Source organism: Ferrovibrio sp. (assembly GCF_019636075.1).
Taxonomy (GTDB): domain Bacteria; phylum Pseudomonadota; class Alphaproteobacteria; order Ferrovibrionales; family Ferrovibrionaceae; genus Ferrovibrio.
Genome location: NZ_JAHBYG010000030.1, coordinates 1 through 54,050, shown reverse-complemented (window position 1 = coordinate 54,050; position 54,050 = coordinate 1). Strand labels below are relative to the sequence as shown.

The window sequence follows — 54,050 nt, the reverse complement described above, 5'->3', positions numbered from 1 at the left end:
GATCGCGGGCTGATCATAATTGCGGAACTCCCGGTACTTTCTCTCGGCTGACCATGTAGGAGAGCGGCGGCCGGAAGCAAGCGCCGAATTGCAGGGATGCAATCCGGCGCAACCGGGGCGGTTAATCGCGCCGCAGCGGCTCGATGATCACGGCTTCCGCCGCCATGCCCCCGCCCATGCCCCCGCCGGGCGGCTGCAAACGCGGATCGGTGGCGCGCATGATCAGGCCGGCCACCATGCCGATGGCCAGGCCGAGCCAGCCGCCATAAGCGCCGAAGCCCAACCCCAGCAGTACACCGCCGATGCCTTGCGCGCCGCTCCAATCCGCCAGCGCCAGACCGGTGATCATGCCGGACAGGCCGCCCAGCAGGGCATAGGGACGCGGATCGGCCATTGTGACCGGGCCGCCGCGTCCGGCGCGCCAATCCAGCAGCAGCAGCATCCCCAGACCCACTGTCGCCATCACCGGATACATCGCAATCGCCGCCCCCAGCGCCAGGGCAAATCCGGCGGCGATCAAGCCGATGCCCAGCGGGCCCAGCACGATCAGCAACAGCATGGGAGCATGCGCCACCAGCAGCCCCAAAGGCGGCGCGATGACGATAGCCAGCAGATAGCGCAGGGCGGCGCGCTCGATCGGACGGCGTGGGCCGCCGCCAACCACCCGCCAGCGCCGGCCGGTGTAATCGCCGTCCGGGCCTGGTCCGGTTGCTGGCCCGGTTGCGGGCCCGGTCTCAGAAGGCCCCGGCGGCAGAACCTCGCCCATGGATGCGCCTTACTGGCCCAGCTTGGCCTGTTCGATCTGCTTGGCCGTGCTGTACTGGCTGAGCGCATACACGGCCCACAGCGCCGCCGGAATCCAGCCGATCAGCGTGAGCTGCAGGATCAGGCAGATAATGCCCGCCACCGGACGCCCGATGGTGAAAAACAACAGCCAGGGCAGGAAAATGGCGATCAGCAGGCGCATTCAGTTTCTCCTCGAACCAGGGTCCGGCCGCTAGGAAGGCTTTGAAATATTCCACTGCAGCCAGCGCCAAGTTATCGCCCAGCGCGCAACCAGCCCCATCAAACAGCCCAAAATCCAATCGAACCACAACGGAATAAGATACTCTCCGGGAAGTCTTATACCAAAAGCTAAAAATATCAAAACAAGCAGCGGGCGATATGCGAGAGAGCAGAATAAGCCGCCCAATCCATAGGCAAGATACGAATCCCAGCCGCGATAGGACAAGAACCGCAACATCGGGTATCCTAATAAAACACTGCCCGGCAATGCCAGGGCCCAAAAACCCAACGTCACCCATGCCATGGCAAAAACATTGTCTTCGGGATACCAGAGGCCTGCCTGCTCTCGCGGCGTTGCAGGCTCAGGCAAAAGGCTTTGCCCCACCGCCCATACGGCATATATGCTGAATAGAACAATGGCAGGCGTGATAATGCACACCGCCGACAAAAACGGCTTCTGCTCCCCCGCCCTGCCGCGCATATGCCCTCCCATCCGAAACTTCGGCAATTATCTGTGAAATCATGCAAAACGGCGCTGGCTGCAAGGTCGCTATTTTGGGGGTTTACCGCTCATCTCAACAGGGCGATAGTTTTCCAGCCGTAATTTCAGCCTGCCGCTGGCGGCAGGAATCATCGTTGCCGAACTTTCCCGGGCTCCACCGGGAAGCATCCATGTCATCATCATGCCGCCGCCGACCGGCACCATGACCATGGTTTGCTGCACAGCAATGCTGTGCAACGCCCGCGCGTTATCCGCGTGCCTACGCTGCGAAACGATCACCATATAGGCTTCTTCGCTGTTCGATTTATTGACAAACAGCGTACCGTTCAGCACTGCGTTGCCGCTAAAGCTATCGCGCCGAAGCGTGAAAGCGGATGGATCGGATCGTCGCACCTCCCGGAAGCCCGCATCAAGGAACAGCACAGTGGGATAGAAAACAGCGGGGTCGTGCATTGCCCCCACGACATGGCTGTCTATCTTCACCATGTAAGGTTCATTCCATTGCGGCAGGGCAAATGCCTTGGCATAAGTCGCCTCGTGCTGGTCCAGCAATATCACCGAATCCGCCTCTCCCACCTCCTGGTCGATCAGTTCGCCAATGGTCAATGTCCGATAGGTCAGTCTATCCAAAGGGAGGTAGTCGGTGCGTTTGGCCAATGTCTCGGCGGATTTTTGCGCATATTGCCCGCCAGCAGTGACACAGGCAGAAAGCGCCGTCAGTAGCAACAATGCCAGGCAACCAACTAAACTTTCACGCCGCACCATCATCTTCCAATTTTTCGGAAGCCGCTTAGCGATACGCATTTCTGTACGCGTGATTATCCATTCCGAGAGCACTGATTTTCATATCATCTGGCCTGGCATCTTTGGGCCCAGAATCCTTAGGCGCGAAATCGCTGGGCCTGAGATCGTTGGAAATCCTGGCGCCAATCAATGGCGCAGCGGCTTTCAAAGCCTCCGCCGCCTGTTCCGCGCCATCGATCAATGATCCATAAGTCGGGAAGCGGTGCTGGGGTTCGGCTTGCAATTGCACCGGTTCGCCGGCGCCATATTGAAATCCATAACCAATCAGTTCGGAATAGAGTACAGCCTTGCTCTTTGCATCAACCAAGCGCACGTAAATGCGGGTGGAAGGCATGTAATCGGTATGGATAGTCGCGGCAAGGAAGCCATGCCAATTGATTGCCCAATCGAGATAAGCGTCCGCCTCCACCGGTATATTCGCATAATCGTTCAGCACGCGGTTCTCGGGCCGGTTCGGCGCGAAGCGCACAACCTCGTAATTTGCCGCCACCAATGCCTGTTCCACGGATTCCGTGAGATAAGCCGCGAAATCGAGCTGAAGCTCCCGCATCTTGGTGGTGAAGCCGTTGCTTTTGGATTGAATTTCGGCTGCCGCAATCAATCCGCCGATCAGGCCGAAGCTGTTGCCAGGATGATGCACCACCGCCACCGCATAGCTGTCTGGCTTGACCGGTTCGAACAGCGCAATCCGCTTGAGGCCGGCATGAGCCTCCTTGTTGAAGGCCTGTTTGGGCACCTGCGCACAGGCTGCAGCAAGAAACAAAACACAGAGAACGGCTAAACTCCGCAGCCATGGCATGACATGGCCCAGTCGCGCCGCGGCCCCAGTAACTGCAGCCATGTCCAATCGAACCGACGACATTCATATCCCCCGGAAAAAATCCATCAATAGGGGCGTATAATAAATAAACAACACCAATAAGAATATTATAATTTTCAGAGTTTAGCCATTACAGGCTTTGTGCGATGCCTCGCGACACTTGAAACGCAAACGGCGCCCCGGTTGCCCGGAGCGCCGTGTAATTTGCGTGAGGCCGAGGCCTTACTTCGCCAGCGAGGGATCGATGCCCTTGCAGGCTTCCACCAGGCCCTTCACGGCATTGGCGGAATGTTCGAACATCTTCTTTTCTTCCGGATTCAGTTCGATCTCGACGATCTTCTCCACGCCCTTGGCGCCGATCACCACCGGCACGCCGACATAGAGGCCGCTCTGGCCATACTTGCCGCCATCCAGCCAGGCGGCGCAGGGCAACACGCGGCGCTTGTCCTTCAGATAGCTCTCGGCCATTTCAATGGCGGACGAGGCCGGGGCGTAGAAGGCCGAGCCGGTCTTGAGCAGGGCCACGATCTCGGCGCCGCCATCGCGGGTGCGCTGGATGATCTTGTCGATCTTCTCCTGGGTGGACCAGCCCATCTTGATCAGATCCGGCACCGGAATGCCGGCCACGGTGGAATAGCGGATCAGCGGCACCATGGTGTCGCCATGGCCGCCCAGCACGAAGGCATTCACGTCGTTGACCGAGACGTTGAATTCTTCGGCCAGGAAATGACGGAAGCGGGCGCTATCCAGCACGCCGGCCATGCCGATCACCTTGTTATGCGGCAGGCCGCAGACTTCGCGCAGCACCCACACCATGGCATCCAGCGGGTTGGTGATGCAGATCACGAAGGCATTGGGCGCATGCGCCTTGATGCCGGCGCCCACCGCCTGCATCACCTTGATGTTGATGCCGAGCAGGTCGTCGCGGCTCATGCCCGGCTTGCGGGCCACGCCGGCGGTGACGATGATGACATCGGAACCGGCGATATCGGCGTAATCCTGGGTACCCTTCAGCTTGGCATCGAAGCCTTCCACGGCGCCGGCCTGGGCCAGATCGAGCGCCTTGCCCTGAGGCAGGCCTTCCACCACGTCGAAGATGGTGATGTCGCCGAGTTCCTTCAGGCCGGCCAGCAGGGCCAGCGTGCCGCCGATATTGCCGCCGCCGATCAAGGCGATTTTATTGCGCGCCATGGGATATCCTCCGGAAATCTCTGTCTGTGAGGGGAGTGGAAATAAGCGGCCCAAGGGGTAGCGGGAATCGCCCGTGCAGGCAAGGTTTAGTCGGGCCGATCCGCCAAAGAATGACGGCCGCCGCAATGTTTCGGCGGCCGTTGCGGTTTGGTAACCCTGCGATAGCGCCCTTAGCGGGGCGCCATACGCCCGGTACTCTTTTCGCGATGGCGCCCTTAACGGGGCGCCATACGCAGCGCACCATCCAGGCGGATGGTTTCGCCGTTCAGCATCTGGTTTTCGCAGATATGGCGGGCCAGCGCGGCATATTCCTCAGGCTTGCCCAGGCGCGACGGATACGGCACCGACTTGCCCAAGGATTCCTGCGCCTCGGGCGGCAGGGCGAACATCATCGGGGTGCCGAACAAGCCCGGCGCGATGGTGCAGACGCGGATGCCGAACTGGGAGAATTCCCGGGCGAGAGGCAGCGTCATGCCATGCACGCCGGCCTTGGAGGCGCCATAGGCGGGCTGGCCGATCTGGCCATCGAACGCCGCCACCGACGCGGTGTTGATGATGCAGCCGCGCTCCTTGCCATCCATCTCGGCCTGCTGCTGCATGTGATACGCCACCAGGCGGATCATGTTGAACGTGCCGACCAGATTGATCTGCACCACCTTGACGAATTTCTCCAACGCCACCGGGCCATCCTTGCCCACCGCCTTCATCGGCGTGCCGACGCCGGCGCAATTCACCAGCACGCGCACCGGGCCGACCTTGGCAATGGCATCCTGCACGGCAGCCTCGCCGCCGGGACCATCAGCCACGTCGCATTTGATCGCCACGCCACCGATTTCGCCGGCGGTCTGGGTGGCCAGTTCGAGATTCATGTCGAAGATCGCAACCTTGGCGCCGGCCTTGGCCAGTTCGCGCGCGGTGGCCGCGCCCAGACCCGAGGCACCGCCGGTGACGATAGCGCCAACACCTTTGAGATTCATGCCGAGTTCCTCCGCTTTTCTTGCTCAATTGTTGCTGTGCATTACAAAATCTGCCCGGTTTATAGCCGATGCCTGCGCCCCTTGGCGAGGGCTGCGCGCCTCACCATATCCAGAGCATGACCGCAGCAAACCGCGAAAACCTGCCAGAGGAAAGTGCGGGCGCCCTGGAGCCCGACAAGCTTGCCGCAGAGGAAGCCAGGCTGAAGCCGCAATTCCGCGCCAAATTACAGGCCGTGCTGGGTCGCCTGCCCTGGCTGCGCGACCGCCTGGCGGACCTGCTGACAGCGTATTACTGCGCCATCGACCCGGCCACTCCGGCCCGCGCCAAAGCCACGCTGCTGGGCGCGCTGGGCTATTTCGTGCTGCCGCTGGATGCCGTGCCCGACATGTTTCTCGCGCTTGGCTATACGGACGACCTGGCCGTGCTGCTGCTGGCCATGCGCACCGTGCAGGCGCATATCACGCAACAGCACCGGGACCGGGCCAAGGCCGCCCTTGAAGCCGCCAAGAACGGCGATTTCGCAGTATGAAAATCGGCGATCAACCGCCGAAAAGACCCGTATTTAAAACAGTATGGCCATTGCCATTTTCAAGAATGGTTCCAATATAGAATGCAGCAAAGGAGAAGCCCCCATGGATATCGATATCGGGATTAACGAGAAGGATCGGAAGAAGATTGCCGATGGCTTGTCGCACCTGCTGGCCGACACCTACACGCTGTATCTGAAGACGCATAATTACCATTGGAATGTCACCGGCCCGATGTTCCAGACGCTGCATCTGATGTTCGAGCAGCATTACACCGAACTGGCGCTTGCGGTGGATGCCATCGCCGAGCGTATCCGCGCCCTGGGCTTTGCCGCGCCGGGCACCTATGCGCAATTCGTGAAGTTGAGCTCGATCCCGGAAGAAACCAAGATTCCGGCAGCCACCGACATGATCAAGAATCTGGTGAAGGGCCACGAAGCTGTGGCGCGCACCGCGCGTGCGATCTTCCCGCAGGCCGACAAGGCGAGCGACGAGCCCACCGCCGACCTGCTGACCCAGCGCCTGCAGGTGCATGAAAAAACCGCCTGGATGCTGCGCAGCCTCCTGGAAAAGTGAGCATCCCCTACCTACAAGTGTGATTGGCGAATGGCGGCGATGGGAGTAGCCTCTCCCCGTCGCCATTTGTTTTTTTAGGGGTTTAGCATGCTGATCAAGCGGCTGCGTGGCTGGGAAATCAAGGAAAGCCAGGTAACGCCCGAGGCGGTGTTCCTGAACAGGCGTCAGGCGCTGCTAGGCGCGGCCGGTATCGGCCTTGCCGGCATGATGCCGCATACCGGCCAGGCTCAGGTTGCCGGCATGGCGGGCGAACTTTATCCCGCCAAACGCAATGCCGCCTTCGAAGCCGGCCGGCCGCTGACCGAGGAAAAAGTGGCGACCACCTACAACAACTTCTACGAATTCGGCACCACCAAGCGGATTTCAGACACAGCGCAAAGCCTGAACCTGAAACCCTGGGATGTGCAGATCGACGGCCTGGTGGAAAAACCGATCACGCTGGATGCCGAAGAGCTGATCCGCAAGATGCCGCTGGAAGAGCGCATCTACCGCTTCCGCTGCGTGGAAGCCTGGGCGATGACGGTGCCGTGGAGCGGCTTTCCGGTGAAGGCGCTGGTGGATTTCGCGAAGCCGAAAAACGATGCGAAATACCTGCGCATGGAAACCTTCATGCGGCCCAAGGAAGCACGCGGCCAGCGCCAGGATTGGTATCCCTGGCCCTATGTGGAAGGCCTGAGCATGGCCGAGGCCACCAACGATCTGGCCTTTATTTCCACCGGGGTTTACGGCAAACCGATTCCCAAGCAGATGGGCGCGCCGCTGCGGCTGGCGACGCCTTGGAAATACGGTTTCAAATCGGTGAAGTCGATCGTGCGCTTCACCTTCACCGACAAGCAACCGAAAAGCTTCTGGGAAGATCTCGGCCCCGATGAATACGGCTTCTGGGCCAATGTGAACCCGGCTGTGCCGCATCCGCGCTGGAGCCAGGCCACCGAGGAAATCATCGGCACCGGCAACCGCATTCCCACCGTGATCTATAACGGCTATGGCGAGCATGTGGCCGGCCTCTACAAGGACATGGAAGGCCTGGGCCGCAAGCTGTTCATGTGAGCCTGCCGTGTTTAATGTGGCGGCATGAGCCACGACCTGATCGTTTTCGACCTGGATGGCACGCTGGTGGATTCCGAGCCGCTGGCCAATCGGGTGTTCCATGAAAAGCTGGCGGCTTTGGGCCTCGACCCGGCCATTGACGAGGCCCGCCTGGCGCATGACTTTACCGGCCTGAGCCTGGAAAGCTGTTTCCGCCTGGCGCACGAGCGATATGGCCTCGCCCTGCCGCCGGGCTTCCGCGACGATCTGCAGGCCGAAACCTTCCGGCGCCTGGAGCGCGACCTGCAACCGATTCCCGGCGCCGAGGCATTGCTCAGCCGCCTGCGGGGGCCACGCTGCGTGGCCTCCTCCTCCGAATCGGACAAGATCGCTTTCAGCCTGCGACGCACCAACCTTGCCCGTTTTTTCAGCCCCGGCAGCCTGTTCAGCGCCCAGCAGGTGCAGCATGGCAAACCGGCGCCGGACCTATTCCTGTTCGCAGCGCAAACCATGGGTGCAGCGCCCGAAAAATGCGTGGTAGTTGAGGACAGCCTGCCCGGAGCTACCGCCGGAATACGGGCCGGCATGCAAGTTTTTGCCTTCCGGCCACAGCCCGATACCGCCCTGGATGCGCCTTTCAAAGCCATGGGCTGCCGCCTCATCCGCCATCTGGATGAGCTGCAAACCTTTGTTTAGGCAGGGAAAAGACAAAAAAAGGCCGGCCTGACTGGTGTCAGGCCGGCAAAGTCTTAACAGGGAGGCTCCGCGCGAGACGCGCGGAAGGCCGGGATGGCGGGGGAGCCACCACGGCCTAGTTTCTGGCCGGAGCCGGAAACTGAAAAGATGCTGCGACGCAACATCTGACAGGGGTAGATGTAATGCGCCGCAGCGGTTTTGACCATCCTCTCATTTAGCAGGACAGCCATGCATTTGCTGCATATCTAGGCAGATCACCCGCCTATTGGGCAACTGGCGGAAAATATAGGCGGACAATGGTGCCGCGCCCCGGCTCGCTCTCGATCTCCAGACGGCCGTTATGCAATTCGATCAAACTCTTCACCAGGGGCAGCCCCAGGCCGGTACCTCGCAACTGCGAAACCATAGCGTTGTCGGCCTGGCCGAAAGGCAGCAAAGCCTTGTCGATATCCGCGACGCTCATGCCGATACCGGTATCGGAAACGCTCAACAGCGTGCCGCCGCCATCGGGCAGAGCCTCGGCCTGCAGGCTGACCAGACCGCCCGGCGCGGTGAACTTCACCGCATTGGACAAAAGGTTGACCAGCATCTGTTTGGCCATGCGGCTATCGGCAATGAAGCTCAGTTCGTCTGGACCATCCACCTGCATACGCACCTGACGGTCGGCGGCCAGCGGGCGCACCAGCAGCAGGCAATCCCCGCGCAGATTGCCCCACACCACCGGCCCGGGCTGCAGCTCCATCCGCCCGGCCTCGATCTTGGATAGATCGAGGATATCATCGATCACCGACAGCAGATGCCGGCCCGCGTTGTGGATATCGCGGGCATAGCGATCGTATTGCTGCACGCCGGAAGCGCCCAGCATCTGCAACGCCATGATCTCGGAAAAGCCGATGATGGCATTCAGCGGCGTGCGCAACTCATGGCTCATATGGGCCAGGAATTGCGATTTCGCACGGTTTGCATATTCGGCGGCACGATGCGCTTCGATGGCGGCGCGGCGCGCAGCCTCAAGGGTTTCGGATCGAGCGGCCAGCATTTCGGCTTGATGCGCCAAGGTTTCATTGGCCTCGCGCAGCCGCTGTTCGGATTGCCGCCGCGCGGTGACATCATGCACCACCGCCAAGGCCGCCGGCGCACCGCCATATTGCATCGCCACCGCTGCCATGCTGGCCCAGATAACACCGCCATGAGCGGTGGCAAGCTGGAATTCCCGTTCGGCGCCATCTTCGGGCTGATCGGCCGGAGCGGCGAAAATGCGATGGTGATGCGCTGGATCCAGCCGATAGCGCACCATGGCTGCGGGATCATCGGGCAGCGCGATACCGAAAAGCTGCGCCGCCGGCCGGTTGCTGTAAAGAAAGCCGCCATCGGATTGCCGCACGACAACGATGGGAAACGGCGCCGTATCCAGGATCGAACGCAGCCGCGCCTCGGCCGCGCGCGCGGTTGCGCTGATCTGGCTGCGTTCGCGCAAGCTTTCGCGCAGCCGCTCCACCAGCGCGCTGCCGCGCCGGTAATAGACTTGGAACCGCAGCACAAAAGCCGCCACCAGCAGACCCAGCATGCCGCCGGTCGCCGCAAGCGACAGATCGCCCGGCGCGGCACGCGCCACCAGCAGCAGGAAAGGCGGCAGATAGGTGAGGGTTACCAGCAGCAGCGACAGCGAGGCCATCGCCGCCGTGGTCAGCGCCACCGAGATACCCATCCCGACCAGCCCGCAGATGGCCAGCAGCACGCCCTCTCCGCGCGGCAGCAACGCCAGCACGGACAGTCCGATGCCAAACAGCAGGCCATTGGCGGCATAAACAAGATGGAACAGCAGCGACCAGCGCGTTCGATTTGTCTTGCTGCGTTCGGAATCCCCACGATAGCTGCGATGCAACAGGAATTGCGCCCCAACGACCAGAGCGGTGAGGATCGGATAGAGCAGGCGCTGCCAGAGCGGCAGCGCATCGCCCACCGTGAACGGCACCAGGCAGGCCACGATGAACTGCGCCGCCATATCGATCGGCCGGCGAATCTTCACCAGCAAATCGTTCATGCGCCCATCACCGACGATTTGCAGCAACTGATTTTCCTAATAACGCCAATCGGCCACTTTGCGCAGCAGGAAGTCGCGGAACACCGCGAGACGCTTGGTGTTGCGCAGTTCTTCGGGATAGGCCAGATACGTATCGAAATTCGGCCCATCCACATTGGGCAACACGCGCACCACGCGGGGATTGCCCTGCACCATGTAATCCGGTAGCGCCGCAACGCCCAGGCCGCTGACCATCGCCTGCATCACGCCATACACATTGTTGACGGTGAAGATCGGCTCGCGCGGACGGCTGGGTTCGCCCACGGTGAGCAGCCAGTTGATATTGTCGAAATGCGCCGGCGCGGTTTCGCCATAAACCACCAGGCGATGGCGATCGAGATCCTCCACCGCCTGCGGCGCACCATGGCGGGTGACGTAATCCACCGAAGCATAGAGATGATTGTGAACGGTGAGCAACTTGCGCTGAATCAGATCGGATTGCGTGGGCTTCCACATGCGGATCGCCACATCCGCCTCGCGCATCGACAGATCGAGTTCACGATCATCCACCACCAGCGAGATGCGGATATCGGGATAGAGATCCATGAATTCCTTGATGCGCGGTGCCAGCCAGATGGTGCCGAAAGCCACCGTCGAAGTAACGCGCAGGTCGCCGCTGGGCTTGTCCTTGCTGTCGGCAATCATGGCTTCCGCCACTGCCAGGCGAGAGAAAATTTCCCGTGCCGTGCGCAACAGCAATTCGCCCTGTTCGGTGAGGATCAAACCGCGCGCATGGCGATGGAACAGCGAGGTGTTGAGCTGAGTTTCCAGCGCGCCGATCTGGCGGCTGACAGCGGATTGGCTGAGGCCAAGCTGTTCGCCGGCATGGGTGAGGCTGCCCGCCTCGGCAACCGCATGGAAGATGCGCAGCTTGTCCCAATCCAGCGCCGACATGGCGGTTTTATTCCCCCCTCACCCGTTCAGCGGCTCAATCGGCCGCTTCGGCTTCCGCAGACCCATGACCCGCGACGAATTTCTCGGCTTCCAGCGCCGCCATGCAGCCGCTGCCAGCCGCCGTTACAGCCTGACGATAGATCTTATCCTGCACATCGCCGGCAGCGAACACGCCGGCAATGGCGGTCTGCGTGGTGCCGGGCTTGGTGGTCAGGTAACCATCCTTGTCCAGCGGCAATTGATCCTTGAACAAGGCCGTATTGGGCGTATGGCCGATAGCGACGAATACGCCGTCGGTGGCGATCTGCTGGATCGCGCCGGTGCGGGTATTCTTCAGGCGCACGCCTTCCACACCTTTCGGCTCGCTGCCGCCGACGATCTCCTCCACCTGATGATCCCAGATCACCTTGATCTTGGGATTGGCAAACAGGCGATCTTGCAAAATCTTTTCGGCGCGGAAGCTGTCGCGCCGATGCACGATGGTCACTTCCTCGGCATGGTTGGTGAGATAAAGCGCCTCTTCAACGGCGGTATTGCCGCCGCCCACCACCACCACCTTCTTGCCACGGAAGAAGAAGCCGTCGCAGGTGGCGCAGGCCGAAACGCCGAAGCCCTGGAAATGCTGTTCGCTGGGCAGACCCAGCCAGCGCGCCTGGGCGCCGGTGGCGATGATCAGGGTTTCGCCGATATAGGTATCGCCGGAATCGCCCTTGGCCACGAAGGGCCGGCGCGAGAGATCGACCGACACGATGATGTCGTGGATGATCTCGGCGCCGACATGGCGGGCCTGCTCTTCCATCTCCTGCATCAGCCAGGGGCCCTGGATCACCTTGGCGAAGCCGGGATAATTCTCCACATCGGTGGTGATGGTGAGCTGGCCGCCGGGCTGCAGGCCATGCACCATGATCGGCTTCAGCGAAGCGCGGGCGGCATAGATCGCCGCCGTGCAGCCGGCCGGGCCGGAACCGATGATGAGGGCTTTGGTGTGAAAGGTCTTAGCCATGATCGGGACTCGGGAAAGAGGGGTCTGTTCCCTGAATAATAGGGCGGTACCCCGCCCTATTAAATGCCCGCGACGTTACGGATCGGCGGTAAATCCGATTAAAACCCGAACATGTGATCCAGGCAGAAGCTGGTCTGGCCGTTTTCCAGGCCATGGAAGCCGAACAACCGGCAGGTGGTGTCGCGGATCTGCACCCAGGCGCCGCTACCGGCCTGCTGCCGCAAGGCGGTGCCGAACACCTCGGAAACCCGAAAAAACACCGAACCGCCATAGGGTATCGGCAGGTCGCGTTCGGCCAAAGCTTCGGCACGGCCGTTGAACAACGTCAGCTTGGTGGCCGACGGCTCGCCGCTGCCATAGGTGCCGGCCGGCAGCGAGGCCGGATAGACCAGATGGCAGATCGAATCGAACGGCGCATCGCCCAGCCGCAGGAACAGCCGCGTGGTCAGGCCCGGCGGACGATGGGTATAGCTTTGCGGCTCGTCACGATAGGTGATCGGCATATTGTAGATATGCGCGCCGAAGATGGTCTCCGCCGCATGGCCCGACGCCCGCTGTTCATAGAGCCCCAGCGCATGCAGCCAGCCATCTGCCTCGCCGCCATCGCGGAAATCATAGAGATATTCCACATGGCCATAGCCGCTGGGCAGGCTGGCGCCGGCTTCCGCCATCCAGGCATCGATATCGGCAGGCACCGAGTCGCGCCGCGCCAAACGGCCGAGATACTTTTCCGCCACGGTTTCGCCTGAGCCATCGATCAGCAACAGCTTCAGCGGCAATTCCTGCTGCGCCGTACTCATCGGCGTGGGTAGCGTGACCGAGCGCCAGCGATCCAGCGGCAGGATCGGCAGCGGCATCACATAGCCCTTGCCCAGCAGGCCGCCCAGTTGCGGCAGCTTGGGATCTGGCTTGAGATCGATACGCTCCACATTGGCATGCGCAATGCGGCGGCGCGGCGGTTTGCCATCGCGGGCACGCAGAATCTCGTAGCGCGGACGCACGAAATAGCGGCCGGCCTGGATTTCGATCTGATCGGGGAATTTCAGGCCCGGCAGCAAAGCGCCCAGATCGACGGCGCGGGTGCCGAATGGCGGCACTTCGGTATCCACCCAGGCGGTATCCTGGCTGCCCATGGCATTGGCGCCGATGGCCCCGGCCGGAATGGTGAGCGGATGGCTGTTCTGCACCCAGAGCAGCAGCTTTTCGCCCGCCTTGGGCGCCGGCACACCGGCATAGAGATCGGCCGGCCAGGCATTGGCATCATGGGTGCACGAAAGCTGGTCGCCATCCTCGGAGAAACAATCCAGCGCGTATTTCACCACATCGTGGCCCTTGGCGCGCAGGGCATGCATGAACAGCGACCCGGCGAAATCGCTCAGGCCGAAACGGCGGCGCACTTCGCGGCTATCGATGATCAGCGAATGATTGGTGCCGCCAAGCTGCTCTTCCCACTCGGCCAGCACGCCGCCATCGGGATCGAACAGACAGCACCACAATGCAGCCCGTTCGGCGCCATAGCCACGCCAGTAATTCGCCGTCACCAGCTTGGTATGCAGCCCCTCGGCATCGCGCAGGAAGGCGAAGTTGGTGGCGAAGTTGATCGGATCGAGATACTTGCCCGGATTGCCCAGCCATTCGGCGGGCAGACGCATGTCGTCCAGACTGAGCACCTGGCAACCCGGCGGCAGCAGGCGCTCGATCTGGCTTTTCAGCGCGCCGGAATCGAAGGCGGCGATGAACACCGCATCGGGGGCAATCGCGGGCAGATCCAGCACTGGGCGCGCCGTGAAGCCCAGGCGCTCGGCGCCGATATCCTCCACCCGCTGCACCAGCAGGGCAGCGATATTGCCGCGCGGGATCGGGAAGAAGGCGTCGAACGGCTCCAGGATCGGCTGCGGCTCGGGATCGTACAGCGCCAGGCGGGCGAAGCCGCCGAGTTTTTCCGCAAGCGCCCGGCCTTGCGCCATGACCTTGGGGTGGCCCAAAGCCTTGAACAGGCTATGGCCGCCGAAATTGTTGCCCGGGCGCCAACCATTGCGGGCATCGGGATTGGAGAAAGTATCGATTTTGAGTGCCATGCGCCTAGGGACCGGTGCTGAGTGGGCCACACCCCTGCTGCCTTAGTAACATTGCCGCCTGCCGCGGAAAACGCTGCCGCGCGGAAAATCACCCGGTCAGACCGCCCCGGGCTTGCGCCCAAACGCCGCAGCCGGCCTGGATTGCCATATTCGCCTAACAATCTTTCGCAATCGCGATATTTTCTTTCCGCAGCCCTTGGCTATACCGCGCAATGCATAATATTATTGCGCGCATTGGGGGCTGGAAGGAAATTTCATGCAAAAGGTTAAACTCGACCATATCGACCGCAGAATCCTCTCCGATCTGCAGGCCGATGGCCGGATGACCAATGTTGAGTTGGCTGGACGGGTAGGAATATCCGCCCCGCCCTGCCTGCGCCGGGTAAGGGCGCTGGAGGAGGCTGGCTATATTCGCGGCTATCATGCCGAACTCAACCCCCAGGCGCTGGGCTATGGGGTGACGGTGTTTGCCATGGTGGGGCTGAGCAGCCAGGCCGAGCAGGATCTGGTGGCCTTCGAGCATACCGTGAGCAATTGGCCGCAGGTGCGCGAATGCCACATGCTGGCCGGCGAAAACGACTTCATCCTGAAAATCGTGGCGCGCGACTGGGATGCCTATCAAACCTTCCTGACCCGCGAACTCACCGCGCTGGCCAATGTGGCCCATGTGAAAACCGCATTGACCATCCGTTGCTCGAAAAACGAGCCCGGCGTGCCGGTGGACCTGGCGGCCGAAGAAGCCTGACGGCAAAAAAACACCGCTGACGGCAAAAAAACACCGGCCAGAATATCTGGCCGGCGCCGCAGACTCAGCGGTTCAGTTGGGCATGCTCGACGCGCACTCAACCTGCGCACCCGATACTCTGGATGCGCAGGCATTCCGGGATTTGGTATGCCGGGATCAGGTGTGCCGGGATCAGGTATGGATGTCGCGGTCGCGGGTGTCCTTCAGGAACAGGGCGCCTACCAGCAGGGTCATCACCGCCACCACGATGGGATACCACAGGCCGTTATAGATATTGCCGGTGGCAGCCACCATTGCCGTGGCCAGCAGCGGCAGCATGCCGCCGAACCAGCCATTGCCGATGTGATAGGGCAACGACATCGAGGTGTAACGGATATTCACCGGGAACATCTCGACCAGGAAGGCCGCGATCGGGCCATACACCATGGTGACATAGATCAGCATGATGAACAGGATCAGCAGGGTCATGCCCCAGTTGATCTTGGCCGGATCGGCGGATTTGGGATAGCCGGTGGAGGCCAGCACCGCATCGATCTGGCCGGCCACCTTGTTGGCCACCCAATTATCGAACGGGATCGTCTTATCGCCGATCTTCACCACCGCCGGCATGCCGGCAGGCGCATCGACGGTCCTGAACGACAGGCCCAGCTTGGTCAGGTAATCCTTCGCGCGGTCGCAATCGGTGAATTTCGACCACGGGCCCACGAAGATGTGGAAGTTACACTGATCAGACGGCGCAGTGACGGTGATTTCCGTGCGGCTCTGGAAGGCTTCCAGATCGGGATTGACGTAATGCGTCAGCGCGCTGAACAGCGGGAAATACGTCAAGGCCGCGAGCAGGCAGCCTGCCAGGATGATCTTCAATCGGCCGATCTTATCCGACAGTTTGCCGAACACCACGAAGAACGGCGTGCCCAGCAACAGCGAAATGGCGATCAACTGATAGGCCGTGAGATAATCCACCTTCAAGGTGATGGTGAGGAAGAACAGGGCATAGAACTGCCCAGTATACCACACCACGCCCTGGCCGGCGGTGGCGCCGATCAGCGCCAGGAACACGAACTTGTTGTTGGGATAGCGGAAAAAGCTGTCGCGGATCGGATGGTCGGAACCCCGGCCCTCAGCCTTCATGCGCTGGAAAACCGGCGATTCATTCAGCTTCATGCGGATGTAGACCGAGAATGCCAGCAATGCCAGCGATACCAGGAACGGCAGGCGCCAGCCCCATTCGGCAAACACCTTGGCATCGATCGAAACGCGGCAGGCGCCGATCACCGCCAACGACAGGAAGAAACCGAGCGTTGCCGTGGTCTGGATCCAGCTGGTGGCATAGCCGCGGCCATTCTGCGGCGCATGTTCGGCCACATAGGTGGCGGCGCCGCCATATTCACCGCCCAGCGCCAGGCCCTGCAGCAGGCGCAGGACCACCAGCAAGGCCGGCGCGGCCCAGCCGATGGTGGCAAAGGTGGGCAGCAGGCCAACCGCAAAAGTGGAGAAGCCCATCACCAGGATGGTGACCAGGAAGGTATATTTGCGCCCCACCAGGTCGCCGATATGGCCGAACACGATGGCGCCGAAGGGACGCACCAGAAAGCCTGCCGCATAGGTGGCAAAAGCCGAGAGCAGGGCCGCCGTTTCGTTGCCGGGCGGAAAGAACAGGCTGGCGAAAAACGGGGCCAAAGTGGCGTAAAGATAGAAATCGTACCATTCGAATACAGTGCCGAGCGATGAAGCGAAGATCACCTGCCGCTCTTCGGCGGGCGATACGATCATGCCGCCCTTGCCTGCTGTTGCTGATATTTCGGCCATAGCCTTGCCTTTCCCTATGTGCGGGCGCTCATGCCGCCCCGCATCTCCCTAGCGCCGGCCGATCCGTATGGATCGCCAGCATGGCTACAGCCATAGCGTCGAACCGCGTAAATTCTCCATATACGCGACAGCCTGCCGGATGAGACATAAGTCGAAAGATCGTCGGCGGGGCTTGCAGCCCGCACGGTTTGCCGCACTATCCGCGGTAATGGCATTTTTAGGCGGACGCACTGCCATGTTTATGCAGGTGGTGGATTTCCTTTACGGCTCGAACTGGAGCACCTCGGTGCGCGACAAGCCGTGGCTGAATGCGCGCGCCATCCTTTGGTGCACCTGCCTGATCGGCGCCTCCGGCCTGATCGCCCATGGCCTGGATGTGTGGCTCAATCTCAAGCATGTTTCGGTGATCTTCCTGCCGGCGGTGGTGATCTGCGCCGTGGTGTGGGGCATGCTGGCTTCGATCCTGGCGGTTTTGCTGACACTGGCAGCCACCAGTTTCTTCTTCTACGAGCCGGTGCCGAATTTCCGCGTGGACGACCCACGCGAATTCCTCGATCTGGTGATCTTCACCCTGGTGGGCATAGCGATGAGCCAGATGGCGGCCTTTGCGCGCCAACAGGCCATGGCGGCCCGCCGCCGTGCCGACGACATGGCCCGGCTGCAAAGCCTGAGCCGCAAACTGGCCGATGCCGCCGAGCCGCAGGCAATCGCCAATGCCATCGTGGAGCAGGCGCGGGGCAAAGCTTCGGCCAACCTGTATGAACCGCAGGCCGGACTGCTGGCGCTGGTGGCCTCGGAAGGGCCGGAGCGCCCGGCCATGGTTGAGGCTCAGCGCCATTGGGCCGGTTTCCTGCAAACCAAGGATGGGCGCAAACAAAGCCAGGGCGATGGCTGGAGCTTTCACCTGCTGCATATCGGCCAGCCGCTGAACCAGGGCGGCGAAGCGCTTGGCATGCTGGCCTTGCAGGATGATGCCGAGGCTCAGCCCGCCTTCCTGGCCGCTTTGCTGGATCAGGCGGCATCGGCCCTGCATCGCGGCCATCTGGCCGCCGCAATGGAAGACAGCCGCGTGGAACGCCGCACCAAGCGCCTGCGCGAAGCGGTGATCGATGCCATCAGCCACGACCTGCGCACGCCGCTGGCCGCCATCATGGGGGCCGCCTCCACCCTGGAAAGCTTCGGCACGCTTTGCGGCGAGGCCGAACGCGCCGAGTTGCTGGACAGCATCCGCGAACAATGCCTGCGGCTGGATTCAAACTTCGCCAAGCTGCTGGACCTGTCGCAGATCCGCGCCGGCGAATTATTGCCGAAATCCGAAAGCGTGGAACTGGCCGATCTGGTGCAGGCCGCCCTGCATCACGGCGCACATATGCTGCGGGCGCATCGCCTGGAAGTGGCGCTGCCGATGACCCTGCCGCTGCTGACGGTGGATAGCCTGATGCTGCAGCATGCGCTGGATAACCTGCTGGAAAATGCCGCCAAATATTCACCGCCGGGCAGCATCGTGCGGATCGGCGCGCATCAGGATGACGGCAGGGTGATTCTGGATGTGAGCGATCGCGGCATCGGGATCAATGCCGCCGATATGGAACGCATCTTCGAACCGTTTCACCGCGCCGAACATCCGCCCGATGGCGAAGCGATTGCGCCGCGCCCGCCCGGCAAGGGGCTTGGCCTGGCGATTGCCCGCGCCTTCGTGGAGGCCAATGGCGGCAGCCTGCAGGCAATCAGCGAAGGCGAAGGCCGGGGCGCGACCTTCCGCATCATATTGCCGGTCAGTGCGATTCATGGGAGCGAAGCATGAGCGAGACGCGCACCAGGATTCTGGTGGTGGACGACGAAGTGGCGATCCGGCGCTTCCTGCGCACCGGCCTGGGCGTGCATGGTTTTGCGGTGAGCGAGGCGGAAAGCGGCGCCACGGCCTTGCAGCAGGCCACCATCGTTCTGCCCGATCTGATCGTGCTGGATCTGCAACTCGGCGACATGGACGGGCTGGATGTGCTGGCCCGCCTGCGCGAATGGAGCAGCGTGCCGGTTTTCATCCTGTCGGTGCGGGCCCGCGAAACCGAGAAGGTGCGCGCTTTCGAACTCGGCGCCGACGATTATATCGTAAAGCCTTTCGGCATGGCGGAATTCGTAGCGCGGGTGAAATCCGCCTTGCGCCGCCGGCAGAATCTGCAAGAGGCAGAGCCGATGGTGACATTGGGCGATTTGAGCGTCGATCTGGCGCATCGCATCGTTACCATGCGGGGCCAGATGGTGAAGCTGTCGCCGATGGAATACAAATTATTGAGCCATCTGGCGCGCCATAGCGGCAAGGTGCTGACCCATGATCAACTGCTGCGCCATGGCTGGGGCGCCGAGCATGTGGGCGATGTGCATTATCTACGCATCTTCATGCGCAAGCTTCGCCGCAAGATCGAACCCGATCCCACCAGGCCGCGCTATATCGCCACCGAACTGGGCGTGGGCTATCGCCTGCTGAATGCCGAGCAGGAACTCACCCTGGTGACAGCCGAGGATTAGCCGGCGTTCAATCCAGGCCGGGTTTGCTGCTGCGCAGGCTTTTCACCGCGCCGCGCCTGGCCTTGCCATCCATGCGGCGCTGCTTGGAACCCTTGGTGGGCTTGGTGGGCCGGCGCGGCACCGGCGGCTTGGCGGCGGCGCGGATCAACGCAACCAGCCGCTCGATCGCCTCTGCCTTGTTGCGCTCCTGGCTGCGCTGGGTTTGCGCGGTAATCACCAAAACGCCGTCATTGGTCAGGCGCTGGCCGGCCAGCGGAATCAATCGCGCCTTCACGGCTTCCGGCAATGACGGCGAGTTGGCCACATCGAAGCGCAATTGCACGGCGCTGGACAGCTTGTTCACATTCTGCCCGCCCGGGCCCGAGGCTCGGATGAAGCTGAGTTGAATCTCGCTATCGGCGAGATGAATCGAGCGCGTCACCGTGATCATGGCGTCAAATTAGTCAGCGCAGCGTATGGGTGCAAGCGAAGTTCTGCTTTCGACCATGCCGTTTACCGCAAACGAACAAAAAAGGGCGATGCCGCTAACATTTGCCCATTTCGGCCATTCCGGTTTGCGATGCTGGAATCATCGGGTTATCCTCGCCACGCAAACATAAAACTTCATCGCCCAACTTCGGGCTTCAGGCCGGTTAGCCATAACCGGGTTGGATCGGCGTTTTTCGACTGCGTATTCATGAGGGGAGACCAGATATATGTCGGCAACCGAGGAATTTTCCGCAATCAATGCGGCCAAGGCAGATTTCAGCAGCATCTATGTGCAGCCTGATCCGCGCAGTTATTTTCGCACCCTGGGGGCATTGGGCTACAGCATTCCGCATCTGGCACGGCCGATCTTCGAACAATTGATCGAAGCCCGCCAGCGCGCCAAGGGCGGACCGATCACCGTGCTGGATCTCGGCTGTTCCTACGGCATCAATGCCGCCTTGATGAAATATCGCGTGAGTTACGATCAGCTTACCGAACGCTATGATAGCCTGGGCCACCAGCCGCTGGAGCCCGCGCAATTGCTGGAGATGGACCGGCATTACTACGCTTCCTGGCCGAAGCGCCGCGACATCACCGTGATCGGCCTGGATATCTCCGAACCCGCCATCCGCTATGCGCAAGGCTGCGGCATGCTGGATATCGGTTTTGCCGCCGACCTGGAGAATCAGGCGGTGCCGCCCGAAATGGCGGCCGCCCTGGCCAAGGTGGACTTGATCGTTTCCACCGGCTGCGTGGGATATGTGACGCAAAAGACCTTCGAGAAGCTGGCGCTTTGCGCAGCCGGAAACGCGGCAGGAATGGCGCCCTGGGTGGCCTCTTTCGTGCTGCGCATGTTCGATTACGGCGAGATCGCCGCCACCTTGCAGCAATATGGGCTGGTGACGGAGAAGTTCGAGGGCGCCAGCTTCGTGCAGCGCCGCTTCCGCGACGAGGAGGAAATGCGCGGCACGCTGGATGCCCTGGCGCAACGCGGCATCAGCCCCACCGCCAAGGAAGCCGAGGGGCTGTTCCATGCCGAACTCTTCTGCTCGCGCCCGGAAGCGGAAATCCGCCGCAGCCCAATCAACAAGCTGGTTTCGGTGAGCAGCGGCATGAACCGCAATTACGGCCGCCGGCCGCGCCTGAGCACGCCGCGCGCGGCAAGCAAGCCGAAATCCGCCAATGCCGGCAAAGCCATGCCGCGTCTGGGCCGCAACGCGGCCGAGTAGCGCCTAGAGCAGGGCTTTCAACATCAGATAGCTGCCCAGCAGCAGCAGGCCACCGAAGAAGGCGCGCCGGAAAGCCAGCGCGCCTATCCGGCTGCGCAAAGCCTGGCCCAGCAGCATACCGCCCAGAGCCGGCAGCAGGGCAAGCAGCGATGCGCCGGCCTGCGGCATGCGGAAATCGCCCTGCCAGAGCAAGGCGGCGGCCAGGGCCAGCGTGGATATCTGGAACGACAGGCCAAGCGCCTGCACCAAGTCATCCCGCTGTAAACGCAAGCCTTGCAGATAGGGCACCGCCGGCAGCACGAATACTCCGGTGAGGATGGTAACCGCGCCGGTGGACAGGCCCACCAACGGCCCGGCCCAGCCTTCCTGCCGCGCCGGCACAGCAAGCTGGATGGCCAGCAGCCCCAGGCCGGCATAAACGAACAACGCCAGGCCGAGCAGCGGCGTGGCCCAGGCTGCGCCGCCGAGCGGAAACCAGGCCGCCGCAAGCAGGGTGCCCACAACAATACCGGCCAGCATCGGCCAAAGCCTGCGGATGAGGCCACGCAGGTCGGGCCCGATCAGCAATTGCCACAAATTGGTGACCAGGTTGGGTATCAGCAGCAGCGCCGCCGCTTCCAGCGGGGCCAGCATCAACCCCAGCAACCCAACGGAAATGGTGGGCAGGCCGAGCCCGATCACGCCTTTCACGAAGCCTGCCAGCAGCAGCACGGCAAAAGCGAAAAACAGCAAAGCGGGCGTATCGAGCCCTGGAAAAACGGCAAGCATGCTGCCCCCCTTGAGACGATCAACATTCTATACCCGGCAGGCCGTGGCAATGCTTCGGTATTGACCAAAGCATTGCGGCCCAGGATATGCCCCCAAGATATCTCCGACAGATAGCAGCCCCGGCCCTTGGCATAGCGATTGCAACACCCCATCTGGATTCAGAATGGCCTTTGCCATCTGGTATCCCAGGGAGGATCACCATGCCCACCGCCTCGCCAGGATTCGTGCCTGGTGGTGTTTTCGACATTGCGCCAACGGCCAGCGGCGCATTGGACGGATTGCGCTTTGCGGTGAAGGATCTGATCGATGTGGCCGGTCGGGTTACCGGCGGCGGCAATCCCGATTGGGCCTCTTTGCGACCGCCGGTGGCCGATCACGCCCCCGTGGTTGCGCGCCTATTGGCAGCCGGTGCGCGATTGGTGGGCAAAACCATCACAGATGAGCTGGCTTTCAGCCTGGAAGGCGAGAATGCCCATTACGGTACGCCGCCCAATCCGCGTTGCCCCGGGCGGTTGCCCGGCGGCTCCTCCAGCGGCTCGGCTTCGGTGGTGGCGGCCGGCCTGGCGGATTTCGCGCTGGGCACCGATACCGGCGGGTCTGTGCGGGTGCCGGCCAGCTTTTGCGGTCTGTATGGCTATCGCCCCAGCCATGGCCGCATTCCGCTGGATGGCGTGCTTCCCTTCGCGCCGAGCTACGACACCGTGGGCCTGCTGGCGCCGGATGCCGCCATCCTAGCCGCCGCCGGCAGGCTGCTGCTGGGCAATGCAGGCATAACCGCAACACCGATCCGCCGCCTGTTTTGGGCCCAGGATGCCTATGCTTTGCTGCCGCCCGCGATTGCCGCCGCCCTGCCAAAATACGGCGAAGCCACAAGCGTGTATGAAGGCCAGGAAGCTGTGCTGCTGGAAGCCTATCGCGTGCTGCAAGGCGCAGACATAAAAGCTTCGCTGGGATCGTTGATCAGCAGCGTGCGGCCGCGTTTCGGCCCCGCCATCGCGCCGCGCTTTGCCGATGCGCTGGCGATCGGCGACGCACAGGCCGCCGAATATCGACCGCTGCGCCTGGCCTTTGCCGCCAGATTGCGGGCAATGCTGCCGCCGGGCACCGCCTTGCTGCTGCCCAGCGCACCGGGCCCCGCACTGACCCTGAACAGCCCGGCAGATGCCATCGCAGATTTCTATCGCAAGGCACTCACGCTCTGCTGTGTGGCAGGCCATGCCGGCCTGCCTGCCATCAGCCTGCCACTGGCCACCTGGCAGGATTGCCCGCTGGGGCTGAGCATCCTGGCGGGCCCGGGCCAGGACGAAGCCTTGTTGGATTTCGCCCTGCATGGATTTTAGCGCCCATCGAGCGCCCGGGCCCTGGAACCGCCCTGCTATCTCTCGATATCCTGGCCAAGGCCCCTATATAGGCTAACCACAGGTTCAAACGCAGAGGCAGGGCAGAGCGGCCATGGCTGATATTTCGATTCTCGATCTGGTGCGGGTGACCCAGGAAACCGATGCCGGCGGCGCTTTGCGCAACAGCCGCGACCTGGCAGCCCATGCCGAGGATTGGGGCTATCAGCGATTCTGGGTGGCCGAGCATCACAACATGGCCGGCATCGCATCCGCCGCCACCTCGGTGGTGATCGGCTATATCGCCGGCGGCACCAAGAAGATCCGTGTGGGCGCCGGCGGCATCATGCTGCCCAACCATGCACCGATGGTGATCGCCGAGCAATTCGGCACCCTGGCACGGCTTTATCCCGGCCGCATCGATCTGGGATTGGGCCGCGCACCCGGCACCGACCAGCTCACCCTGCGCGCCTTGCGCCGCGATCCTGAAAGCGCCGATCGGTTTCCGCAGGATGTGCTGGAATTGCAGGCCTTCCTGGCCCCGCCGCAGCCGGGCCAGCGCATCGCCGCCGTGCCCGCCGCCGGCACCAATGTGCCGTTATGGATTCTGGGGTCCAGCACGTTCGGCGCCATGCTGGCCGCCGAGCTGGGCCTGCCCTATGCCTTCGCTTCGCATTTCGCGCCGGGGCAATTGCTGGATGCGCTGGCGATCTATCGCGCCCGCTTCAAACCCTCGGAACAACTGGATCGGCCCCATGCCATGGCGGGCATCAACATCATCGCCGCCGACAGCGATGCGGAAGCCAGGCGGCTGGCCACCACGCAGCAGATTTCCATCACCAATATCTTCCGCGGCGCACGCGGCCTTAGCCATCCGCCCATCGACGATATCGAAAGCTTCTGGAGCCCGGCGGAAAAGGCCGAGGTGAAGCGCTGGCTGGCCCGCTCGGTGGTGGGCAATCCGGCAACCGTGCGCGATGGTATCAAGGCTTTCGTGGCGGAAACCGGCGTGGATGAATTGATGATCGTGTCTGACATCTACGACCATAAGGCCCGGCTACGGTCTTATGAATTGATCGCCGAGGCCCATGCCGGCCTGAGGGCAGCAGCCTGAAGGCGGCAGCATGAATCAGGCCAGCACCCCGCTTGTCGGCATAAAAATCCTCACGCTATAATCGGTCAGGCGCCAGATCGTATAACAGGCGCGTGGGAGAGAAGCGTGTCCGATCAGCCGATAAAATTACCGCCGCGCCCCAATAAAATTCCCTTCGCCGCCGACCTGCTGGCAGGCAATACCGTGCTGATTTCCGGCGCTGGCGGCGGGCTGGGCGGCGCCACCGCGCGGCTGGCCGGCAAACTGGGCGCACAGGTGGTGCTGGTGGGCCGCACCGAGGCCAAACTAGACGCCGTGCGCGCCGAAATCGAAGCCGCAGGCGGCAAGGCGGTTTGCCGCAGTGTGGATGTGCGCAATCGCACCGAGGTGGATACGCTTTATGCCTGGCTGAACGATACGCTGGGCCCGCCGGATATCCTGGTGAATTCCGCCGGCGGACAGTTTCCGCAAGCCGCCATCGATTATTCCGAAAAAGGCTGGAATGCCGTTATCAACACCAACCTGAACGGCACATTCCACATGATGCAGGCCGCAGCCCGGCTGTGGCGCGATACCAAACATCCCGGCTCGATCGTGAATGTGGTGGTAGAGCCGCGCGGCCTGCATGGCGTGGCGCATACCCTGGCGGCGCGCTCGGCGGTGATCGCGTTTTCCAATGCCGTATCGGTGGAATGGGGGCCGCTGGGCATCCGCGTCAATTGCGTGGCGCCCGGCCTGGTGCGCACCGATGGCTGGAAAGTCTATTCGCCGGAAGCCGTGGCCAGCTACATGCGCTGCAACCCGCTGATGGATGTGGGCAGCGCCGAGGAGATCGCCGAAGCCTGCATCTATGTTGCCAGCCCGGCCGCCAGCTACATGACCGGCGCGGTGATCACCATCGACGGCGGCTCGCAGCATTGGGGCGAAATCTGGACCACCGGCAAGCCGGACTATTTCCGCAATCCGTGAAGGCTTCCGAAACGGCCGCCGGCATGCTTCGATAGCGGCATGACATCGCGCCTGCTCTTCATCCCCTTCGCCGCCCGCTCGGAACTTGCCGGCAGTATCAGCCTGGCCAGCGCGCGCTATCGCGCCGCCCTGCCCGCCCAGGCGTTGAACGAAATGGGTATCGCTGCCGCGCTGGCCGATTACAGCGGCGTGCAACAATCCGGCCTGGCAGAAGCCGACTGCATCGTGATCATGCAGCCCAAGGAGCAGATGCTGGCGCCCAGCCAGGGCCGCGATTACTGGCCCAGGCTGTTCGATTTCATCGCGCGCCACCGCAAGGCTGGCAAACGCGTGGCTTTGGATGTATCGGACCTGAAAGTCGGCCCCGGCTATCGTGCGCATCTAGCGGCCCGCACAGGCGACCAGGCGGCAATAGCGGCGGAAGCTCTGTATCGCAGGCTTTGCCTGAGCGTTGATCTACTGGTGGCGCCCACGCCGGCTTTAGCCGATCTGCTGCGCGATGCATTGGGCCATGAAGCACCGAAGGTGATCGCCATTCCCGATCCGGTGGAAGTGGCGCGCCGGAAGCCGCGCTTCGCGCCCGGTGCCGTGCCGCGCCTGCTGTGGTTCGGCACGTTCGGCAGCCATGCCGATGCCTTGCGCAAGCTGCTGCACGACGATCTGGCAAAACTCGACCGGCCGCTAAATCTCCTGCTGCTCTGCGAGGCCTTGCCGGCGGATATCCTGCAAAGCCTGCAAACGCCGCAGATAAACCTGCGCGCGGAAAACTGGTCGTTGCCGGCGCTGGAAGCTGCATTGAACGATTGCGATGCCGTGCTGCTGCCGTTCAATGCCGAGGATGCGCTGGTGGCAGGCAAGAGCAACAACCGCGCCTTGCAAGCCTTGCAGGCCGGGCGGTATTTCCTGGCGCATGACATCGCCAGCTATCGGGATTTGGCCGCCTATGGGTATGTCGGCCCGCAACTAGGCCAAGCCCTGCTTGCAGCATTGCACGATCCCGCCGCCATCCCGCCGCGCATCGCCGCCGGCCAAACGATGATCGACGCGCATTACATGCCCGAGGCCGTGGCGCGGCTTTGGGCGGCGCTGCTTTAGCTGCTCAACACGCGCGTCACAGCTTTTTTCCAGCCGCCGAGCAAGGCTTCGCGCTGGCCGTTGGTCATGCGCGGTTCGAAGCGGCGCTCGCAGCGCCAGGCATAACCGACCGCATCCAGGCTGGCATAAACGCCGGTGGCAAGGCCGGCGAGATAGGCCGCGCCAAGCGCTGTGGTTTCGATCACCCTGGGGCGTTCGACCGGGATATTCAGCATGTCGGCCAGGAACTGGCAGAGCCAGTCATTCGCCACCATGCCGCCATCCACGCGCAGCGCCGTGGGAGAAGATGCGCCATCGGCGGCCATGGCATCGGTCAGATCGCGGGTTTGATAAGCGACGGCTTCCAGCATGGCGCGCGCGATATGCGCCGCCGATGAATCGAGCGTGAGGCCGAGGATGGCACCGCGCGCCTGCGCATCCCAATAGGGCGCACCGAGGCCGACGAAAGCCGGCACTACATAAACGCCATGGCCATCGGGCACGGATGCCGCAAGGGCGGCGGTTTCGGCCGCGTTGCTGACGATCTTGAGCTTATCGCGCAGCCACTTCACGCCGGCGCCGGCAATGAAAATCGAACCCTCCAGGGCATAGCTGGTTTTGCCATTCAGCCGATAGGCCACGGTGGTGAGCAAGCGATGCTGCGACTGCACGGCGCGCTCGCCGGTATTGACTAGGGCGAAACAGCCAGTGCCGTAGGTGCTTTTCATCATGCCGGGCTGGAAGCAGGCCTGGCCCACGGTTGCGGCCTGCTGGTCGCCGGCCATGCCGGTGATCGGAATCGACGCCCCGAGGATATCGGGCGCGAGCGCACCGAATTCGCCGCTGCAATCCAGCACACGCGGCAGGATGGCGCGCGGCACGCGGAACAGCCGGCAGAGTTCGTCATCCCAATCCTGGCGATGGATATCGAACAGCATGCTGCGCGAGGCATTGGTGGCGTCCGTCGCGTGCACCTGGCCAGCCGTCAGGCGATTGAGCAGAAAGCAATCGATGGTGCCGAAGCAAAGCTCGCCGCGCTCGGCCCGCGCCCGTGCGCCGGGCACATGATCGAGAATCCAGGCGATCTTGGTGGCAGAAAAATACGAATCGATCAGCAGGCCGGTCTTGCCCTGCACCAGTTCCGTCGCGCCAGCATCGCGCAAGGCCTTGCACAGATCGGCGGTGCGACGATCCTGCCACACGATGGCGCGATGGATCGGCTGGCCGCTGGCGCGTTCCCACACCACAGTGGTTTCGCGCTGATTGGTGATGCCGATGGCGGCGATATCCTGCGGTCGCAACTTGGCCGCCGCCAGAGCTTCACGCAAAACGGTCTGCACATCGCGCCAGATATCTTCCGGATCATGCTCCACCCAGCCATCGGCGGGGTAATGCTGCGGGAATTCGCGTTGTGCCAGGCCTTTGATATCGCCCTCGGCATCAAACACGATGGCGCGGCTGGATGTGGTGCCTTGATCTATGGCGATGACGTGACGCGCAGTCATTATGCTACACAGCCTTGCGGCTTCACCTTGCGCTCAACGCTGGCCGGGAATTTCGCCAGCTTCTCGGCCGGGCGAACCGGGCGGCGAAGCAACTCGCCGCCACAATTGGGGCAGCGGCCCGACAGCGTACCCGTGGCGCAATCGGCGCAGAAGGTGCATTCGAACGAACAGATCATCGCCGCCCGGCTATCGGGTGGCAGATCAGTGCCGCAGCATTCGCAGCAGGGGCGCAATTCCAGCATGGCATCCTCCCTTGATTGGGCGGATGCTAGCAAGGCGGCATAGCCGACGGAAGAGCTTACTGCTTCAGTCCGCCGGCCTTGAGTACGAAATCGGCCACTTCGGCCACGCCGTTCTGGGCCTTGAGATTGGAGAAGATGAAGGGCCGGGCGCCGCGCATCTTGCGGGCATCGCGGTCCATCACGTCCAGCGAGGCACCGACCAGCGGGGCAAGATCGATCTTGTTGATCACCAGCAGATCCGAGCGCGTGATACCCGGGCCGCCCTTGCGCGGAATCTTGTCGCCGGCCGAAACGTCGATCACATAGATGGTGATATCGGCGAGTTCCGGGCTGAACGTGGCGGCCAGATTATCGCCGCCGCTTTCCACGAAAATCACATCCAGGCCGGGAAACCGCTTTTGCATATCGGCCACGGCGGCAAGATTGATCGAAGCATCCTCGCGGATGGCGGTATGCGGGCAGCCGCCGGTTTCCACGCCCATGATGCGCTCGGGCACCAGGGCGCCGGCACGGGTGAGGAATTCGGCATCTTCCTTGGTGTAGATGTCGTTGGTAACGACGGCGATATTCCAGTCTTCGCGCATGTGGCGGCAGAGCCGTTCGACCAGGGCGGTCTTGCCCGAGCCGACCGGGCCGCCGATGCCTACGCGCAGGGGAGTTTTTTCGGTCATGAGCGGAACAGCCTCGTATATTGCGTTTCGTGACGCATGGAACACCAATCCACCATCGGCGCCGCCGTGGCAAGCCTTGCCATATCCTGTTCGAGCGCCCGCAGCACCAGGGCATCCACCAGGGGCGCCAAAGCCGCCAGCGCCTTCTGGCCATCGGTCTGGCCCAAAGGCACGATGCGCACGGCGGCCGAAATCAGATTAGCGGCGAAGGCATGCAGATAACCGCCGATCAGCGGCGCGATACTGATGCCATAGGCCGCGCCGGCCACACCCAGCGCAACCGGCAGGGCCACACCGCGATCCTGCCGGCGCGCGGCAAAATCCTCCAGCCATGGATGCGGCCAGGCGGCGCGCGTGATGGTGAGGAACGAGCCGCCCTGCTGGCTGCTTTCCAATGCGGTTTCCGCCGTGCCGCGCCAGGCAATGGCGAGATCGGCCAGCGTATCCAAGGCATCGGCATCTTCAGCCATTGCCGCCGCATGGGCCTCGCGCAGCAGCACGGCATCCACCCAGGCCGCGCCATGGGCGAGCAGATGTTGCAACCATGCGATCAATGTAATGCGGTCGCGGATCAACCCGGCTTCGATGGCATATTCCACGCCATGGCTGTAACTGAAAGCGCCGATCGGATAGGCCGGGCTGAGCCAGGCCAACAGGCGATACAGGCCGGCCTGGTCAATCATATTTGTGGGCATGCTTATGGTCGTGGGCATGGTCGCCATGCGCGTGACTATGCCCGCCACCATCATGCGCATGGCTATGCGCAACTCCATCGCCATGATCGTGATAATACGAGCCATGGCCATGGGGATGGCCGGGATCGTGATTATGCTGGCCATAGGCGCCGGCTTCGGGATCGAAGGCGGTTTCCACCTTGCGGACATCGGCACCGAGACCTTTCAGCATATCCACGATCACATGATCATCGCGGATCAGAATCCGCGTGGCCTCGATTTGCGCCGGCAGATGGCGGTTGCCCAGATGCCAGGCCAGACGGGCCAATTCGCCGGGCGAATGGGCGGTGATTTCGATCAGGGTTTCGGGCGCTGCGATCACTTCCACATAACCGCCATCATCCAGCTTCAACCCCTCGCCCTGGCGCAGCACGCGCGCCTCGGCCAGATCGAGCAGGAAATCCAACCCGCCATCGGCCTTCAGTCTTATGCGGCGGCGGAAACGGTCATGATGCGGCAGGGTGATGCTGTCACGTTTCTCCGCCTGCGGCCAACCACCTGCGGCAATCACCTGGTTTGCACGGATCATGGCTCAGAACAAAAAGTAGCGTTGCGCCATGGCCAATTCCTTGGCCGGTTCGCAGGTGAGCAGCTTGCCATCGGCCCGCACCTCGTAGGTTTCGGAATCTACCTCGATATGCGGCTGATAATTGTTATGCACCATATCCTGCTTGCGCACGGAGCGTGTATCGCTTACCCCCAACAGCGGGCGCGACAGGCCGAATTTGCTGGCGATATCCGATTGCAGCCCGGCTTCGGATACGAAGATCACGCTGGATTGCACCATGTTGCGGCCGAAGCTGGCAAACATCGGGCGGTAATGCACCGGCTGCGGCGTGGGGATCGAGGCATTGGGGTCGCCCATCGGGGCGGCGGCAATCGAGCCGGATTTCAGGATCATATCCGGCTTCACGCCGAAAAAGGCCGGCGACCAGATCACCAGATCGGCCAGCTTGCCCACTTCCACCGAACCGACATGCTTGGAAATGCCCTGGGCGAGCGCCACATTGATGGTGTATTTGGCGATATAGCGCTTGGCGCGCATATTGTCGTTGTCGCCAGACTCTTCGGGCAGCCGACCGCGCTGCTTTTTCATCTTGTCGGCGGTCTGCCAGGTGCGGATGATCACCTCGCCCACCCGGCCCATGGCCTGGCTATCCGACGACATCATGGAAAACGCGCCGAGATCGTGCAGCACATCTTCCGCCGCTATGGTCTCGCGCCGGATGCGGCTATCGGCGAAGGCCACGTCTTCCGGGATTTTCTGATCCAGATGGTGGCAGACCATCAGCATATCGAGATGCTCGTCCACGGTGTTGACCGTGTAGGGCATGGTGGGGTTGGTGGAACTGGGCAGCACATTCGGCATGCCCGCCACCTTGATGATATCGGGCGCATGGCCGCCGCCTGCACCCTCGGTGTGGAAAGCATGGATGGTGCGGCCCTTGAAGGCGGCGATGGTGTCTTCCACGAAACCCGACTCATTCAGTGTGTCGGTATGGATGGCCACCTGCACATCAAACCGCTCGGCTACGCTGAGGCAATTATCGATGGCAGCCGGCGTGGTGCCCCAATCCTCATGCAGCTTCATGCCGCAGGCGCCGGCCAGAATCTGCTCTTCCAGCGCGGCGGGCAGCGAGGCATTGCCCTTGGCGAAGAAACCGAGATTCATCGGAAACGCCTCGGCGGCCTGCAGCATGCGCATCAGATGCCAGGGGCCGGGCGTGCAGGTGGTGGCCGACGTGCCCGCCGCCGGGCCGGTGCCGCCACCCATCATGGTGGTGACGCCGGAATACAGCGCTTCCTCGATCTGCTGCGGCGCGATGAAATGGATATGCGCATCGATGCCGCCGGCAGTGATGATCTTGCCCTCGCCGGCAATCGCCTCGGTGCCGGGGCCGATCACGATATCGACGCCGGGCTGTATATCGGGATTGCCGGCCTTGCCGATGGCATGGATGCGGCCATTCTTCAGGCCGATATCGGCCTTCACGATGCCCCAATGATCCAGGATCAGTGCATTGGTGATGACGGTATCGACGGCACCTTCGGCATTGGTGCGCTGGCTCTGGCCCATGCCGTCGCGGATCACCTTGCCGCCGCCGAATTTCACTTCCTCGCCATAAAGCGGCACATTTGCCGAATAGCCATCGGCGCGCGGTTTTCCGGCGGCCACCGGCGGCGTGGCGGTGAAATCCTTTTCCACCTCGATGAATAATTCGGTATCGGCCAGGCGCACCTTGTCGCCCACCGTGGGGCCATACATGCCGGCATAGGCCGAACGGGAAATGCGGTTGACCATGGCTTATGCCTCCGCCTTCAAGCTGCCCTGCACTTCGCCGCGAAACCCGAACACCGCGCGCGCGCCGGCAAACGCCACCAATTGCACGGAGCGGGTCTGGCCCGGCTCGAACCGCACGGCGGTGCCGGCAGGGATATCCAGCCGGCAGCCATAGGCCTTGGCACGGTCGAATTTCAGCGCCGGATTGGTCTCGAAAAAATGATAATGGCTGCCCACCTGGATCGGCCTGTCGCCGGTATTGGCGATATCCAGCGTAACGGTGGGGCGGCCGGCATTCAGTTCGATATCGCCGGGCGGCGTGATGACTTCACCCGGAATGAAGGCACTAGGGATCATGATGCTGCCTCCCTTAGCGGATCGGATGATGCACGGTCACCAGCTTGGTGCCGTCAGGGAAGGTGGCTTCCACCTGGATTTCATGGATCATCTCGGCAATGCCGGGCATCACCTGCTCGCGGGTGATCACCTTGGCCCCTGCCTGCATCAGATCGGCAACGCTGCGGCCATCGCGCGCACCTTCCACCACGTAATCGGTGATCAGGGCCACGGCCTCGGGATGGTTGAGCTTGATACCGCGCTCCAGCCTGCGCCGTGCCACGATGGCCGCCATGGCCACCAGCAGCTTATCTTTCTCGCGGGGCGTGAGATTCATGCGCCCTGGCCTCCCGGTTGCTCGAAACTAGACGGTAAGATAGCCGCGAACCGCCTCGCTATCCATAGCCTCCGCGCCGCCCGACACCACCACCTCGCCGCGCTGCAACAGCACGAAACTATCGGCAAGCGCCCGGGCGAAGTCGAAATACTGCTCCACCAGCACGATGGCCATGGTGCCGCGATTGGCCAATTCGCGGATCACCCGGCCGATATCCTTGATGATGGAGGGCTGGATGCCCTCGGTGGGTTCGTCAAGCAGCAACAGCCGCGGCCGGGTGACCAAGGCCCGCCCGATCGCAAGCTGCTGCTGCTGACCCCCCGAAAGATCGCCGCCCCGCCGGTTGCGCATTTCATGCAAAATCGGAAACAGGGCAAAGATTTCGTCGTCGATACGCTTGTCGGCCCGCTTGAGCGGCGCCATGCCGGTTTCGAGATTTTCCTGCACCGTGAGGCGCGGAAAAATCTCACGGCCCTGGGGCACCATGGCAATGCCGCGCCGGGCCCGCTCATGGGGCTTCAGCTTGGCGATATCCTCGCCTTCCCAGATGATGCTGCCTGAACGCACCGGCTGCAGCCCCACCAGGGCACGCATCAGCGAGGTTTTGCCCACGCCATTGCGGCCCAGCACGCAGGTGATCTTGCCGGCTTCGGCCTTGATGCCTGCATCGCGCAAGGCATGGCTGGCGCCGTAATACAGATTGATGCCGTTGGCTTCGAGCATGGCCTAGCGCCCCAGATAGACTTCGATCACACGTTGATCGTTTTGCACTTGATCCAGGCTGCCTTCGGCCAGCACACGGCCTTCATGCAGCACAGTGACCCGCGCGCCCAGATCGCGCACGAATTCCATGTCATGCTCCACCACCACCAAGGTGCGCTGGCCCACCAGTTGCAAAATCAACTGCGCGGTGGCGGCGGTTTCGGCGTCGGTCATACCGGCCACCGGCTCGTCCAGCAGGATCAACTGCGTGTCCTGTACCAGCAGCATGCCGATTTCCAGCCATTGCTTCTGGCCATGGCTGAGGCTGCCGGCCAGATCGGTGACGCGGCCGCGCAGGCCCACGGTATTCAACGCCCAGGAAATCCGATCCAGCGCCTCGCCATTCAGCCGGCCGAACAACGTGTGCCAGGCCCCGCGCGCGCTTTTCAACGCCAGTTCGAAATTCTCGAACACCGTGAGATTCTCGAACACCGTGGGTTTCTGGAATTTGCGCCCGATGCCCAGATTGGCGATGGCGGTTTCATCCAGCTTGGTAAGGTCGATACGGCCGGCAAACATCACTTCGCCCTGATCGGGCCGGGTTTTGCCGGTGATGATATCCATCATGGTGGTCTTGCCGGCGCCGTTGGGACCGATCACCGTGCGCAATTCGCCCGGCGCCACAATCAGCGACAGGTTGTTGATCGCCTTGAACCCATCGAAAGCGACGCTGACGCCATCGAGATAGAGTTGGCTATCGGATACCCGGGGCTTCTCGGCGATGGTGGGATCCAGGCCGGCCTGCAATTCCTCCTGCATGGCTATTCTCCCCCCGCAGAACCCGGCGCGGGTTTTTTGTCGGCCTCGGCAAAGGCCGCACGCTGGGCCAGCTTGGCCTTCACCTGCCCCACCATGCCCACCACACCCTTGGGGAATAGCAGGGTGGACGCGATGAACAGCGCGCCCAGCACGAACAGCCACAATTCCGGCGCCGCGCCGGTGAGCCAGGTTTTCACCAGATTGATCAACACGCCGCCCAGCATGGCGCCATAAAGCGTGCCGCGCCCGCCCACCGCCACCCAGATGGCGATCTCGATGGAATTGGCCGGCGAGAATTCGCCCGGATTGATGATGCCCACCTGCGGCACATAGAGCGCACCGGCAATGCCGGCCAGCACCGCAGAAAGCGTGAAGGCGAACAGCTTGGCATTGGTGACCGAATAGCCGAAGAAACGCACCCGGCTTTCGGCATCGCGCACCGCCAGCAATACGCGGCCCAGCTTGGACAGCGTGACAAAGCGGCAGAGCAGGAAACACAGGCCCATCGCCACCACGGACGCGATATAGAGCCCGATCCGGGTATCGGGCGACTGCACCGGAAAGCCCAGGATTTCCTTGAAATCGGTAAGGCCGTTATTGCCGCCGAAACCCATATCGTTGCGGAAGAAGGCCAGCATCAGCGCGAAGGTGAGCGCCTGGGTGACGATGGAGATGTAAACCCCGGTGACGCGGGATCGGAAGGCGAACCAGCCCAGCACCAGCGCCAGGATGCCCGGCGCCAGCACCACCATCAGCATGGCAAACGGGAAGCTGTCGAAGCCATACCAATACCAGGGCAGTTCCTTCCAGTTCAGGAACACCATGAAATCGGGCAATTCGGCATTGCCATAAACGCCGCGACTGCCGATCTGCCGCATGAGATACATGCCCATGGCATAGCCGCCCAGCGCGAAGAAAGCGCCGTGGCCCAGGCTGAGAATGCCGGCATAGCCCCAAACCAGATCCAGGCTGAGCGCCAGGATGGCATAGCAGGCATATTTGCCAAGCAGCGGGATCAGGTAATCCGGCAGATGGATTGCGCTGGTCTTGCCGGGCAGCAGGTTGAGCAGCGGCACCAGCACGATCAGGATGAAGCCGACGGCAAGGAACACCGCCCAGCCACGGCGATCGAGCAGCGGCGCCGGCTTGGCGAGAGGAAGCAGATCGTCACGCACGCCTATTCTCCTTAAGCATCGGCCGAACGGCCCTTGGCGGCGAACAGGCCGCGCGGCCGCTTCTGGATGAACAGGATGATTGCCACCAGCACCACAACCTTGCCCAGCACGGCACCGGCCACCGGCTCGAGAATCTTGTTGATCACGCCCAGCGACATGGCCCCCACCAGAGTGCCCATCAGGCTGCCCACGCCGCCGAACACCACCACCAGGAAGCTATCCACGATGTAGATTGTACCGAGATTGGGCGACACATTGCCGATCTGGCTGAGCGCCACACCGCCCATGCCCGCAATGCCGGAACCGAGCGCGAAGGTGAGCGCATCCACCCGCGCCGTGGGAATGCCCATCACGCTGGCCATGGCGCGGTTCTGGGTGACGGCACGCATATGCAAACCGAATTCCGTGCGGCGCAGGATCAGCGCGATCAGGCCCAGCACCAGGAAGCAGAACACGATGATGATCAGACGGTTCCAGGTGATATCGAAGCCGCCGATCAATTCGAAGGAGCCGGTCATCCAACTGGGATTGGCCACTTCCTTGTTGGGCGCGCCGAACACGCTGCGCACCGCCTGCTGCAACATCAGGCTGATACCCCAGGTGGCCAGCATGGTTTCCAGCGGACGGCCATAGAGGAAGCGGATCACGCCGCGCTCGATGCCCACGCCCACGGTTGCGGCCACCAGGAAAGCCACCGGCAGCGCCGCCACCAGATAAAGATCGAACAGGTTGGGCGGCAGGAAGGCACGGAAGATTTCCTGCACCACATAGGTGCTGTAGGCGCCCAGCATGATCATTTCGCCATGGGCCATGTTGATCACGCCCATCACGCCGAAGGTGATGGCCAGACCGATGGCGGCCAGCAACAGAACCGAACCCAGGCTGATGCCCTGGAACAGGTTGGCCACCCAGCCGATCACGGACAGCTTGCGCTGCACGGATTTCAGCCCGGCCTCGAGCGCGGCCTTCACATCGGCATCCTGCTCCTGCGCCAAACGCCCCTGCAGCAGCGAACGCACCTGCAGATCGGTGGCGCCAGACAAGGTATCCACCGCGGCGATCTTGCGATTCTTGTCGGTAGCGGGATCGGCCAGATCGGCGGCGGCCAGCGCGCGGCCCATGGTCGCCTTGGCGGCGGCATTGGTTTCCTTCGGCCAGATCTCTCGCAACAATGCCACCGCATCGGGCGTGGCATTGCCGAGCAAGGCGCGGGCGGCATCGCGGCGCAGGCCGGCATCGGGGCTGAGCAGGCCCAGGCGGGCCACGGATTCGCGCAGCGCGATGCGCAGATTGTTGTTCACCACCACGGGATCGAGTTCGGCATTGCTGGCATTGCCGGCTGATTCCAGGGTGGTAGCCAGCAGCAGGCTCTGCTCGTTACCGCTGCGTTCGGCGATCACCACGGCACCATCCGTCTTGCGCGTGAACAGGCGGCCATCGGCCAGTGCGCGCAACACCGGCACGGCGCGCGGGTCGCTCAAGCCCGTGAGATATTCAATCGCCTTGCCCTTGGCGGCAAAGCTATCGGCGATCAGGCCATTCACGGCGGCGGCGAAATCGGCCGGCGTATCATCCTTGGCTTCAGCGGAAACCCCAGCGGCGGCCAGTTCGGCCTTCACGCTATCGTCCAATGCAATGGCCTCGATATCGGCGGCCTTCAGCATATCTTCAACATCGCCGGTGGCGGCGTTGGTGATCACGAAATCATCGCCATCCGGCTCGGCGATCACCACCGCATCATCGGACAGGCGTTTATAGAGTTTGCCCTGCATCAGGGCGGCAAGCGCGGCTTTGGCCTTGTCGTCGTCGCTGGCAGCCAGCGCGGTTGCAGCGGCCTTGGGGTCCGAGCCGATCAGGCCCGACAACGCATCTGCCAAGGATTGTGCGCGGGACGATGCCGGGTTCGCCAAGGCGGCAAAAAGCACAAATCCCAGAACAAGCAAATAGCGGGTAAGCAAATGGCGACGGACTGGCAGCATGCGACTCTGGGCCACGGCGGTTACTCGCATCTTGTGTCAGTTCTAGTCCGGAGGCTGCTTTCGCGGCATCCTCTCCCCGCATGATATCGGGGAGAGGCGCCGCAAGAGCGTTACGCTATGCGATCAGTTGAACTTCGGCTTTTCGCAATTGCCGCAAACCCAGGGATAGGTCCAGTCGGCGGTCAGCTTGGCGCTTTCCGGGATGAACTTGGACCAGGCATCGGCCTTCACCGGGCCCTTGGTCTTCCACACCACGTTGAACTGGCCATCGGGGCGGATTTCGCCGATATAGACCGGCTTCGACAGGTGATGGTTGGTGTTCATCACCGAGACGAAACCGCCCGGCGCACGCACCTTTTGGCCATACATGGCCTGACGCACGGCATTCACATCGGCAGTGCCGGCCTGCTGCACGGCCTGGGTCCACATCTTGAAGCCGATATAGGTGGCTTCCATGGGATCGTTGGTCACGCGCTTCGGGCTCTTGATGAAGGTCTGCCACTGCTTGATGAAGGCATCGTTCACCGGGCTCTTCACCGACTGGAAGTAATTCCAGGCGGCCAGATGGCCGACGAGGTTGGAGGTGTCGATACCCGCCAGTTCTTCCTCACCCACCGAGAAAGCCACCACCGGGATGTCGGACGCCTTGATGCCCGCATTGGCCAGTTCCTTGTAGAACGGCACATTGGCGTCGCCGTTGATGGTCGAAACCACGGCGGTCTTCTTACCAGCGGCGCCGAACTTCTTGATGTCGGCCACGATGGTCTGCCAGTCGGAATGACCGAACGGCGTGTAGTTGATCATGATGTCTTCCTGCTTGACGCCCTTGGACTTCAAGAAGGATTCCAGGATCTTGTTGGTGGTGCGCGGATAGACGTAGTCGGTGCCCGCCAGAACCCAGCGCTTCACCTCGCCGCCTTCCTTGCTCATCAGGTATTCCACGGCCGGAATCGCCTGCTGGTTCGGCGCGGCGCCGGTGTAGAACACATTGCGCGAGCTTTCCTCACCCTCGTATTGCACGGGGTAGAACAGCAGGCTGTTCAGCTCTTCGAACACCGGCAGCACCGACTTGCGGCTCACCGAGGTCCAGCAGCCGAACACCACCGAAACCTTCTCCTTAGAGATCAGCTCGCGGGCTTTTTCGGCAAACAGCGGCCAGTTGGAGGCCGGATCGACCACCACGGCTTCCACCTTCTTGCCGAGCAGGCCGCCCTTCTTGTTGAGATCGTCCACCATCATCAGGACCGTGTCCTTCAGGGTGGTTTCCGAAATCGCCATGGTGCCGCTCAGCGAATGCAGCACACCGACCTTGATGGTGTCCTGCGCTTGCGCCACGCCGGCGAAACCGGCGACGGCCAAGCTTACCGCCGCGACTGTTTTCAGGAAGCGTCCCATGTATTCCCTCTCCTGTGGTATGCCGTGCCCCCCCGGGCCCGGCCAACGGGATTGGGAAACGCAAGGGCCATGCCAAGCCGGAGAAATCCGCCCGCCTCATCTTCAAAAGCCAGCTAGAGTCTTGATTTCGCAGTCGCAAAAAACGATTCCCATGCAACCGTCTCACAGCTGTGGATTGCTTGAACTGGGACAGTCATGCTCGGCTGCCGCATAAATTGTGGTCTATTATTAGGCCAGACAGTTTTGTTATGTTTAAATTTTAATCACAGACTGCCAACTGTATGGAAAACAGGCATTTGGTGTGAAAGATGAGTCAGCGCAGCCATAACCTGGGCATCGCCTGAGCCCAGCCGGCCAAGCTGCGCAGATGGCTCCAGGCCAAGCCGAAGGCCTGCCGCAGCATGGCCGGGTCTGGCCCCAGCATGCGCACCAGCAACAATCCACCGATCCGGGTTGCGGCACAGCGCACGGCCAAACCCTCGAATCCGGCGCGCAAATTCTCCAGCGCCGCCAACTGCGCCGCCTCGTCCAGACCGGCACAGAGAATGCTGCCCTGGGCCCGGGCACCATCGAAACCGGCGGGATGGCCCAACACGGCCGGAATATCGCCATCCAGGCCCAAGCGATCGGTCCAGATCAAACGACCTGCCCGAAATACCTGCCAATGATCGAACAACCGGCCCTGGCTGAAGCTTTCGCCCCGCGCCACCCGGCCGAATACGGTGATATCCCCCACCAGGGCCCAGGGCCCTGCCATGCCGGCCTGGTCCGCCAGATGGATATCGAAGCTGCGATGCAGCCGGGCGCCATCGAACAGGATGGTTTCCTGCGGCAACCATTCCACCCGGGCGCCGGATTGCACCTCCAGCCGCTGGGTGAGACGGGTATCGGCATCATTGCTGGCCGAGCGGTAAACCTTTTCGGCGGCCTGGGCCATCACCATCAGGCTGGCATCGGCCTCGGCGGTGATATCCAGCCGCAGCCGGTCGCCACCGGTCAGGCCGCCCGAAGTGGTGAGCAGCACCATGCAGGCGGCCTCGCCGGGCTCTGGCCTTGGCTGCAATGCACGGCCGGGACTGGCCTGATAAAGGTCCGCCAGCCGGGCGCCGCCTTCCGCAATCGGCCCAGCCTTGAAGCGCGCCAGCACCGCGCCATCGCCGCGCTCCAGTTTGATCTGCTCGCTATCGCCCATCAGCGCAGGCGTCAATCGAACAGGTCGGGCTGCTCGGCCAGCATGGGATGTTCGATATCCTTGGGCGACAAGGTGGCATCGGCGGCGCGTACCGGCCAAGCGATGCCCAGCGCCGGATCCTTCCAATTGATGCCGCGTTCATTGAGCGGATCATAAAAGGTCGAGGCTTTGTAGAACACCTCGGTCTGCGGCTCCAGGGTGCAGAAACCATGGGCGAAACCCGCCGGGATGAAGACCTGGTTGGCCTGGCCGCCCGACAATTCGATCATCGCATGCTTGCCGAAGGTGGGCGAGGAGCGCCGGATATCCAGCGCCACCGAAACCGCCCGACCGCGCAGCACGCGGATCAGCTTGGCCTGGGCAGAGGGCTGCAACTGGTAATGCAGGCCGCGCACGGTGCCGGCTTTTTCCGAATAGCTGTGGTTGTCCTGCACGAAGGCAGTGTCGATACCAAGCCGCTCATAGGTACGCTGGTTGTAGGTTTCGCTGAACCAGCCGCGCTCGTCCATGAAGGTGGCTGGCTCGATCTCGATCAAATCGGGGATGGCGAGCTGGTTCACGCGGATCGGCATTGCCATGACGGTAGCCTCGGCTGGCGGACGAAACGAATCGGTCCGCCTAAACTACCGAGGCATGGCGCTCGACGCAAACCCGCAGCACCTCGTCGGCATCCCGTTTCCACCAGTTTTCCGACGACATGATCTCCACCTCGCAGAAACCGTCATAACCGACGGCTTCCACCTGGGCGCGGATGGCGGGGATATCGATCACCCCATCCCCCATCATGCCGCGATCCAACAGCAGGTCGCGGGTGGGCACCAGCCAGTCGCAGACATGGAAAGCCAGGATGCGGCGGCCGGCGCGCTTGATCTGGGCCGCAAGCTGGGGATCCCACCAGATGTGATACACATCGGCGGCCACGCCAAGCGCAGTATCATCTGCGCCATTGCCCAGCGCATCGCAGATATCCAGCGCCTGGCCCAGGGTGTTCACGCAAGCCCGGTCGGCGGCATACATGGGGTGCAGCGGCTCGATGGCCAGCTTCACCCCGGCCGGGCGGGCATATTCCAGCAGGGCGGCGATGCCATCCTGCACCTGACCGCGTGCGCCGGCGATATCCTTCGAACCGGCCGGCATGCCGCCCACCACCAGCACCAGACATTGCGCATTCAATGCCGCCGCCTCGTCCACCGCGCGGAAATTGTCTTCCAGCGCGGCGCGGCGCCCGGCGGCATCAATGGCCGGAAACATCCCGCCCCGGCACAGGCCGGTAACGGTGAGGCCTGCCTCGCGGATATGCCGCGCCGCATTGGCAACACCATATTCAGCCAGCTTGTCGCGCCAGGGCGAAATACCGGTGATGCCATGGCGCAAACAGCCCTCGATGCATTCGGCCAGCGACCATTGCACTTTCACCGTAGCGGTGTTGAGCGAAAGCGGACCAGGCGTGGCCTTCCCGGGCTTTTGCATCACGCCACTCCGTGCACGGCCATCACCAGGCGCATGCGGCTGGCAGCCATATCGGGATCGCGCAGCAGGCCGGCCGCATCGGCCAGCTTGAACAATTCGGCCAGATGGCGCGCCGAGCGCGTGCTTTGCTGCCCACCCACCATGGTGAAATGATCCTGGTGGCCATTGAGATAGGCCATGAACACCACGCCGGTCTTGTAGAAGCGCGTGGGCGCCTTGAAGATATGCCGCGACAACGGCACCGTGGGCGCCAGCAGATCGTGGAAAGTGGCCGTGTCGCCGCGCGTCAACGCCGCCAGCGCCGCGGAGGCCGCCGGCGCGATGGCATCGAAGATGCCCAACAATGCGTGGGAATAGCCTTGCTGGTCGCCGGCGATCAATTCGGCATAATTGAAATCGTCGCCGGTATACATGCGCACGCCCTCGGAACCGTTCTGGGGCAGACGGCGGCGCATCATGATTTCCTTGTCTTTGTCGAGCAGGGAAATCTTGATGCCGTCCACCTTGGCGGCATTGGCCACAATCACATCCAGGCAGACATCCATCGCCGCCATATGATCCTTGCTGCCCCAATAGCCGAGCAGGGCCGGATCGAACATCTCGCCCAGCCAATGCAGGATCACCGGCTGTTTCACCTGCGAGAGAATCCGGCCATAGACCTTGGCATAATCATCGGGCGACTTGGCACAAGCCGCCAACGCACGGCTGGCCATCAGAATGATGCGGCCGCCGAGCTTTTCGATGGCTTCGCATTGCTCCTCATAAGCCGCGATCACCGCGTCGATATTCACATCCGGCCCGGGCGCCAGATGATCGGTGCCGGCGCCCGAAGCCACAACGGCGCCAGGTACATCCTTGGCCGCATCCAGCGAACGCCGCACCAATTCCAGTGCATCATTCCAATCCAGGCCCATGCCGCGCTGGGCGGTATCCATGGCTTCCGCCACGCCGAAGCCCAGCGACCAGAGATGCTTGCGGAACGCAATGGTGCGATCCCAATCTATCGCCGGCTGCAGCCAGGGATCGTTATCGGCACGCGGATCGGCCACCACATGCGCCGCGGCATAAGCCACGCGATTGAACGGCGGCTTGCCGGCGGGAAATTGCCGCGGCGCCTTGAGGCTGTAGGTTTCCAGCCCGGATGCGCCGGGCAGCACAACGCTGGACATGGCTTACACCTTGAGCGGCGCGAGATCGATCCAGCGCCGTTCCTTCCAGCTCTTCAAGCCCGCCTCGGCCAATTGCACGCCCTTGGCGCCTTCCAGCAGGGTCCATTTGAATGGCGCATCTTCCACCAGATGGCGGATGAACATTTCCCACTGGGCACGGAAGCCGTTGGGATACACCGTGTTGTCGGGCACTTCCTGCCAGGTCTGGAAGAAATCTATGGTCTGCGGAATATCCGGATTCCAGACCGGCTTGGGCGTGTTGACGCGCGCCTGGGTGTAGCATTTGGTGAGGCCGGCCACCGCCGAACCCAGCGTACCATCCACATGGAAGGTAACCAGATCGTCGCGCCGCACGCGGGTGGTCCAGGAAGAATTGATCTGCACGATCACGCCTCCGGCCAACTGGAAGGTGGCATAGGCGGCGTCGTCGGCATCGGCCTTGTAGGCCTTGCCCTTCTCGTCCCAACGCTTCGGGATATGGGTGGCGCCCAGGCACGACACGCTCTGCACTTCGCCGAACAGGTTATCCAGCACATAGCGCCAGTGGCAAAGCATATCCAGGATGATGCCGCCGCCTTCCTTGAGGCGATAATTCCACGACGGCCGCTGCGCCGCCTGCCAATCGCCTTCGAAAACCCAATAGCCGAACTCGCCGCGCACCGAGAGGATGTCGCCGAAGAATCCGCTATCCACCAGCATCTTGATCTTCTGCAGGCCGGGCAGGAACAGCTTGTCTTGCACCACGCCATGCTTGATGCCGTATTTCTTTGCGGCCTTCACCAGATCCATCGCCACGGCCAGGGTTTCCGCCGTGGGCTTCTCGCAATAGATATCCTTGCCGGCAGCCATGGCCTTTTTCAGCAGGCTGGCGCGCATCTGCGTGGTGGCGGCATCGAAAAACAGCGTGTCGTCCTTGTTCTTCAGCGCAGCATCCAGATCGGTGGTGAAACGCTCGATGCCATAGGTCTTGGCCAGGCGCGCCAGTTTGTCCTTGTCGCGGCCCACCAGGATCGGATCGGGCATCACGCGGCGGCCATCCGACAGAACCACGCCGCCATCCTTGCGGATCGCCACGATCGAACGGATCAGATGCTGGTTCATGCCCATGCGGCCGGTCACACCATTCATGATGATGCCGAGGCGGATTTCCTTGCTCATGCGTTGCTCCCAGTAAGGTCGTTTAACGGTGATAACGAAGTCCAGTCAGGTTCGGCGGCGGATGCGAAACCCATTGCCGCATGCAGGCTGCCGAGCGCGATGCGGCCCTGACGGATCGCCAGGCGCGGCCGGCCGGCCGAAATTTCGTAGAGATCGGGATGGGCGGCAGAAAAACCGTTGGCTTCGGCCGCCGGTGCATCGCCAAAGCCATCCACATAATGATGGCCGTTGCGCTCCACATGACTTAAGCCCAGTGTACTGACCAGGGCCAGATCCTGCTGCACGCAAAGGCCGGCCTGGGTGGTGAGATCTTCCGCCGACAGGAAATAGCGCGATGCGGCCTCTGCCGCGTTCCAATGCGCAACCCGGGCGGCATTCAGCACGGCCTTGTAGGCACCCTTGCAGGATTTCGACGAGATACCGACATAGCCCAGCGCACGGGCAGCCGGAAACACGCTGTAATCGCCATCGGACTCATCCACGATCAGCGGCTTTTGCGCCGCCAGGCTGGAAACATCGCGGCTGAGCGCGGCATCGCGCTTGATCGGCTGTTCGATATAGCCGATGGCAGCGCATAGGCGCGCCAGCTTCGGCTCGGCCAGCATGGCCCGCCACAGCGCGGCGATGCCATCCACGTCGTCATACTGCTCGTTGCCATCCAGGCTGGCCTGATACTTGCCCACCTTGGCATCCAATATCGCTGCGATATCGCCCAGACGGGCAAGATCGGCCTTGATGTCGCCCCCCACCTTCAGCTTGAACCAGCGATGGCCATAACGGGCGATCACGGCTTCCAGGCTTTGTGGCAATCCGTCATTCAACCGATCCGCAGGCGCGATTTCAGCCTCGCTCAACGGATCGATCAATCCCACGGTATGGCGCGCTTCGATCTGATTGCCAGGCTTCAAGCCATCCAGGAATTTACCAATATCGAAACCGGCCAGATCGGGCGCCAGAACAGGGATAATCGCCGCATCGATGCCGAACAGGTTGGACGACAGCGCGCGATGGAACGGCAGGCCATGCAGCCGGCCCAACGCATCCATGATGGCACGATCCAGCAAAGCCGGCCCATAGCTGGCCACCAGCGGATTGAGGCCCCGTTTCGCGCCTTCGGCCAGCAAAGCCGCGTGTTGGCGCGCCGACAGGCCGAAGCCGCTGGCTGGTTGCTTGTCGGCGCCATAGGCCACCGCCGCATGGCGCAACGAAAGCCGCAGATCGGCGATATTGTCTTCATGGCTGCGGCTGGGCGATTTGTCGAACCATTTCGGAATCATCAATTCGGCGGCCATGCCCCAGGCTTCGCGGCCATCGGCCAAGGCGATGCGCAAATGCACGAAAGCCTGCGGCGCAGCGCGCAAGGTGATGACACCGAAACGGAATGGCAGCCGCAGCGTGACCGGGCGTTCATACAACACGATTTCGCGCAGGCTGAAAATCGGGGCGGTCATGGCAGACTCTCCCAGATACCGCGCAGATAGCCGATGGCACGCGCCGCCGAACCCGGCCCATCGGGTGTGTAGATGAAGGGTTCTACGGCCACATCGCCGGCATAGCCGCCGGCCTTGAGTGCGGCCAGGATCGGCGCGAATTGCATTGCGCCCTGCCCCGGCCCCTGGCGATTGGGATCGTTCACCTGCACATGGGCCAGCAGGCCGCTGGGCAGCCATTGCCGCAGCAGATCCGGCACATTGTCGGTTTCCGACAGGCCGGCTGCCGAACAATCCAGCATGGTGCGGAAATGCCGGTTATCGATCCGCCGCACGATATCGGCGGCCTCGGCGATGGTGTTGACGAAATTGGTTTCGCCGCGATGCAGCGGCTCCAGGCAATAAACCACGCCGGCGCGCTCTGCCGCCTGGGCTGCCTGGGCCAGCACATCAACCGCGCGCTTGGCGGCCTCAATCTCCTGCCCCTCCGGCAGCCTGCGCTGGGCCGGCGAGCCATGCACCAGATAGCTGCCGCCCAGATCGGCGCAAAGCGCGCAAAGCGCGGCGATTACATCCACTGTCTGGCGGCGGATATCGGCATCTTCACTGACGATAGACAGCCCCTCGGGCGCCACCAGAAGCCAATGCAGACCGGTAACGGCAAGGCCGGCATCCTCGGCCTGGCGGCGCAAGGCACGGCGCTTGGCGGCCGGCAGGCGGTGCGGCGCATCGCCGAGCGTGAAGGGCGCCACCTCCAGCCCGTCATAGCCCAGCGCCGCCGCCATCTCGCATTGCGCGGCGAATGGCAGCGGCCGCAGAACCTCGTTGCACAATGAGAAACGCATCCCCGCCCCTGAAGTAACTGTATGGTTACTTATTACCCGACGCTGGCATCCTGGTCAATCGATCCTGGAAAACCCTTATTGCGTATTGCGCGACAACAACCGGCGCAGCGGCGCAAGAGCCGCCGAAAGCATTTCCCGGCAGATCGGTATGCTCATCAGGATGGTGAACAGGATCGCGGCCAGCATCACCGCGCTGATCGGCCTGATGATGAAGGGCGTGAGGTCGCCATCCGAAAGCGTGAGGCCGCGGCGGAGATTCTTGTCGAGGATATCGCCCAGCACGATACCGAGCACCAGCGGCGCCATCGGATAGTTCAGCTTACGCAGCAGGAAACCGACCACACCGAAGCCCAGCATCACGTAAACATCGAACAAGCGGCCCGCGATGGCATAGGCGCCCACGCAGCAAAGCACGAAAATCACCGGCATGATCAGCACGCGCGGCACCATCAGAATCTTAACCAGCAGCTTGGTGAGCGTGAGGCCATAGAACAGGATGCCGAAGGAGGCGATCAGCATCATCGCCACGACATCGTAAACAAAGCCCGGGTTCTCGATCATGATCAGCGGGCCCGGCCGCACGCCATGGATCAGCATGGCAGCCAGCAACACCGCAGCCGGCGCCGATCCGGGCACGGCCAGGGTGAGCACCGGAATCACCGCGCCGGGGACGCAGGCATTGTCGCCGGTTTCTGCGGCCATCAGGCCTTCCACCGAACCTTTGCCGAATTTTTCCTTCTCCTTGCTGGCACGGCGCGCGGCGGCATAGCTGGACCAAGCCGCCACATCCTCGCCCACGCCCGGCACAATACCCATGAAAGTGCCGATCAGGCCTGAGCGGATCACCGTGCGCCAATATTGCAGCACATCGCGGATACGCGGAATAACGGTATCGAAAGCATTGATGGTGAATTTGCGCACCGGCTCGCTCATCACCGTCAGCACTTCGGCAAAACCGAACGCCCCCACCAATGCGGGGATCAGGCTGATACCGCCAGACAGATCGTGCACGCCGAAGGTAAAGCGATCATAGGCATACATGCCTTCCTGGCCGATGGCGGCGATGAACAGGCCCAGAAAGCCGGCAATCCAGCCTTTCAGCGGATCCGTGCCGGTGAGATTGCCCGAAATCACCACGCCGAACACCGCCAGCCAGAAGAATTCATAGGCGCCGAATTTCAGCGCCATTTCGCCCAGCACCGGCGTGAAGAAGGCCAGGCAGATCATGCCGATCCAGGTGCCGATCACCGAGCCTGAAGTGGCGATACCCATAGCCCGACCGGCCAGGCCCTGGCGCGCCAGGGCATAACCGTCCAGACAGGACGCCGCCGAAGCCGGGGTGCCCGGGATATTCAGCAGGATGGCGCTGCGGCTGCCGCCATAGATCGCACCGATATAGGTGCAGATCAGAATCAGAATGGCATCGTTGGGAGGCAGCTTGAGGGTCAACGTGGTCATCAACGCCACGCCCATGGTGGCGGTGAGTCCCGGCAGCGCGCCGATCACCAAGCCAACCAAAGTGGAAGCCAGCGCATAGGCCAAGGTTGTCGGGGTAAGGAAATTGCCAATCGAATGGCCAAAAGCAATCAGACCGTCGAACATCAGCCAAGCCTCAAGGCATGCGCACGAGGAACAAATCCTCGAACACGTAATGAATGACCAGGCCGACAATCAGGCCGAAGCCGATGGCGACGAGAAGGCCACGCAGATTCTGGCCCTTTTCCTGCCGCTCAGGCCACTGAAACAAGGCCACGAAGCCTGAGATATAAAGCGCTGCGGCTAGCCAGAAAGGCAGGCCATGGCCCATCAGCACCAGGCCGAACATCAGGCAGAAGGCAAGCGACACATAGAGCCGCGCATGTTCGGCAAAATTGATACCGCCTCTCGGCGTCGCCTTTAAGGCGCCCTGGCTGATGGCGCGGAAAGTCAGGATCGCCCCCATGAAGGCGATACAAACCCCCAGCACGCCCGGCACCAAGCCGGGTACGGTATAGGGGCTGACATTAAGATGCGCCAAGCGATCCATGGTCCATGAACCATAGACGATAGCCAAGCCCAACGCGGTCCAGCCCAGGCCGGAGCGGAAATCGCTGCGTGGCGAGACTTTCGTCTCGCTTTCAATTGCAGCCGGAACCATATCGGGTTGCGCCATGACAGACTCGCTAACAACGGCACTTAAAGAGAAAACGCCGCCCGCACCGGCATCGACAAAGCCGGGCGGGCGGCGCGGTTTACGCGATCAGGGCTTCGGGATACCGACAGTGTCGGGCGAAACCTTGGCCTTGCCGCCTTCCTGCAGAATCCAGGCTGCGCCCTGGATGGCCGGGAAGGCCGCCTTCTTGGCTGCATCGCCATATTCGGGGCCGAACAGGGCGCCCTTCTCGGTGGCATACTTTTTCAGTGTCGCCGAAGTCTTGATCTTGTCCTGCCACAGCTTGTTCAGCGTAGCGGTCACCTCGGCCGGCACATCCTTCGGCACGAAGATGCCGAAATAGTTGGTTTCGGTGCGGAAGCCGGGAATGGTCTTGGTGACCGGCTCGATGGCGGGCACGCCATCCACTTCCAGCGGCTTGTCGGCCAGCACGGCCAGCGGACGCAGGCGCTTGGCGCGGATCATTTCCACTTGCTCGACGCCGAGCTGGGTGGTGACTTCAGTTTCGCCTGAAACGGTAGAGATCACCGCCGGATTGCCGCCATCATACGACACATGCTTGTAGGTGACGCCCGCGCCCTTGGCCAATGCTTCGATGCCGAAATGGCCCGAGGAATTCACGCCTGCGGTAGCCACCGAAATCTGGCCCGGCTTGGCCTTCATGGCATCCAGCAGCTCTTTCAGGGTCTTGTAGGGCGAATTGGCATTGACGCTGACCACCGACTGATTGGCCACGTTGAGATAAAGATTCCAATCGTCCAGCTTGGTGTCGAGCAGGCCGGAAACCACATAGGTGCCGATATCCTTGGCGGCGCCCGCAGTCCAAGTATAGCCATCCTTCGGGGCGGCCATGGCGCTCTTGGTGCCGATCGAGCCCGAAGCGCCGGGCTGGTTCATCACAACCACCTTCTGGCCAAGCGCCGCTTCGATTTCAGCCGCGGTGACACGGGTCACCTGATCGGTGGAGCCGCCTGCCGCCCAGGGCACGATAATGGTGATGGGCTTATTGGGTTTCCATTGCGCCTGTGCCGGGGCAGCGAATGGCACCGCCGCGAAAACTGCCGCCGCCATGGCAGCAAGGCCAAGCGCTTTATAGCCGAGCGAAATGCCGAGCTTGGTCATTTGAGCGTCCCTCCCATTGGACTTGTATATTTAGAGGGACAGAATTCAGGAGGCCGGGGAATTTGTCAACGAGTAAGTAACTGACCGGTTACGATTTGCCCCAACCGCAGGATTGCCGCAAAAGATGCCGGATTTCAGGCCCGCAGGTAGCCCAGAACCACTGCGACGCAATGCTCGGTGCGGGCCTTCAGCTCTGCCTGCGAGGCCAGGTCACGGCCGAAAATCGTGGAAAGCGTATGGATATTGGAGAAATAGCAGGTGCCCAGCGAGGCGATGGTAAGATAGACATGCACGGGGTCGACCCCCCTGCGGAACACGCCTTCGCGCTGCCCGCGCTCGAGCAGGTCGCGGATCACCGCCAACAGCGGCGAATACAGTTTCTGCACCTTCTCGGATTCGCTCAAATACGTTGATTTGTTGAGATTTTCCGCCGTAAGCAGCGCAATGAATTCCGGGTTGCGGGCGCAAAAGCGGAAATTGAATTCCATCAGATAGCGCATGCCATCCATCGGCTTCATGCGCGCCACATCGATGGCATGCTCTTCCTCGCGCATGCGGGCATAGGCGGCTTCCAGCACGGTGAGCCAGAGCCCTTCCTTGTTGCCGAAATACTCATAGATCATGCGCTTGTTGGAGCCCGAGCGCGCGGCGATCTCATCCACCCGGGCACCCGCCAGGCCCTTGTCGGCGAATTCCACCAAAGCGGCATCCAGGATATTGCGGCGCGTCACCTCGGGCTGGCGGCTGCGCGGCTTGGCCTGAGCCTGCCCGGATTTGGACTGGACTTGCACAGATTTGACCTGGACTTTACCGGGTTTCGCGCGCCGGGCCTTCACGGCCTTTTTCCTGGCTGCTGGCATTGCCTCCCCCTCACTCAAAATCACTTCAATCAGATTGCGGCAACGATCTCGGGCAAGGGCGCCAGGCGCACGCCGGCGGCTTCCAGGCCGGCCCGCAAATGCCGCGCCATGGCCACCGCACCGGCCGAATCGCCATGCACGCAGATGCTGTCCACCCGCGTGGGGATGCGTTTGCCAGACACGGAAACAATGGCGCTCTCGCGCACCATGCGCAGCACATTCTGCAATGCCTGTTCCGGATCATGCACCATGGCATCGGGCCGGCCGCGTGGCACCAGATTGCCATCGTCGTCGTAATTACGGTCGGCAAACACCTCTTCCGCCACTTTCAGGCCGGCCGCGCGGCCGGCAGCCACCAAGGCGGAACCCGCGGGCGCCAGAAAAATCAAAGATGCATCCACGCCCGCCGAGGCAACGGCAATCGCATCGGCGAGCGCACGATCCACGGCAGCCTTGTTGTTGATCGCGCCATGGGGCTTCACATGGCTGACCCGATGGCCGGCCAGCGCCGCCACGCCGGCCAGGGCGCCGATCTGGTAGGCCATCAGTGATTTCACTTCGTCGTTGGCCATGGTCATCGGCCGGCGACCGAACCCTTGCAGATCGGGATAGCTGGGATGCGCGCCGATGCTGACCTTGTTGCGCTTGGCCTCGCGCACCGTGCGTTCCATCACGCTCCAATCGCCGCCATGAAAGCCGCAGGCGACATTGGCCGAACCGACGATGGACAGCATGGCCGCGTCATCGCCCATATTCCAGGCACCATAGCTTTCGCCAAGATCGGAATTCAGGTTCACTGCGTGATTCATGCGCCGCCTCCTTGCGCGGCATCGACCATGCCGCTGATCAAATTCTCGCGATAAAGCGCATCCAGGTCCAGCCCCCCGGCCGGCTTGGCGGGCCGCATGTCGGCCAGCAAGGCCTGCAAATCCGCCTGCTGCCGGCGGCGGATGGCTTCGGCCTCGGCCACACCGACCTGGATAAAGCGCAAGGCGGCGCCAGGCTTCAGGCCGCCCAGGCGCGGCAGGTCGGCAGAGATCACGGTAGCGATCTTGGTATAGCCGCCGGTGGTTTGGCGATCTGCGATCAACAGGATCGGCTGGCCATTGCCCGGCACCTGCACAGCGCCATTGGCAATGCCTTCGGATGCGATATCGGCGCCATTTGTATGGGCAATCGCCGGGCCTTCCAGGCGGATGCCCATGCGGTCGGCCTCCTGCGTCACCCGGTATTCGCCCGACAGAAACGCCGCAATGCCATCCGGCGTGAAGCGATCCTGCTGCGGCCCCAGCACCACCCGGATCGGGCCATCGCCGTAAAGCCCCGCTGCGTCATCAACCTGCCGGTCGCCCCCGGCCGGCGCCTGCGGCAAGGCCAGCGGCAGCAAATCGCCGGCCTGCAAGGCACGGCCTTTGAAACCGCCAAGCGCGGCGCGGGTATAGGTGGACAGGCTGCCCATGAAGGGCGGCAAATCGAACCCGCCGGCCACCGCCAGATAGGCCACGGCGGCATCGGTATTGCCAACCCGCAGCGTATCGCCCTGCTTGAGCGTGAAAGAGCGCCAGGATGAAAGCGGATAGACGCTGCCATCGGCGGCCAGGATATCGGCCTGGGCATTGCCCGCCAGCGCCAGGCGCACGCTTTCGGCCTCCACAAGCAGACTGGGACCGAGATAGCGCAATTCCAGCGCCGCCATATCCGGCGGATTGCCGCAGAGTGCATTGGCGATCTGCAAGCCCAGCATATCCAGCGCACCAGCCACCGGCATGCCGAGCGACTGAAAACCCAGCCGACCGCGATCCTGCAAGGTGGTGAACAAGCCCGGAGCAGCCACTTTAAGCGCCGCGCTCATCGTGCCAGCTCCAGCGCCGCGTGATCGAAACTGCCGGCAGAAACCCTGGCTGCCAGCGTATCGTAATCCTGGCGCGATACCGGCTGGAAACGCACCTCGTCGCCGGCGCCATACAGGATCGGCGCCGCCCGCGCGGCATCGAACAGGCGGATCGGCGTGCGGCCGATCAGATGCCAGCCGCCTGGGCTTTCCCAGGGGTAGATCGTGGTCATGGTTTCGGCGATGGCCACCGAGCCTTGCGGCACCTTCACACGCGGCGAAGAACGGCGCGGCAATTGCAGCGTTTCATCCAGCCCGCCCATATAGGCAAGGCCAGGCATGAAGCCGAGCATGTAGATGAAAAACGTGCCCGCCGCATGGCGCGCGATCACCTGATCAGGCTTCATCTTGCAGCGTTCGGCCACATCGGCCAAATCCGGGGCCAGATCGGCATCGTAGCAGACCGGAATGCGCCAGAGCCGGCCCTGATGGGCCGTGGCCTGCAAACCGGGCAGCATGGCACGCACCGCGCCTTCCAGATCGGCGCGGCTGGTTTGCAGCGGATCGTATTGCACGAACAGCGTGCCGAAGGAGGGAATGGTTTCGATCACCCCAGCCAAACCGGCATCGCCGATAGCGGCGTGCAGCGCCATTACACGGGCATTCACTGCACGATCGACGCCGTCGCCGAAGGCCACGCCAAAGCCGGTATCGCCGAAATCGCGTATCTGCGGATAGACGCTCATCCCTGATCAATACCCCTGAATTGCCTCAGGCGACAACAGGCGGCGCCTCAAGCGATAACGGGCAAGACCGCGATATCGTAGGCATGCTGGATTTTTCGGCCCAGAACGGGATCTTCCAGTTCCATCTCGAAACGGCTGGCCGAGCGGATGCCGCCGATGGCGCCCAGGGTTCCGCCAAACATCAGGCTGCCCGGCGGCAAAGTGGCGGTGTTGCCATAACGCTGCATCAGATCGGCCGGACTGCGCAAAGCGGCCACGGCCCCTTCCTGATACAACCGACGCTGGCCATCGATCACCGCCCAGGCGCGCAGGATCAGGCTATCCCAATGGGGCGCCACTTCGTCGTAACGCCAGAGTGTGCGGGCCAGTGCCTTGGCGCAAAGCTGTTTGGAAAGCGCCACGCCGGCGGCCTCAGCCTTGCGGTCGGTATGATCGGAGCCGATGGTGACCCAGAGCCCATCGGCCAGCGACAGCACAACCGGCTCGATCTCGCCCGAGGAATCCGGCCCCAGCATTTGCAGTTGCCCGGCCTGGCTGAGCAGCCCGGCACTCACGCGATAGAATAGCGGCACGGCGGAAGGCCGCGGCACGCCGATGGCCTCCAGTTCCTCGATATGATGCTCGATGGCGGCCGCATCGCGCCCGGCCCAGCCGGCAATGATCAAGGTGTCGATCTCCACCGCCACATGATCCTGGCGCTCGCCCCAGATACGCTCGAAAGTCAGCATGGTTTCCTCAACCGGCCAGGGATGGCAGCCACAGGGCGATGCCGGGGAAGGCCGTCAGCATTACGATCAACAGCACCATCACGGCAACGAACGGCGTTGAACCGATAATCACATCGTTGAGCGTGCCACGACTGCGCAGGGACTGCACCACAAAGAGATTGAGCCCCACCGGCGGCGTAATCAATGCCATTTCCACCAGCACGATCAGCACGATGCCGAACCAGATCGGATCGAAGCCCAGCCCGATCATTACCGGCGCCACGATGGGAATCGTTGTGATCATCATGGAAAGCGTTTCCATGAAACAGCCCAGGATCAGATAGAAAATCACCACCGCCACCAGCATCTGCAACTTGGACAGGCCAAGCCCCACGATGAAATCCGTAAGCATGGTGGTGAGGCCGATGGCGGAGATCACGAAATTCAGGAAATACGCGGCCACGATGATCAGCATCACCATGGCGGTGGTGCGCATGGTGTTTTCCAGCACTTCCTTCATCATCGCCAGATTGAGCCTGCCATAGCTGGCCGCCAGGATCAGCGCCGCCACCACACCCAGCGACGCGGCTTCGGTGGGCGTGGCCAGGCCGGCATAGATCGACCCCACCACCACCAGGAAGATGCCCAACGGCGGCAGCAGATCCTTCAGGCTATGCAGGCGTTCATGCCAGGTCGGCGTCAGCTTGCGGCCGCCCCAGGCCGGTCGCAGCAGGCAAAGCACCACCACCAGCGCCATGAACAACCCGGCCAGGCCCAGGCCGGGCAGGATGCCGGCGAGATAAAGTTTGGGGATCGAGGTATCGGTCAGCACAGCATACACGATCATATTGATCGAAGGCGGGATCAGGATGCCGAGCGTGCCGCCGGCTGCCAATGTGCCGAGGAACAGGCGTTCGTTATAGCCATGCTTGCGCACCAGCGGCAAAGCCACCGTGCCCACCGTGGCCGCCGTGGCCACCGAAGAACC

At 62.4% G+C, this 54,050-nt stretch carries 55 protein-coding genes; 12 read left to right on the top strand and 43 right to left on the bottom strand.

The window, feature by feature from the left end; translation table 11 throughout:
* Nucleotides 1-121: 121 nt before the first annotated feature.
* The 7 genes from KF827_RS13205 to KF827_RS13175 all read right to left on the bottom strand — a co-directional run bounded on the left by KF827_RS13205 (nucleotide 122) and on the right by KF827_RS13175 (nucleotide 5,299).
* On the bottom strand, nucleotides 122-766 hold the full coding sequence (locus KF827_RS13205; protein ID WP_291006252.1) for a hypothetical protein: 645 nt from the start codon (nucleotides 764-766) through the stop codon (nucleotides 122-124).
* A gap of 9 nt (nucleotides 767-775) precedes the next feature.
* Nucleotides 776-967: a YqaE/Pmp3 family membrane protein gene (locus tag KF827_RS13200; RefSeq protein WP_291006249.1), complete on the bottom strand. Its 192-nt coding sequence runs from the start codon at nucleotides 965-967 to the stop codon at nucleotides 776-778.
* A 30-nt stretch (nucleotides 968-997) separates the two neighbouring features.
* A complete protein-coding gene (locus KF827_RS13195; RefSeq protein ID WP_291006246.1) occupies nucleotides 998-1,486 on the bottom strand; it encodes a hypothetical protein in 489 nt (162 codons plus the stop codon).
* A 69-nt stretch (nucleotides 1,487-1,555) separates the two neighbouring features.
* Nucleotides 1,556-2,311: a MalM family protein gene (locus tag KF827_RS13190; protein WP_291006243.1), complete on the bottom strand. Its 756-nt coding sequence runs from the start codon at nucleotides 2,309-2,311 to the stop codon at nucleotides 1,556-1,558.
* The gene (locus tag KF827_RS13185; protein WP_291006240.1) at nucleotides 2,298-3,173 is read right to left on the bottom strand and encodes a hypothetical protein; all 876 of its coding nucleotides are present in this window, start codon (nucleotides 3,171-3,173) and stop codon (nucleotides 2,298-2,300) included. The genes KF827_RS13190 and KF827_RS13185 overlap by 14 nt, the downstream gene beginning before the upstream one ends.
* Before the next feature lie 180 nt (nucleotides 3,174-3,353).
* Nucleotides 3,354-4,322, bottom strand: coding sequence for a malate dehydrogenase (mdh, locus tag KF827_RS13180; RefSeq protein ID WP_291006237.1), 969 nt, complete (start codon nucleotides 4,320-4,322; stop codon nucleotides 3,354-3,356).
* 215 nt (nucleotides 4,323-4,537) lie between these two features.
* Nucleotides 4,538-5,299 carry an SDR family NAD(P)-dependent oxidoreductase gene (locus KF827_RS13175; protein WP_290985795.1) on the bottom strand — a complete coding sequence of 254 codons (762 nt, stop codon included), beginning with the start codon at nucleotides 5,297-5,299 and terminating at the stop codon, nucleotides 4,538-4,540.
* 116 nt (nucleotides 5,300-5,415) lie between these two features.
* On the opposite strand from KF827_RS13175, the gene KF827_RS13170 reads away from it, so the two are divergent.
* The 4 genes from KF827_RS13170 (at nucleotide 5,416) to KF827_RS13155 (ending at nucleotide 8,128) form a co-directional block, all read left to right on the top strand.
* Nucleotides 5,416-5,829, top strand: coding sequence for a YkvA family protein (locus tag KF827_RS13170; RefSeq protein WP_291006235.1), 414 nt, complete (start codon nucleotides 5,416-5,418; stop codon nucleotides 5,827-5,829).
* Nucleotides 5,830-5,932: 103 nt separating this feature from the next.
* Nucleotides 5,933-6,403 carry a Dps family protein gene (locus tag KF827_RS13165; RefSeq protein WP_290985800.1) on the top strand — a complete coding sequence of 157 codons (471 nt, stop codon included), beginning with the start codon at nucleotides 5,933-5,935 and terminating at the stop codon, nucleotides 6,401-6,403.
* An 87-nt stretch (nucleotides 6,404-6,490) separates the two neighbouring features.
* A complete protein-coding gene (msrP, locus tag KF827_RS13160) occupies nucleotides 6,491-7,453 on the top strand; it encodes a protein-methionine-sulfoxide reductase catalytic subunit MsrP (RefSeq protein WP_290985804.1) in 963 nt (320 codons plus the stop codon).
* A 24-nt stretch (nucleotides 7,454-7,477) separates the two neighbouring features.
* Nucleotides 7,478-8,128: an HAD family hydrolase gene (locus tag KF827_RS13155; protein WP_291006232.1), complete on the top strand. Its 651-nt coding sequence runs from the start codon at nucleotides 7,478-7,480 to the stop codon at nucleotides 8,126-8,128.
* 262 nt (nucleotides 8,129-8,390) lie between these two features.
* Here the strand turns inward: KF827_RS13155 and KF827_RS13150 are convergent, their stop codons facing one another.
* The 4 genes from KF827_RS13150 to KF827_RS13135 form a co-directional block, all read right to left on the bottom strand.
* Nucleotides 8,391-10,172, bottom strand: coding sequence for a PAS domain-containing sensor histidine kinase (locus KF827_RS13150; RefSeq protein ID WP_291006229.1), 1,782 nt, complete (start codon nucleotides 10,170-10,172; stop codon nucleotides 8,391-8,393).
* 36 nt (nucleotides 10,173-10,208) lie between these two features.
* On the bottom strand, nucleotides 10,209-11,105 hold the full coding sequence (locus tag KF827_RS13145) for a LysR family transcriptional regulator (RefSeq protein ID WP_367273143.1): 897 nt from the start codon (nucleotides 11,103-11,105) through the stop codon (nucleotides 10,209-10,211).
* A gap of 34 nt (nucleotides 11,106-11,139) precedes the next feature.
* A complete protein-coding gene (gene trxB, locus KF827_RS13140) occupies nucleotides 11,140-12,108 on the bottom strand; it encodes a thioredoxin-disulfide reductase (protein WP_291006226.1) in 969 nt (322 codons plus the stop codon).
* A gap of 98 nt (nucleotides 12,109-12,206) precedes the next feature.
* Entirely contained in the window at nucleotides 12,207-14,186 is a 1,980-nt protein-coding gene (locus KF827_RS13135) for a hypothetical protein (protein ID WP_291006223.1), read from the bottom strand.
* Between the two features lie 256 nt (nucleotides 14,187-14,442).
* On the opposite strand from KF827_RS13135, the gene KF827_RS13130 reads away from it, so the two are divergent.
* A complete protein-coding gene (locus tag KF827_RS13130; protein ID WP_291006219.1) occupies nucleotides 14,443-14,931 on the top strand; it encodes an Lrp/AsnC family transcriptional regulator in 489 nt (162 codons plus the stop codon).
* 171 nt (nucleotides 14,932-15,102) lie between these two features.
* Here the strand turns inward: KF827_RS13130 and KF827_RS13125 are convergent, their stop codons facing one another.
* Nucleotides 15,103-16,740 carry an MFS transporter gene (locus tag KF827_RS13125; RefSeq protein WP_291006216.1) on the bottom strand — a complete coding sequence of 546 codons (1,638 nt, stop codon included), beginning with the start codon at nucleotides 16,738-16,740 and terminating at the stop codon, nucleotides 15,103-15,105.
* A gap of 235 nt (nucleotides 16,741-16,975) precedes the next feature.
* Here KF827_RS13125 and KF827_RS13120 point away from each other — a divergent pair, with 235 nt between their 5' ends.
* On the top strand, nucleotides 16,976-18,544 hold the full coding sequence (locus KF827_RS13120; RefSeq protein WP_291006213.1) for an ATP-binding protein: 1,569 nt from the start codon (nucleotides 16,976-16,978) through the stop codon (nucleotides 18,542-18,544).
* Entirely contained in the window at nucleotides 18,541-19,266 is a 726-nt protein-coding gene (locus KF827_RS13115) for a response regulator (protein WP_291006210.1), read from the top strand. The genes KF827_RS13120 and KF827_RS13115 overlap by 4 nt, the downstream gene beginning before the upstream one ends.
* Before the next feature lie 7 nt (nucleotides 19,267-19,273).
* Here the strand turns inward: KF827_RS13115 and arfB are convergent, their stop codons facing one another.
* Nucleotides 19,274-19,696, bottom strand: a complete 423-nt coding sequence (gene arfB / locus KF827_RS13110; RefSeq protein ID WP_291006207.1) for an alternative ribosome rescue aminoacyl-tRNA hydrolase ArfB — start codon at nucleotides 19,694-19,696, stop codon at nucleotides 19,274-19,276.
* A gap of 265 nt (nucleotides 19,697-19,961) precedes the next feature.
* On the opposite strand from arfB, the gene KF827_RS13105 reads away from it, so the two are divergent.
* Nucleotides 19,962-20,963, top strand: a complete 1,002-nt coding sequence (locus KF827_RS13105; protein ID WP_291006204.1) for a class I SAM-dependent methyltransferase — start codon at nucleotides 19,962-19,964, stop codon at nucleotides 20,961-20,963.
* A gap of 3 nt (nucleotides 20,964-20,966) precedes the next feature.
* Here the strand turns inward: KF827_RS13105 and KF827_RS13100 are convergent, their stop codons facing one another.
* A complete protein-coding gene (locus tag KF827_RS13100; RefSeq protein ID WP_291006201.1) occupies nucleotides 20,967-21,731 on the bottom strand; it encodes a sulfite exporter TauE/SafE family protein in 765 nt (254 codons plus the stop codon).
* 200 nt (nucleotides 21,732-21,931) lie between these two features.
* Between KF827_RS13100 and KF827_RS13095 the strand changes: the two genes are divergently transcribed.
* The 4 genes from KF827_RS13095 to KF827_RS13080 all read left to right on the top strand — a co-directional run bounded on the left by KF827_RS13095 (nucleotide 21,932) and on the right by KF827_RS13080 (nucleotide 26,225).
* Nucleotides 21,932-23,071 carry an amidase gene (locus tag KF827_RS13095; protein ID WP_291006198.1) on the top strand — a complete coding sequence of 380 codons (1,140 nt, stop codon included), beginning with the start codon at nucleotides 21,932-21,934 and terminating at the stop codon, nucleotides 23,069-23,071.
* A gap of 112 nt (nucleotides 23,072-23,183) precedes the next feature.
* Nucleotides 23,184-24,182 (top strand): LLM class flavin-dependent oxidoreductase, encoded by a 999-nt coding sequence (locus KF827_RS13090; protein WP_291006195.1) that lies wholly within the window; start codon nucleotides 23,184-23,186, stop codon nucleotides 24,180-24,182.
* A 105-nt stretch (nucleotides 24,183-24,287) separates the two neighbouring features.
* Complete coding sequence (locus tag KF827_RS13085; protein WP_291006192.1) at nucleotides 24,288-25,130, top strand: SDR family oxidoreductase; 843 nt, start codon at nucleotides 24,288-24,290, stop codon at nucleotides 25,128-25,130.
* Nucleotides 25,131-25,169: 39 nt separating this feature from the next.
* Nucleotides 25,170-26,225, top strand: coding sequence for a hypothetical protein (locus tag KF827_RS13080; protein WP_291006189.1), 1,056 nt, complete (start codon nucleotides 25,170-25,172; stop codon nucleotides 26,223-26,225).
* Here the strand turns inward: KF827_RS13080 and glpK are convergent.
* From glpK to KF827_RS12935, 29 genes are all read right to left on the bottom strand, one after another.
* Nucleotides 26,222-27,709 carry a glycerol kinase GlpK gene (gene glpK, locus KF827_RS13075; RefSeq protein WP_291006186.1) on the bottom strand — a complete coding sequence of 496 codons (1,488 nt, stop codon included), beginning with the start codon at nucleotides 27,707-27,709 and terminating at the stop codon, nucleotides 26,222-26,224. The two genes, KF827_RS13080 and glpK, sit on opposite strands and share 4 nt — an antisense overlap.
* A complete protein-coding gene (locus KF827_RS13070) occupies nucleotides 27,709-27,951 on the bottom strand; it encodes a DUF1272 domain-containing protein (RefSeq protein ID WP_291006182.1) in 243 nt (80 codons plus the stop codon). Before KF827_RS13070 ends, glpK begins: the two co-directional genes overlap by 1 nt.
* Before the next feature lie 56 nt (nucleotides 27,952-28,007).
* On the bottom strand, nucleotides 28,008-28,622 hold the full coding sequence (gene ureG / locus KF827_RS13065) for an urease accessory protein UreG (protein WP_291006179.1): 615 nt from the start codon (nucleotides 28,620-28,622) through the stop codon (nucleotides 28,008-28,010).
* A complete protein-coding gene (locus KF827_RS13060) occupies nucleotides 28,619-29,305 on the bottom strand; it encodes an urease accessory protein UreF (RefSeq protein WP_291006176.1) in 687 nt (228 codons plus the stop codon). The genes ureG and KF827_RS13060 overlap by 4 nt, the downstream gene beginning before the upstream one ends.
* Complete coding sequence (locus KF827_RS13055; RefSeq protein ID WP_291006173.1) at nucleotides 29,298-29,885, bottom strand: urease accessory protein UreE; 588 nt, start codon at nucleotides 29,883-29,885, stop codon at nucleotides 29,298-29,300. The genes KF827_RS13060 and KF827_RS13055 overlap by 8 nt, the downstream gene beginning before the upstream one ends.
* A 3-nt stretch (nucleotides 29,886-29,888) precedes the next feature.
* Complete coding sequence (gene ureC / locus KF827_RS13050; protein ID WP_291006171.1) at nucleotides 29,889-31,658, bottom strand: urease subunit alpha; 1,770 nt, start codon at nucleotides 31,656-31,658, stop codon at nucleotides 29,889-29,891.
* A 3-nt stretch (nucleotides 31,659-31,661) separates the two neighbouring features.
* Nucleotides 31,662-31,994 carry an urease subunit beta gene (locus KF827_RS13045; protein ID WP_291006168.1) on the bottom strand — a complete coding sequence of 111 codons (333 nt, stop codon included), beginning with the start codon at nucleotides 31,992-31,994 and terminating at the stop codon, nucleotides 31,662-31,664.
* Nucleotides 31,995-32,007: 13 nt separating this feature from the next.
* Complete coding sequence (locus KF827_RS13040; protein ID WP_291006165.1) at nucleotides 32,008-32,310, bottom strand: urease subunit gamma; 303 nt, start codon at nucleotides 32,308-32,310, stop codon at nucleotides 32,008-32,010.
* A gap of 27 nt (nucleotides 32,311-32,337) precedes the next feature.
* Nucleotides 32,338-33,033, bottom strand: coding sequence for an urea ABC transporter ATP-binding subunit UrtE (urtE, locus tag KF827_RS13035; protein WP_291006162.1), 696 nt, complete (start codon nucleotides 33,031-33,033; stop codon nucleotides 32,338-32,340).
* Nucleotides 33,034-33,036: 3 nt separating this feature from the next.
* A complete protein-coding gene (gene urtD, locus KF827_RS13030; RefSeq protein WP_291006159.1) occupies nucleotides 33,037-33,831 on the bottom strand; it encodes an urea ABC transporter ATP-binding protein UrtD in 795 nt (264 codons plus the stop codon).
* A gap of 2 nt (nucleotides 33,832-33,833) precedes the next feature.
* Complete coding sequence (urtC, locus tag KF827_RS13025; RefSeq protein WP_291006257.1) at nucleotides 33,834-34,967, bottom strand: urea ABC transporter permease subunit UrtC; 1,134 nt, start codon at nucleotides 34,965-34,967, stop codon at nucleotides 33,834-33,836.
* 50 nt (nucleotides 34,968-35,017) lie between these two features.
* The gene (urtB, locus tag KF827_RS13020; RefSeq protein ID WP_291006154.1) at nucleotides 35,018-36,871 is read right to left on the bottom strand and encodes an urea ABC transporter permease subunit UrtB; all 1,854 of its coding nucleotides are present in this window, start codon (nucleotides 36,869-36,871) and stop codon (nucleotides 35,018-35,020) included.
* A 237-nt stretch (nucleotides 36,872-37,108) separates the two neighbouring features.
* Nucleotides 37,109-38,380: an urea ABC transporter substrate-binding protein gene (gene urtA, locus KF827_RS13015; protein ID WP_291006150.1), complete on the bottom strand. Its 1,272-nt coding sequence runs from the start codon at nucleotides 38,378-38,380 to the stop codon at nucleotides 37,109-37,111.
* A gap of 313 nt (nucleotides 38,381-38,693) precedes the next feature.
* Nucleotides 38,694-39,587, bottom strand: a complete 894-nt coding sequence (locus KF827_RS13010) for an urease accessory protein UreD (RefSeq protein WP_291006147.1) — start codon at nucleotides 39,585-39,587, stop codon at nucleotides 38,694-38,696.
* On the bottom strand, nucleotides 39,584-40,150 hold the full coding sequence (gene rfbC, locus KF827_RS13005; protein WP_367273142.1) for a dTDP-4-dehydrorhamnose 3,5-epimerase: 567 nt from the start codon (nucleotides 40,148-40,150) through the stop codon (nucleotides 39,584-39,586). Before rfbC ends, KF827_RS13010 begins: the two co-directional genes overlap by 4 nt.
* A 40-nt stretch (nucleotides 40,151-40,190) precedes the next feature.
* Nucleotides 40,191-41,042, bottom strand: a complete 852-nt coding sequence (locus KF827_RS13000) for a sugar phosphate isomerase/epimerase (RefSeq protein ID WP_291006144.1) — start codon at nucleotides 41,040-41,042, stop codon at nucleotides 40,191-40,193.
* On the bottom strand, nucleotides 41,042-42,211 hold the full coding sequence (locus KF827_RS12995; protein ID WP_291006141.1) for a dihydrodipicolinate synthase family protein: 1,170 nt from the start codon (nucleotides 42,209-42,211) through the stop codon (nucleotides 41,042-41,044). Before KF827_RS12995 ends, KF827_RS13000 begins: the two co-directional genes overlap by 1 nt.
* A 3-nt stretch (nucleotides 42,212-42,214) precedes the next feature.
* Nucleotides 42,215-43,369, bottom strand: a complete 1,155-nt coding sequence (locus KF827_RS12990; protein ID WP_291006138.1) for a Gfo/Idh/MocA family oxidoreductase — start codon at nucleotides 43,367-43,369, stop codon at nucleotides 42,215-42,217.
* Nucleotides 43,366-44,820 carry a mandelate racemase gene (locus KF827_RS12985; protein WP_291006136.1) on the bottom strand — a complete coding sequence of 485 codons (1,455 nt, stop codon included), beginning with the start codon at nucleotides 44,818-44,820 and terminating at the stop codon, nucleotides 43,366-43,368. Before KF827_RS12985 ends, KF827_RS12990 begins: the two co-directional genes overlap by 4 nt.
* A complete protein-coding gene (locus tag KF827_RS12980) occupies nucleotides 44,817-45,644 on the bottom strand; it encodes a sugar phosphate isomerase/epimerase family protein (RefSeq protein WP_291006133.1) in 828 nt (275 codons plus the stop codon). The genes KF827_RS12985 and KF827_RS12980 overlap by 4 nt, the downstream gene beginning before the upstream one ends.
* A gap of 75 nt (nucleotides 45,645-45,719) precedes the next feature.
* Nucleotides 45,720-47,246 carry a tripartite tricarboxylate transporter permease gene (locus KF827_RS12975; protein ID WP_291006130.1) on the bottom strand — a complete coding sequence of 509 codons (1,527 nt, stop codon included), beginning with the start codon at nucleotides 47,244-47,246 and terminating at the stop codon, nucleotides 45,720-45,722.
* Between the two features lie 10 nt (nucleotides 47,247-47,256).
* Nucleotides 47,257-47,796 carry a tripartite tricarboxylate transporter TctB family protein gene (locus KF827_RS12970; protein ID WP_291006127.1) on the bottom strand — a complete coding sequence of 180 codons (540 nt, stop codon included), beginning with the start codon at nucleotides 47,794-47,796 and terminating at the stop codon, nucleotides 47,257-47,259.
* A gap of 87 nt (nucleotides 47,797-47,883) precedes the next feature.
* Nucleotides 47,884-48,918 carry a tripartite tricarboxylate transporter substrate binding protein gene (locus KF827_RS12965; RefSeq protein ID WP_291006124.1) on the bottom strand — a complete coding sequence of 345 codons (1,035 nt, stop codon included), beginning with the start codon at nucleotides 48,916-48,918 and terminating at the stop codon, nucleotides 47,884-47,886.
* A gap of 134 nt (nucleotides 48,919-49,052) precedes the next feature.
* The gene (locus KF827_RS12960) at nucleotides 49,053-49,709 is read right to left on the bottom strand and encodes a TetR/AcrR family transcriptional regulator (RefSeq protein ID WP_291006119.1); all 657 of its coding nucleotides are present in this window, start codon (nucleotides 49,707-49,709) and stop codon (nucleotides 49,053-49,055) included.
* Nucleotides 49,710-49,807: 98 nt separating this feature from the next.
* The gene (locus tag KF827_RS12955) at nucleotides 49,808-50,587 is read right to left on the bottom strand and encodes a 5-oxoprolinase subunit PxpA (protein ID WP_291006117.1); all 780 of its coding nucleotides are present in this window, start codon (nucleotides 50,585-50,587) and stop codon (nucleotides 49,808-49,810) included.
* Nucleotides 50,584-51,630 (bottom strand): biotin-dependent carboxyltransferase family protein, encoded by a 1,047-nt coding sequence (locus tag KF827_RS12950; protein WP_291006114.1) that lies wholly within the window; start codon nucleotides 51,628-51,630, stop codon nucleotides 50,584-50,586. The genes KF827_RS12955 and KF827_RS12950 overlap by 4 nt, the downstream gene beginning before the upstream one ends.
* A complete protein-coding gene (pxpB, locus tag KF827_RS12945) occupies nucleotides 51,627-52,355 on the bottom strand; it encodes a 5-oxoprolinase subunit PxpB (protein WP_291006110.1) in 729 nt (242 codons plus the stop codon). Before pxpB ends, KF827_RS12950 begins: the two co-directional genes overlap by 4 nt.
* Nucleotides 52,356-52,402: 47 nt before the next feature.
* Nucleotides 52,403-53,083 carry a DUF2848 domain-containing protein gene (locus tag KF827_RS12940; protein ID WP_291006108.1) on the bottom strand — a complete coding sequence of 227 codons (681 nt, stop codon included), beginning with the start codon at nucleotides 53,081-53,083 and terminating at the stop codon, nucleotides 52,403-52,405.
* A gap of 7 nt (nucleotides 53,084-53,090) precedes the next feature.
* Nucleotides 53,091-54,050: TRAP transporter large permease (locus tag KF827_RS12935; protein ID WP_291006105.1), on the bottom strand; the 960-nt coding region annotated here is incomplete at its 5' end.

Coding starts and splice junctions, on each gene's coding strand:
- KF827_RS13205 (WP_291006252.1), bottom strand. CDS start 766: ATGGGCGAGGTTCTGCCGCCGGGGCCTTCTGAGACCGGGCCCGCAACC.
- KF827_RS13200 (WP_291006249.1), bottom strand. CDS start 967: ATGCGCCTGCTGATCGCCATTTTCCTGCCCTGGCTGTTGTTTTTCACC.
- KF827_RS13195 (WP_291006246.1), bottom strand. CDS start 1,486: ATGCGCGGCAGGGCGGGGGAGCAGAAGCCGTTTTTGTCGGCGGTGTGC.
- KF827_RS13190 (WP_291006243.1), bottom strand. CDS start 2,311: ATGCGTATCGCTAAGCGGCTTCCGAAAAATTGGAAGATGATGGTGCGG.
- KF827_RS13185 (WP_291006240.1), bottom strand. CDS start 3,173: ATGTCGTCGGTTCGATTGGACATGGCTGCAGTTACTGGGGCCGCGGCG.
- mdh (WP_291006237.1), bottom strand. CDS start 4,322: ATGGCGCGCAATAAAATCGCCTTGATCGGCGGCGGCAATATCGGCGGC.
- KF827_RS13175 (WP_290985795.1), bottom strand. CDS start 5,299: ATGAATCTCAAAGGTGTTGGCGCTATCGTCACCGGCGGTGCCTCGGGT.
- KF827_RS13170 (WP_291006235.1), top strand. CDS start 5,416: ATGACCGCAGCAAACCGCGAAAACCTGCCAGAGGAAAGTGCGGGCGCC.
- KF827_RS13165 (WP_290985800.1), top strand. CDS start 5,933: ATGGATATCGATATCGGGATTAACGAGAAGGATCGGAAGAAGATTGCC.
- msrP (WP_290985804.1), top strand. CDS start 6,491: ATGCTGATCAAGCGGCTGCGTGGCTGGGAAATCAAGGAAAGCCAGGTA.
- KF827_RS13155 (WP_291006232.1), top strand. CDS start 7,478: ATGAGCCACGACCTGATCGTTTTCGACCTGGATGGCACGCTGGTGGAT.
- KF827_RS13150 (WP_291006229.1), bottom strand. CDS start 10,172: ATGAACGATTTGCTGGTGAAGATTCGCCGGCCGATCGATATGGCGGCG.
- KF827_RS13145 (WP_367273143.1), bottom strand. CDS start 11,105: ATGTCGGCGCTGGATTGGGACAAGCTGCGCATCTTCCATGCGGTTGCC.
- trxB (WP_291006226.1), bottom strand. CDS start 12,108: ATGGCTAAGACCTTTCACACCAAAGCCCTCATCATCGGTTCCGGCCCG.
- KF827_RS13135 (WP_291006223.1), bottom strand. CDS start 14,186: ATGGCACTCAAAATCGATACTTTCTCCAATCCCGATGCCCGCAATGGT.
- KF827_RS13130 (WP_291006219.1), top strand. CDS start 14,443: ATGCAAAAGGTTAAACTCGACCATATCGACCGCAGAATCCTCTCCGAT.
- KF827_RS13125 (WP_291006216.1), bottom strand. CDS start 16,740: ATGGCCGAAATATCAGCAACAGCAGGCAAGGGCGGCATGATCGTATCG.
- KF827_RS13120 (WP_291006213.1), top strand. CDS start 16,976: ATGTTTATGCAGGTGGTGGATTTCCTTTACGGCTCGAACTGGAGCACC.
- KF827_RS13115 (WP_291006210.1), top strand. CDS start 18,541: ATGAGCGAGACGCGCACCAGGATTCTGGTGGTGGACGACGAAGTGGCG.
- arfB (WP_291006207.1), bottom strand. CDS start 19,696: ATGATCACGGTGACGCGCTCGATTCATCTCGCCGATAGCGAGATTCAA.
- KF827_RS13105 (WP_291006204.1), top strand. CDS start 19,962: ATGTCGGCAACCGAGGAATTTTCCGCAATCAATGCGGCCAAGGCAGAT.
- KF827_RS13100 (WP_291006201.1), bottom strand. CDS start 21,731: ATGCTTGCCGTTTTTCCAGGGCTCGATACGCCCGCTTTGCTGTTTTTC.
- KF827_RS13095 (WP_291006198.1), top strand. CDS start 21,932: ATGCCCACCGCCTCGCCAGGATTCGTGCCTGGTGGTGTTTTCGACATT.
- KF827_RS13090 (WP_291006195.1), top strand. CDS start 23,184: ATGGCTGATATTTCGATTCTCGATCTGGTGCGGGTGACCCAGGAAACC.
- KF827_RS13080 (WP_291006189.1), top strand. CDS start 25,170: ATGACATCGCGCCTGCTCTTCATCCCCTTCGCCGCCCGCTCGGAACTT.
- glpK (WP_291006186.1), bottom strand. CDS start 27,709: ATGACTGCGCGTCACGTCATCGCCATAGATCAAGGCACCACATCCAGC.
- KF827_RS13070 (WP_291006182.1), bottom strand. CDS start 27,951: ATGCTGGAATTGCGCCCCTGCTGCGAATGCTGCGGCACTGATCTGCCA.
- ureG (WP_291006179.1), bottom strand. CDS start 28,622: ATGACCGAAAAAACTCCCCTGCGCGTAGGCATCGGCGGCCCGGTCGGC.
- KF827_RS13060 (WP_291006176.1), bottom strand. CDS start 29,305: ATGATTGACCAGGCCGGCCTGTATCGCCTGTTGGCCTGGCTCAGCCCG.
- KF827_RS13055 (WP_291006173.1), bottom strand. CDS start 29,885: ATGATCCGTGCAAACCAGGTGATTGCCGCAGGTGGTTGGCCGCAGGCG.
- ureC (WP_291006171.1), bottom strand. CDS start 31,658: ATGGTCAACCGCATTTCCCGTTCGGCCTATGCCGGCATGTATGGCCCC.
- KF827_RS13045 (WP_291006168.1), bottom strand. CDS start 31,994: ATGATCCCTAGTGCCTTCATTCCGGGTGAAGTCATCACGCCGCCCGGC.
- KF827_RS13040 (WP_291006165.1), bottom strand. CDS start 32,310: ATGAATCTCACGCCCCGCGAGAAAGATAAGCTGCTGGTGGCCATGGCG.
- urtE (WP_291006162.1), bottom strand. CDS start 33,033: ATGCTCGAAGCCAACGGCATCAATCTGTATTACGGCGCCAGCCATGCC.
- urtD (WP_291006159.1), bottom strand. CDS start 33,831: ATGCAGGAGGAATTGCAGGCCGGCCTGGATCCCACCATCGCCGAGAAG.
- urtA (WP_291006150.1), bottom strand. CDS start 38,380: ATGGGACGCTTCCTGAAAACAGTCGCGGCGGTAAGCTTGGCCGTCGCC.
- rfbC (WP_367273142.1), bottom strand. CDS start 40,150: ATGGCAATGCCGATCCGCGTGAACCAGCTCGCCATCCCCGATTTGATC.
- KF827_RS13000 (WP_291006144.1), bottom strand. CDS start 41,042: ATGCAAAAGCCCGGGAAGGCCACGCCTGGTCCGCTTTCGCTCAACACC.
- KF827_RS12995 (WP_291006141.1), bottom strand. CDS start 42,211: ATGTCCAGCGTTGTGCTGCCCGGCGCATCCGGGCTGGAAACCTACAGC.
- KF827_RS12990 (WP_291006138.1), bottom strand. CDS start 43,369: ATGAGCAAGGAAATCCGCCTCGGCATCATCATGAATGGTGTGACCGGC.
- KF827_RS12985 (WP_291006136.1), bottom strand. CDS start 44,820: ATGACCGCCCCGATTTTCAGCCTGCGCGAAATCGTGTTGTATGAACGC.
- KF827_RS12980 (WP_291006133.1), bottom strand. CDS start 45,644: ATGCGTTTCTCATTGTGCAACGAGGTTCTGCGGCCGCTGCCATTCGCC.
- KF827_RS12975 (WP_291006130.1), bottom strand. CDS start 47,246: ATGTTCGACGGTCTGATTGCTTTTGGCCATTCGATTGGCAATTTCCTT.
- KF827_RS12970 (WP_291006127.1), bottom strand. CDS start 47,796: ATGGCGCAACCCGATATGGTTCCGGCTGCAATTGAAAGCGAGACGAAA.
- KF827_RS12965 (WP_291006124.1), bottom strand. CDS start 48,918: ATGACCAAGCTCGGCATTTCGCTCGGCTATAAAGCGCTTGGCCTTGCT.
- KF827_RS12955 (WP_291006117.1), bottom strand. CDS start 50,587: ATGAATCACGCAGTGAACCTGAATTCCGATCTTGGCGAAAGCTATGGT.
- KF827_RS12950 (WP_291006114.1), bottom strand. CDS start 51,630: ATGAGCGCGGCGCTTAAAGTGGCTGCTCCGGGCTTGTTCACCACCTTG.
- pxpB (WP_291006110.1), bottom strand. CDS start 52,355: ATGAGCGTCTATCCGCAGATACGCGATTTCGGCGATACCGGCTTTGGC.
- KF827_RS12940 (WP_291006108.1), bottom strand. CDS start 53,083: ATGCTGACTTTCGAGCGTATCTGGGGCGAGCGCCAGGATCATGTGGCG.